Annotated in this window: 44 protein-coding genes; 24 read left to right on the forward strand and 20 right to left on the reverse strand. The window is 71.1% G+C overall.

Annotated features, from left to right (window positions below; genetic code table 11):
* The first annotated feature begins 367 nt into the window (after positions 1-367).
* The 3 genes from gap to ACWD68_RS34870 all read left to right on the forward strand — a co-directional run bounded on the left by gap (position 368) and on the right by ACWD68_RS34870 (position 2,612).
* On the forward strand, positions 368-1,366 hold the full coding sequence (gene gap, locus ACWD68_RS34860) for a type I glyceraldehyde-3-phosphate dehydrogenase (RefSeq protein ID WP_451810463.1): 999 nt from the start codon (positions 368-370) through the stop codon (positions 1,364-1,366).
* A gap of 125 nt (positions 1,367-1,491) precedes the next feature.
* Positions 1,492-2,199, forward strand: a complete 708-nt coding sequence (locus ACWD68_RS34865) for a hypothetical protein (RefSeq protein ID WP_451810464.1) — start codon at positions 1,492-1,494, stop codon at positions 2,197-2,199.
* A gap of 83 nt (positions 2,200-2,282) precedes the next feature.
* Positions 2,283-2,612, forward strand: coding sequence for an antibiotic biosynthesis monooxygenase family protein (locus tag ACWD68_RS34870; protein WP_451810465.1), 330 nt, complete (start codon positions 2,283-2,285; stop codon positions 2,610-2,612).
* A 262-nt stretch (positions 2,613-2,874) separates the two neighbouring features.
* On the opposite strand, the gene ACWD68_RS34875 is transcribed toward ACWD68_RS34870, so the two are convergent.
* From ACWD68_RS34875 to ACWD68_RS34890, 4 genes are all read right to left on the reverse strand, one after another.
* Positions 2,875-4,185: a hypothetical protein gene (locus ACWD68_RS34875; RefSeq protein ID WP_451810501.1), complete on the reverse strand. Its 1,311-nt coding sequence runs from the start codon at positions 4,183-4,185 to the stop codon at positions 2,875-2,877.
* A gap of 287 nt (positions 4,186-4,472) precedes the next feature.
* Positions 4,473-5,717 (reverse strand): glycosyltransferase, encoded by a 1,245-nt coding sequence (locus ACWD68_RS34880; protein WP_451810502.1) that lies wholly within the window; start codon positions 5,715-5,717, stop codon positions 4,473-4,475.
* A gap of 309 nt (positions 5,718-6,026) precedes the next feature.
* A complete protein-coding gene (locus ACWD68_RS34885) occupies positions 6,027-6,542 on the reverse strand; it encodes a hypothetical protein (RefSeq protein WP_451810466.1) in 516 nt (171 codons plus the stop codon).
* Positions 6,543-6,550: 8 nt separating this feature from the next.
* Positions 6,551-7,066: a SigE family RNA polymerase sigma factor gene (locus ACWD68_RS34890; protein ID WP_451810467.1), complete on the reverse strand. Its 516-nt coding sequence runs from the start codon at positions 7,064-7,066 to the stop codon at positions 6,551-6,553.
* Between the two features lie 353 nt (positions 7,067-7,419).
* Between ACWD68_RS34890 and ACWD68_RS34895 the strand changes: the two genes are divergently transcribed.
* The gene (locus ACWD68_RS34895; RefSeq protein ID WP_451810468.1) at positions 7,420-8,343 is read left to right on the forward strand and encodes an SGNH/GDSL hydrolase family protein; all 924 of its coding nucleotides are present in this window, start codon (positions 7,420-7,422) and stop codon (positions 8,341-8,343) included.
* Positions 8,344-8,419: 76 nt separating this feature from the next.
* Here ACWD68_RS34895 and ACWD68_RS34900 read toward each other — a convergent pair whose 3' ends face one another.
* Together ACWD68_RS34900 and ACWD68_RS34905 are read right to left on the reverse strand one after the other, a co-directional pair.
* On the reverse strand, positions 8,420-8,872 hold the full coding sequence (locus ACWD68_RS34900; protein ID WP_451810469.1) for a hypothetical protein: 453 nt from the start codon (positions 8,870-8,872) through the stop codon (positions 8,420-8,422).
* A gap of 217 nt (positions 8,873-9,089) precedes the next feature.
* Complete coding sequence (locus ACWD68_RS34905) at positions 9,090-10,526, reverse strand: cellulose binding domain-containing protein (protein WP_451810470.1); 1,437 nt, start codon at positions 10,524-10,526, stop codon at positions 9,090-9,092.
* A 298-nt stretch (positions 10,527-10,824) separates the two neighbouring features.
* Between ACWD68_RS34905 and ACWD68_RS34910 the strand changes: the two genes are divergently transcribed.
* Positions 10,825-11,712 (forward strand): GntR family transcriptional regulator, encoded by an 888-nt coding sequence (locus tag ACWD68_RS34910; RefSeq protein ID WP_451810471.1) that lies wholly within the window; start codon positions 10,825-10,827, stop codon positions 11,710-11,712.
* Between the two features lie 209 nt (positions 11,713-11,921).
* Here ACWD68_RS34910 and ACWD68_RS34915 read toward each other — a convergent pair whose 3' ends face one another.
* The 3 genes from ACWD68_RS34915 to ACWD68_RS34925 form a co-directional block, all read right to left on the reverse strand.
* Positions 11,922-12,161, reverse strand: coding sequence for an aldehyde dehydrogenase family protein (locus ACWD68_RS34915; protein WP_451810503.1), 240 nt, complete (start codon positions 12,159-12,161; stop codon positions 11,922-11,924).
* Positions 12,047-12,673 (reverse strand): SDR family NAD(P)-dependent oxidoreductase, encoded by a 627-nt coding sequence (locus ACWD68_RS34920; RefSeq protein ID WP_451810472.1) that lies wholly within the window; start codon positions 12,671-12,673, stop codon positions 12,047-12,049. The genes ACWD68_RS34915 and ACWD68_RS34920 overlap by 115 nt, the downstream gene beginning before the upstream one ends.
* Before the next feature lie 164 nt (positions 12,674-12,837).
* Entirely contained in the window at positions 12,838-13,257 is a 420-nt protein-coding gene (locus tag ACWD68_RS34925; RefSeq protein WP_451810473.1) for a carboxymuconolactone decarboxylase family protein, read from the reverse strand.
* Between the two features lie 451 nt (positions 13,258-13,708).
* On the opposite strand from ACWD68_RS34925, the gene ACWD68_RS34930 reads away from it, so the two are divergent.
* The 5 genes from ACWD68_RS34930 to ACWD68_RS34950 all read left to right on the forward strand — a co-directional run bounded on the left by ACWD68_RS34930 (position 13,709) and on the right by ACWD68_RS34950 (position 20,632).
* Entirely contained in the window at positions 13,709-14,260 is a 552-nt protein-coding gene (locus tag ACWD68_RS34930) for a hypothetical protein (protein ID WP_451810474.1), read from the forward strand.
* Positions 14,261-14,422: 162 nt separating this feature from the next.
* On the forward strand, positions 14,423-15,250 hold the full coding sequence (locus ACWD68_RS34935) for an alpha/beta fold hydrolase (RefSeq protein ID WP_451810475.1): 828 nt from the start codon (positions 14,423-14,425) through the stop codon (positions 15,248-15,250).
* Between the two features lie 206 nt (positions 15,251-15,456).
* Positions 15,457-16,281: a hypothetical protein gene (locus ACWD68_RS34940; RefSeq protein WP_451810476.1), complete on the forward strand. Its 825-nt coding sequence runs from the start codon at positions 15,457-15,459 to the stop codon at positions 16,279-16,281.
* Positions 16,278-18,449, forward strand: coding sequence for a bifunctional serine/threonine-protein kinase/ABC transporter substrate-binding protein (locus ACWD68_RS34945; protein WP_451810477.1), 2,172 nt, complete (start codon positions 16,278-16,280; stop codon positions 18,447-18,449). Before ACWD68_RS34940 ends, ACWD68_RS34945 begins: the two co-directional genes overlap by 4 nt.
* Positions 18,450-18,484: 35 nt before the next feature.
* Positions 18,485-20,632 (forward strand): bifunctional serine/threonine-protein kinase/ABC transporter substrate-binding protein, encoded by a 2,148-nt coding sequence (locus ACWD68_RS34950; protein ID WP_451810504.1) that lies wholly within the window; start codon positions 18,485-18,487, stop codon positions 20,630-20,632.
* A 56-nt stretch (positions 20,633-20,688) separates the two neighbouring features.
* On the opposite strand, the gene ACWD68_RS34955 is transcribed toward ACWD68_RS34950, so the two are convergent.
* Complete coding sequence (locus tag ACWD68_RS34955) at positions 20,689-21,594, reverse strand: S41 family peptidase (protein WP_451810478.1); 906 nt, start codon at positions 21,592-21,594, stop codon at positions 20,689-20,691.
* Positions 21,595-21,651: 57 nt separating this feature from the next.
* On the opposite strand from ACWD68_RS34955, the gene ACWD68_RS34960 reads away from it, so the two are divergent.
* On the forward strand, positions 21,652-22,197 hold the full coding sequence (locus ACWD68_RS34960) for an ArsR/SmtB family transcription factor (protein ID WP_451810479.1): 546 nt from the start codon (positions 21,652-21,654) through the stop codon (positions 22,195-22,197).
* Positions 22,198-22,241: 44 nt separating this feature from the next.
* Here ACWD68_RS34960 and ACWD68_RS34965 read toward each other — a convergent pair whose 3' ends face one another.
* Positions 22,242-25,088 carry a SpoIIE family protein phosphatase gene (locus ACWD68_RS34965; RefSeq protein ID WP_451810480.1) on the reverse strand — a complete coding sequence of 949 codons (2,847 nt, stop codon included), beginning with the start codon at positions 25,086-25,088 and terminating at the stop codon, positions 22,242-22,244.
* A gap of 374 nt (positions 25,089-25,462) precedes the next feature.
* Here ACWD68_RS34965 and ACWD68_RS34970 point away from each other — a divergent pair, with 374 nt between their 5' ends.
* Positions 25,463-26,701 (forward strand): AI-2E family transporter, encoded by a 1,239-nt coding sequence (locus ACWD68_RS34970; RefSeq protein WP_451810505.1) that lies wholly within the window; start codon positions 25,463-25,465, stop codon positions 26,699-26,701.
* Positions 26,702-26,837: 136 nt separating this feature from the next.
* Here ACWD68_RS34970 and ACWD68_RS34975 read toward each other — a convergent pair whose 3' ends face one another.
* Together ACWD68_RS34975 and ACWD68_RS34980 are read right to left on the reverse strand one after the other, a co-directional pair.
* Positions 26,838-27,791, reverse strand: a complete 954-nt coding sequence (locus ACWD68_RS34975) for an NUDIX hydrolase (RefSeq protein ID WP_451810481.1) — start codon at positions 27,789-27,791, stop codon at positions 26,838-26,840.
* A gap of 123 nt (positions 27,792-27,914) precedes the next feature.
* Positions 27,915-29,642, reverse strand: coding sequence for an ATP-binding cassette domain-containing protein (locus ACWD68_RS34980; protein WP_451810506.1), 1,728 nt, complete (start codon positions 29,640-29,642; stop codon positions 27,915-27,917).
* A gap of 616 nt (positions 29,643-30,258) precedes the next feature.
* Between ACWD68_RS34980 and ACWD68_RS34985 the strand changes: the two genes are divergently transcribed.
* From ACWD68_RS34985 to ACWD68_RS35000, 4 genes are all read left to right on the forward strand, one after another.
* A complete protein-coding gene (locus tag ACWD68_RS34985; RefSeq protein ID WP_451810482.1) occupies positions 30,259-30,471 on the forward strand; it encodes an STAS domain-containing protein in 213 nt (70 codons plus the stop codon).
* A 221-nt stretch (positions 30,472-30,692) separates the two neighbouring features.
* Positions 30,693-31,448, forward strand: a complete 756-nt coding sequence (locus tag ACWD68_RS34990) for an ANTAR domain-containing protein (protein WP_451810483.1) — start codon at positions 30,693-30,695, stop codon at positions 31,446-31,448.
* A complete protein-coding gene (locus ACWD68_RS34995; RefSeq protein WP_451810484.1) occupies positions 31,445-32,206 on the forward strand; it encodes a GAF domain-containing protein in 762 nt (253 codons plus the stop codon). Before ACWD68_RS34990 ends, ACWD68_RS34995 begins: the two co-directional genes overlap by 4 nt.
* A gap of 111 nt (positions 32,207-32,317) precedes the next feature.
* The gene (locus ACWD68_RS35000; RefSeq protein ID WP_451810485.1) at positions 32,318-32,569 is read left to right on the forward strand and encodes a hypothetical protein; all 252 of its coding nucleotides are present in this window, start codon (positions 32,318-32,320) and stop codon (positions 32,567-32,569) included.
* Between the two features lie 59 nt (positions 32,570-32,628).
* Here ACWD68_RS35000 and ACWD68_RS35005 read toward each other — a convergent pair whose 3' ends face one another.
* Complete coding sequence (locus tag ACWD68_RS35005) at positions 32,629-33,069, reverse strand: DUF5994 family protein (RefSeq protein ID WP_451810486.1); 441 nt, start codon at positions 33,067-33,069, stop codon at positions 32,629-32,631.
* A gap of 44 nt (positions 33,070-33,113) precedes the next feature.
* Entirely contained in the window at positions 33,114-34,115 is a 1,002-nt protein-coding gene (locus tag ACWD68_RS35010; protein ID WP_451810487.1) for an acyl-CoA desaturase, read from the reverse strand.
* Positions 34,116-34,520: 405 nt separating this feature from the next.
* On the opposite strand from ACWD68_RS35010, the gene ACWD68_RS35015 reads away from it, so the two are divergent.
* A complete protein-coding gene (locus tag ACWD68_RS35015) occupies positions 34,521-35,225 on the forward strand; it encodes a DUF5994 family protein (protein ID WP_451810488.1) in 705 nt (234 codons plus the stop codon).
* Between the two features lie 411 nt (positions 35,226-35,636).
* Here ACWD68_RS35015 and ACWD68_RS35020 read toward each other — a convergent pair whose 3' ends face one another.
* Positions 35,637-36,083, reverse strand: a complete 447-nt coding sequence (locus ACWD68_RS35020) for an SRPBCC family protein (RefSeq protein WP_451810489.1) — start codon at positions 36,081-36,083, stop codon at positions 35,637-35,639.
* A 179-nt stretch (positions 36,084-36,262) separates the two neighbouring features.
* Positions 36,263-36,835, reverse strand: coding sequence for a hypothetical protein (locus ACWD68_RS35025; protein ID WP_451810490.1), 573 nt, complete (start codon positions 36,833-36,835; stop codon positions 36,263-36,265).
* Positions 36,836-37,055: 220 nt separating this feature from the next.
* On the opposite strand from ACWD68_RS35025, the gene ACWD68_RS35030 reads away from it, so the two are divergent.
* From ACWD68_RS35030 to ACWD68_RS35045, 4 genes are all read left to right on the forward strand, one after another.
* A complete protein-coding gene (locus ACWD68_RS35030; protein ID WP_451810491.1) occupies positions 37,056-37,565 on the forward strand; it encodes a molybdenum cofactor biosysynthesis protein in 510 nt (169 codons plus the stop codon).
* 198 nt (positions 37,566-37,763) lie between these two features.
* Entirely contained in the window at positions 37,764-38,126 is a 363-nt protein-coding gene (locus tag ACWD68_RS35035) for an ArsR/SmtB family transcription factor (RefSeq protein WP_451810492.1), read from the forward strand.
* Positions 38,123-38,635: an SRPBCC family protein gene (locus ACWD68_RS35040; protein ID WP_451810493.1), complete on the forward strand. Its 513-nt coding sequence runs from the start codon at positions 38,123-38,125 to the stop codon at positions 38,633-38,635. Before ACWD68_RS35035 ends, ACWD68_RS35040 begins: the two co-directional genes overlap by 4 nt.
* Before the next feature lie 26 nt (positions 38,636-38,661).
* A complete protein-coding gene (locus tag ACWD68_RS35045; RefSeq protein ID WP_451810494.1) occupies positions 38,662-39,216 on the forward strand; it encodes a TIGR03086 family metal-binding protein in 555 nt (184 codons plus the stop codon).
* 162 nt (positions 39,217-39,378) lie between these two features.
* Here the strand turns inward: ACWD68_RS35045 and snpA are convergent, their stop codons facing one another.
* Complete coding sequence (gene snpA, locus ACWD68_RS35050) at positions 39,379-40,077, reverse strand: snapalysin (protein ID WP_451810495.1); 699 nt, start codon at positions 40,075-40,077, stop codon at positions 39,379-39,381.
* Between the two features lie 187 nt (positions 40,078-40,264).
* Here snpA and ACWD68_RS35055 point away from each other — a divergent pair, with 187 nt between their 5' ends.
* On the forward strand, positions 40,265-41,311 hold the full coding sequence (locus ACWD68_RS35055; RefSeq protein WP_451810496.1) for a LysR family transcriptional regulator: 1,047 nt from the start codon (positions 40,265-40,267) through the stop codon (positions 41,309-41,311).
* 250 nt (positions 41,312-41,561) lie between these two features.
* Here the strand turns inward: ACWD68_RS35055 and ACWD68_RS35060 are convergent, their stop codons facing one another.
* A complete protein-coding gene (locus tag ACWD68_RS35060; RefSeq protein WP_451810497.1) occupies positions 41,562-43,763 on the reverse strand; it encodes an FUSC family protein in 2,202 nt (733 codons plus the stop codon).
* A gap of 376 nt (positions 43,764-44,139) precedes the next feature.
* On the opposite strand from ACWD68_RS35060, the gene ACWD68_RS35065 reads away from it, so the two are divergent.
* Both ACWD68_RS35065 and ACWD68_RS35070 read left to right on the forward strand, forming a co-directional pair.
* Positions 44,140-46,149 carry a serine/threonine protein kinase gene (locus ACWD68_RS35065; protein WP_451810498.1) on the forward strand — a complete coding sequence of 670 codons (2,010 nt, stop codon included), beginning with the start codon at positions 44,140-44,142 and terminating at the stop codon, positions 46,147-46,149.
* Between the two features lie 144 nt (positions 46,150-46,293).
* Positions 46,294-47,376 carry a DNA polymerase III subunit beta family protein gene (locus tag ACWD68_RS35070; protein ID WP_451810499.1) on the forward strand — a complete coding sequence of 361 codons (1,083 nt, stop codon included), beginning with the start codon at positions 46,294-46,296 and terminating at the stop codon, positions 47,374-47,376.
* Positions 47,377-47,428: 52 nt separating this feature from the next.
* On the opposite strand, the gene ACWD68_RS35075 is transcribed toward ACWD68_RS35070, so the two are convergent.
* Positions 47,429-47,755: a deoxyxylulose-5-phosphate synthase gene (locus ACWD68_RS35075; protein ID WP_451810500.1), complete on the reverse strand. Its 327-nt coding sequence runs from the start codon at positions 47,753-47,755 to the stop codon at positions 47,429-47,431.
* Positions 47,756-47,859: the final 104 nt, after the last annotated feature.

Genomic DNA, 47,859 nt, shown 5'->3' on the forward strand with positions numbered 1-47,859 from the left:
GAGCGTGGGGCCAGACCTCAGAACACTGGTCTGGAAAAGCCCAGTTGAGACCGGGCCATCCACTTGAACGGTGCGACCTCGTGTCGCACGCGGAAGCCGTACCGAAGCTGCACACAGTGACCGTACTGCACTTGATTCATCGCCGACATGTCGAACATCCGCACTGGCAGGCACTGCGCTTTCGCACTGCTCACGCAGGCCTGGATCCTCAGATTCGCTTCACCATCGGGCTGAAGCCCGGTGCGCTGCGAGTAGTCCCGGTAGCCCGCCACCAGGTGGCGCGATCCTTGCGGACCATGGCGATCTCGCCGCTGTCATGGCCCGATGCCGCGCGCGAACCTGGGAGGGAACCGAAGGGACACCACTCATGACTCGTATCGCCATCAATGGATTCGGCCGCATCGGACGCAATGTGCTGCGCGCCCTGCTCGAACGCGACACCGACCTGGAAATCGTCGCGGTCAATGACCTGACGGAGCCCGCCACGCTCGCGCGGCTGCTCGCCTACGACTCGACCGCCGGACGGCTCGGGCGCCCGGTGAGCGTCGACGGTGACACCCTCGTGGTCGACGGCAGGCGCATCAAGGTGCTGGCCGAGCGTGAACCGGGCCAGTTGCCCTGGGCCGAGCTCGGAGTGGACGTCGTGCTGGAGGCGACCGGCCGTTTCACCTCGGCCAAGGCGGCCGGGGCCCACCTCGACGCGGGTGCGAAGAAGGTTCTTGTCAGCGCGCCGGCGGAGGGCGCCGATGTGACGCTCGCGTTCGGTGTCAACAACGACGCGTACGACCCGGACGTGCACACGATCATCTCGAACGCGTCGTGCACCACCAACGCGCTCGCGCCCCTGGCCGCGGTGCTCGACGAACTCGCGGGCATCGAGCACGGCTTCATGACGACGGTGCACGCCTACACGCAGGAGCAGAACCTGCAGGACGGCCCGCACCGCGACGCCCGCCGTGCCCGTGCCGCCGCGGTCAACATCGTGCCGACCACGACCGGTGCCGCCAAGGCGATCGGCCTGGTGCTGCCGAACCTTGAGGGCAAGCTGTCGGGCGACTCGATCCGGGTGCCGGTCCCGGTGGGCTCGATCGTCGAGCTCAACACGACCGTGGCCCGCGACGTGACGCGTGACGAGGTCCTGGCGGCCTACCGCGCCGCGGCCGAGGGGCCGCTCGCCGGTGTTCTCGAGTACTCGGAGGACGCGCTCGTGTCGTCCGACATCACGGGCAACCCGGCCTCGTCGATCTTCGACTCGGCCCTCACCCGCGTCGACGGGCGCCACATCAAGGTGGTCGCCTGGTACGACAACGAGTGGGGCTTCTCCAACCGTGTGATCGACACGCTTCAGCTCCTCGCCGCCGGCTGAGGGAGGCGGGAGGGCAGGGGCGCCTCTCCACAGGGCAGGGGTGCCTGTCCGAGGCGCCTCCACCCGCAGACGACTGTCCGGAAACCGTTCGACAGCCCGGCCGGGACGCGCCATGATCCACACCCGTGGATACGACCAAGCAGTCCCTGGTTCTGGCCGCCGCGTCCAACAACGCGGAATGGTGCGCGGCGATGAGTCGATCGCACGGCTCGGTGGGCCGATTCGGGCCGCAGGCCTGGGCTTCCCCGACCCGCACTCCGCAGTACTACCCGGACGCGGTCACCTTGGTCCCGGGCGCCGACCCGACCGCGCTGGCGGCCCGGATCGACACCGCGCCTGGGGCGTCCGTCAAGGACAGCTTCGCCGACCTCGATCTGACCGGAGCGGGCTTCCAGGTGCTGTTCGAGGCGCAGTGGATCCACCGCCAGGCGATCGCGCCCGCCACTGTCCCGGATCTCGCCTGGGACGTCGTGGCCGGACCGGAGGCGCTGCGTGCCTGGGCGCTCGCCTGGGACGACGGAGACGGCAGCGCGGACCTCTTCCGGCCCGAACTGCTCGACGACCCGGCCACGTTCGTGATCGCCGGGCGGTCCAAGTACGGCCGGGTCGTCGCCGGCGCGACAGCGAGCCGCAGCGACCAAGTGGTCGGACTGTCCAATGTCTTCGCGCTGGACGGCGGCCCTGACACGGCATGGCCGGTCGTACTGGAGGCGGTGCACTCGCTGTTCCCCATGCTGCCGGTGGTCGGGTACGAGCACGGCGAGGCCCTCGCGGCGGCGGTTCGCCATGGCTTCGAGCCCATCGGCTCACTGCGCGTCTGGCTGCGTGCCTGATCGACGGCCCGTTCGAGCCGTCCGGGCCCGGCACAGGGCGGTCCACGGGCCTTCTGCCCACGGTCGTGCGGCAGGATGGGGTCATGAGCGTAGTCAAGATCAACGTACTGACCGTGCCCGCCGAACAGCGGGAGACGCTGGAGAAGCGCTTCGCCTCCCGCGCCCATGCAGTGGAGGGCTCCGACGGGTTCGAGTGGTTCGAACTCCTCCGCCCCGTCGAGGGCACCGACAGCTACCTCGTCTACACCCGGTGGCGTGACGAGGCGTCCTTCCAGGCCTGGATGGAGGGCCCGATGAAGGCTGCCCACCAGGGCGGTGACGCGCAGGGCGCCGAGCGTCCCAAGCCGGCGGCGAGCGGATCCACGCTGTGGTCCTTCGAGGTCGTACAGCAGGCCGAGCCGACCAACCCGTAGCCGGATCGTCGCGCGACCGGCCGGCGGTGCTGCCGTGCCCCGGCCGGGAGCGCGGGATCAGCGGGACGATGCCTCCGTCGGCGAGGCAGAGGTCGAGCGCGCCACAGCACGGCGGGTCCCGCACCAGAGGTCAACCGTCGTGGGTGTAGGGGTGGTTGACCTGCCCGGCGATCTGAAGCCCGCCGCGCGTCCCCGCAGCCGTGGCGTGTGGTCGCGGGCATCTGAGGACAGGCCCGACGGCCGCCCCTGGTAACGGCGTTGGTCACGGGATGCCGACTTCGAACAGGACGTATCCGGCGTAGGAGCCCGAGGCCAGTGCCGCGATGGTGAGGACGGTGCACAGGACCGGTGTGCTGAGTCGGCGCATGGCGGTGGCGCACGGGATGAGCAGGGGGAAGGCGGGGAGCATATAGCGGGAGACGTTGCCGAAGATCTGCTGGCTCCCCAGGACGAGTGCCATGGTCAGGAGCGTGTAGACGGTCAGGACGAGTGGCGGGCGCAGCCGGAACAGCAGGGGCAGGATGATCAGGGCCAGCAGGACGGCGGCGGCGCCGATGGCATCTTCGTAGGGGTAGGCGTAGAGGTAGTCGAAGTGGCCGACCATGAGTGAGCTGAACACCTTGACGGTGTGTCGGCCGTAGTCGAACGAGTGGGCCCAGGCGCCGTCCTGCAGCTTGAAGTACCCGCTGTAGTCACCCATCCGGTGTCCCACCCAGCCGAGATAGCCGGCCAGGCCGACAGGGGCGATCGCGACGGCCGTCAGCGGGCGCAGGACCGCGCCCCGGCGCGCTGTTCCGTCGGGGAGGGGGAGGTCCCCCCAGCGGCGCACCGCGCGCCGATGGCGCAGCAGGTCCGTCAGTACGGCGAGGGTGAGTGCCGCGATCAGCGCGGTGGCCGTCGGCCGGGTGAGGCCCGCGGCGCAGGTCAGGAGCCCGGCCGTGAGCCAGTACCGGCGCATGACGGCGTAGCAGGCCCAGGCGGCGAGGGCGATGTAGAGGGATTCCGAGTAGGCGGACCACTCCATGCCGGAGCCGGGCCAGACGGCCCAGAGCCCGGCCGCGGCCAGCCCGGCGCGTCGTCCGCCGACCCTGGCGGTCACCGCGTGGATGCCCAGTGCGGCCACGAACGAGGCCGCGATGGAGACCACGAGTCCCGCACTGAGCAGACCGAGTCCGGTGCAGGACGAGACCAGGCGCATGAGGGCGGGGTACAGGGGGAAGAACGCCGCCGAGTTGCCCTCGAGGGTGATCAGGCCCGTGGCACCGGGCACCGGTACGAGCGCGGGGTGGTAGCCGTGCGCGGCGATCTGCTGGTACCACCACCCGTCCCAGGTCGCCAGGACGTCCCAGACGTGGGCGCCGCCCCCGAAGCGGGGGTTCTTCCTGCGGAAGTCCCCGGAGGAGTCCAGCAGGTACATGAAGACGCAGAAGCCGATGAGCTTCACGGTGCCGTACAACGCGAGGACCGGGCCGTGCCGCCGCCCCGCCCGGCACAGTCGCGCCCATCCGTCGAGGGCACGGTCGCGGGCATGTTCGCGCGCCGAGGCGACGGCGGGGGCGGGGGAGGCAAGCAGGGCCGCTGCGCGCGCGTCGGTGGGGGCCGGCGACGGGTGGGAGCCGAGGCCGTGGCGGTCCGTCGCCCAGGCCGCTGTTCCGACCTGTGCAACGGCGTCGCGGCCGGCTCCCTCGCTGTGCGCGCGGGTGCCGTGCGTCGAGTGGGTGCTGTGGGCCGCGGAAGCGCGCGCCGAGTGGGTGCCGTGGGCCGGACCCGTACCGTCCGGCTGTCCGGCCACGGGCCAACGGAAGCCCGTGCGGGGCCTGTTGTCGTGCTCTGCCGGGGTGTTCGCGGGGCCGTGGTCGTTCATCGCGGATCGGTTCCCTTGCCGTTGTCACGGGTGGCGGCGGTGAACACCCAGGTGCGCAGGAGCAGGAAGCGCAGCAGCGTCGCGGCGAGGTTGGCGGTGACGAGGACCGCGATCTCGATGGACCGTCCGGGTCCGTGCGTCCAGCGGTGCAGCGCGGCCAGTGAGCCGCCGGTGAGGGCGAGACCGAGGCCGAAGACGGCCAGGCCCTTGGCCTGGTGGCGCAGTGCGCCACCCCGGCCGCGCAGTCCGAAGGTGAGCCGCCGGTTCGCTGCGGTGTTGGCGATGGCGCAGACCAGCAGCGCCCACGCGTTGGCGGCCTGCGGTCCCGCCGCCGGGCGGAGGGCCGCGTACAGGAGGACGTACCCGATGGTGCTCACCGCGCCCACGGCGCCGAACCGCAGCAACTGTGCCGTCAGCGAGCCGGGCGGCCCGCCCTCGGGGGCGCGCCCGAGCCGTGCCGTCGGAAGCGTGCCACGGGCCAGCGCGCGGCCGATCCTGGCGATGCCGCGCAGGTCGGCCATGGCCGTGGAGACGAGGTCGACGCGGCTGTCGGGGTCGTCCACCCAGTCGACCGGCACCTCGTGGATACGCAGCCCGGCGCGTTCGGCGATCACCAGCAGCTCGGTGTCGAAGAACCACCCCGAGTCCTCCACCAGGGGCAGCAGGCGCTCGGCGACATCGCGGCGGATCGCCTTGAAACCGCACTGCGCGTCGGAGAAGCCGACGGCGAGAGTGGAACGCAACAGGACGTTGTAGCAGCGGGAGATGATCTCGCGGCGGGGCCCGCGGGTCACCCGGGGCCCGCGGGTCACCCGGGAGCCGCGGGCCAGCCGGGAGCCGATGGCGATGTCGGAGTGCCCGGATATCAGCGGGGCGACCAGCGGAAGCAGTGCGCTCAGTTCGGTGGACAGGTCCACGTCCAGGTAGGCGAGTACCGGGGCCTTCGAGCCCGCCCAGGCGGTGCGCAGGGCTCTGCCACGTCCCTTCTCGTCGAGCCGTATCCACGTGGCCTCGGGCAGGTCGGCGGCCAGCCGGGCGGCGATGTGCGGGGTGGCGTCGGTACTGGCGTTGTCGGCGACGGTGATGCGGAACGGGTACGGGAACGTGTCGCGCAGGTGGGCGTGCAAGCGCCGCACGCTGGGCTCCAGGTCCGTCTCCTCGTTGAACACGGGGACGACCACGTCCAGGACGGGTTCCGCGTGGTCCGCCGGCAGCGGAAGGCGGACGGGGAGGTGGTCCACGGACAGCCGCTCCACGGGCTTGCGCGCCACCTGTAGTCCCCTCTCGAAGTCTGTGGGAGCGGACCGCAATGCCTTCGTCATCGTTTGTCCTGTTCTGTTCGTCGTCGTGAGGCAGGCCGAAGACGCTCGCGGCCGAAGTGCGACAACGGGGTGCGGATGGGGGGTGCGGATGGGTGGTGCGCGGGCAGGGGCGGTAGGGCAGGTGGACGGTGCGGGCGAGAACCCCTCCGGGGCCGAAGCCGTCCGAGGCCGAACCGGCCAGGGGTCGAATCCGCCCGGTCGTGCGGTCCGGTGGGGACCGTGCCGGAACTAGCCGGTGCCGGTCTCGCCGGCGAACGACGACGGTTCGAGCGTCGAAGTCGGCGGGGGAGAGGGTGTTCTGCTCGGTGTCGCCGGTGCGGTGGCCGGCGCGCCGGTGGTCGCTGTTCCCGCGGGGTCGGTGGCCACCGAGGTCGAACTCCCTGTCGTCGTGGGTGCGTTGGGCGGGCCGGACACTCCGTCCGTGCTCTCGGAGGTGGCCTCCCCGGTGGGTGTCCCACCCGGGGACGGGGTCGGTGTCGGGGTGGCGTACGGGGAGGTGGGACTGGACGCGGGCCGCGGCAGAGGGGCCAGGGGGCGGTCGCGGTCCGGGGCGTGCGGCAGCAGGAACACGCCGAGGCCGACCCCGGCGACGGCCAGGACGCAACTCGCGGCCTTCTGAGCCGCGCGGATCCGGCGCCGGACGCGCACACCGTCCCGGAGACTGTCCTGCTGGGCGGGTTCGAAGGGGGTGTGTTCCTGGGCGTCGCGCATCATCCGCGACAGCTCGCGCTCGAAGTGGTCCATGCTTCCCTTCACCCCACCGGCTCGATGACATCCGCCAGGATCTGGCGGAGCCGCGCCACACCGCGTGACGCGTGGGAACGGGCGGTGCCCAGTGGACAGCCCAGGACCTCCGCGACCTGTTTCTCGGGCAGGTCCTGGTAGTAGCGCAGGACGACGGCCGCCCGCTGTTTGGGCGGCAGTTGGGCGAGTGCCGCCTCCAGCCGCGACCGTTCCACCACGGCCGCGGACTCGTCCCCGGTGTGCGCCAGATCCGGCAGTTCCTCCACGGGGCGTTCGCCCCACCACCGTCGCCGTGCGGAGCGGGCGGCCGCGCGGGCCAGGACCTTCCGTACGTACGCCTCGGGCGCCTCGTCGGCGACCTTCGGCCAGACGAACCAGAGTTTGACCAGAGCCTCCTGGAGCAGATCCTCGGCGCGGTGCCGGTCGCCCGCGCAGAGCAGGCGTGCGAGGTGGAAGAGCGCCGACCAGCGGGCCGCGACGAAGCCGTCGAAGCCGTCGATCCCTTCGGTCCTTGCCTGTTGCATCCACACCGTCCCCGCCCTTGCCACCTTCGTACACCTGGAGAAAGACGTCGGCGGGGGCCGCACTATGCACCCAGATGGCGTGATCTGGGTCACGCGCCCTGTGAGGTCCGGGGATTCCCGGTCAGTGGCGCGGAGAGGAACAGCCGCGGACGCGTCCGGGGCAGAAGCTGATGAAGGTTGGACAAGCCGAGACTGATCAGACTATGGCCCGGCGGTCTACCGGCCGGTATACAAGCGACGTTGGGTCTGTCGGGCAGGAGCCGTCCGGCCTCCGCGGCGTCGCGATCCCTGCTGCGCGCCGAGGGAGCCGGTGCCCGTCCCGCAGGCTGTCATGGCTTCAGGGGAGGGGCACGATGAACCATTACACGCGTCCGGACGACGCCGTCCCGAGGCGTCGCGGCGCCATGGCGCTGGGGGCCGCGCTGAGCAGCTGCGCGCTCGTCGCCGGCGTCGCCGCGGCGACGCCCGCCGCGGCGGGGCAAGGGCACACGCATTCCGGCGTCGACTATGTGGCGCTCGGCGACTCGTACACGTCCGGACCCCTGATTCCTCAGCAGATCGACGCGAACTGCGCGCGGTCCGACCACAACTACCCCTCGATCACCGCGGCCGAGCGCAAGGTCCGCTCCTTCACGGACGTGAGCTGCGGCGGCGCGAAGACCGACGAGATGTGGAAGGCACAGGGGACCAACGGACCCCAGCTGGACGCGGTGAAGCGCGACACCGACCTGGTGACCGTGCAGATCGGCGGCAACGACATGGGCTTCGGATCCATCATCGCCACCTGCGCCGGGCTCAGCTCGAAGGACCTCGCGGGCAATCCCTGCCAGCAGTACTACGGCGCCTCCGGATTCGACCAACTCACCCTGAACATCGTCGAGACGGCTCCCAAGGTCGCCCGGGTGCTGCGCGCCGTGCATGCCAGAGCGCCGCACGCGCGTGTGGTCGTCGTCGGCTACCCCGATCTCCTGCCCGACGACGGCAGCGGCTGCTACCCGACGGTGCCGTTCGCCGCGAAGGACTTCCCCTATCTGCGGGACACCGGCAAGCGGCTCAATCTGATGCTGCGCACGGTGGCGCTGCTGAACCGGGCCGAGTACGTCGACACCTACGGGCCGACCGTGGGCCACGACATGTGCAAGGCGCCCGCCGACCGCTGGATCGAACCACTGCGCCCGACCTCTCCCGCCGCTCCGGCCCATCCCAACGCCAAGGGCCAGGAAGCCATGGCGCGAGCGGTGCTGGCGCGTCTGGGCAAGGGAGCCGGACACCACTGACCGGTCCGGTCGCGGCACCCGGCTCGTGAGCGTCCCTGCCGGCGGGCGCCCGTGCGTCCGCCGGCAGGGATCCCGCTCAGAGTGTGCCGCGCATGTGCTGGGTGAGGCGGTCGCGTTGTTCGTTGAAGGCGGTGCGCACCCCTTGGAACTCCTCGGTGTCGAAGGTCAGTCCGCGCGCGACGGTGTCGCGGTAGGTGCGCAGAAGCGCGATGGTGAGGGCGGCCTGCTGGACGATGTGGTCCTCGGCGACGAGGGACAGTTCCAGCCTGCGGGACAGCGTGTTGCTGTCCCGCAGCACGGTCCCGGCCCGCGCGAGCGACGTCTCGTCGCGGTCGTGTCCGCGGGCGATGTTGATGAGGATCTCGCTGGCCTCCGCGGTGGCGTTGAGGAAGGCGACATAGGCGGCGCGGCGGTCGTCCCGGGTACGTTGCGCGCTCTCCCGCAGCCAGCGGCGCCGCTCCGCCAGCGCGGACGCGGCGAGGGCGATGAGCGCACCCATGGTGGTGCTGAGGAGGCTTGTCCATTCCACCTTCTTACTGTGCTCCGGCCGCGACTCGTCCAACCCGCGTGTTGTCCATGACCATCGGCAACTCTGGTGCAGTGGTGCCTTGTTGCTCGACGCTCGACAGCGGTCGAGGCCCCGGGAACGGCAGTTGCTCTCCGCGGAACGCCCCCTGGCGGCGGCCCACCTGTTCCGGCCGGACCGGCGGCCCGGCCGGAACGAGGAACCCTGCGGAGCAGGGAGGTCAGGCAGCCGGGACCTCGTCCACGAACGCGGTGCCCGCACCGCGGTACGCGGTCACCTTCGCGGCCACCTGGGCCGGGGTGAGGACCTGGTCCTTGACGTGCAGGACGTAGTCGACCTGTTCGTTGTAGGCGCGCGCCGTGGTCGAGGTCTGTCCGGCCAGGTCGATCAGCCACTGGTTGAAGTTGATCGACATCGGCCGCTCGGGCAGGTACTGGGCGTCGTGGGTGCCGAAGAGCTGTCCGTCGATGTAGTACTTGATGCTGCTGCTGTCGATGGTAAGTACCAGGTCGTGCCATCCGGCGTAGCTCTGGCGTGCCTCGGTGTGCTGGTTGACGGCCTGCCAGGGATCAGGGTTGTACGTCTCCCAGGAGGTCGTGTAGAGGATGTTGCCCGACTCGCCCCAGCCGCCGTTGGGCAGATACTCGAAGTCGTACTCGGCGTAGTCGTCGGCCATCGGCGCCTTGAGGTCGTTGATGGTGAAGAACGTCTGCACCAGGTGATCGCCGTCCGGGCCGGACTGGGGAGCGTCGCTGAAGTTCACCCGCGCCGCGTAGGTGCCGTTCTTGAACTTCGTGCTCTTGGAGACGACTTCGGTCTGCCTGGTGGACGCGGCGGTGCCCGCGGTCGAGGTCTCCAGGTTCATCACCGAGTTGCCGGACACCTTCGGGAAGGTGACCTTGGAGGGGTCCCAGGTCGCGCCGGGGACCCCTGGGCCACCGGAGTTGGAGCGGACGTTCCAGCCATGGGCGGAGATCGCGGGGTCGGTGTACGAGGAGTAGGTGAAGTCGTCGAACAGGGCTTGGCCGCCGCCGGGCGGATCCGTCGGCGGATCGGTGGGGTCGGTCGGATCCGTGGGGTCGTTGCCTTCAGGTGCCGTGCCCCACACGGTGGCGCCGGCGAGCTGGGCGGTGACCTTGCCCCAGTCCGCGTACGAGGTCTGCGCGGCGTTGAACGAGTAGTCGTCCGCCTGGTTCACGCTCTGCCAGTTGGACTGGTAGAAGCGAAGCTGCATGTCGCCGGTGTCGGCGCCCGGCGCCAGTGAGCCGGCCCCGGACGTGAAGCCGATCTCCAGATACCGGTCCGCGGTTCCGGTGGGACGAGTCAGTGTGCCGAACGTGCCGGTGACGTTCGCACACCCCTTGACCGCCCAGGAACAGGCGAAGCGATAGGTGGTGCTCGCGGAGTCCGCCTTGAAGTAGTAGCGGATCTTCACCTGGCTCAACTGCACGGAGGAGGAGCTGGTGTTGCGCACCTTGAACCAGGGCTCGCTCTGGTCGGCGGTGGCCCCGCTCGCGCTGGTGCGGTACTGGACGGCGAGACCTCCGGCCGCGGCGGCGGGGGCGCTCAGGGGAACGGCGACCAGGGCGGTGCCGCCGAGGAGAGCCGACAGGGCGAGGGCCACGCGGCGGCGGCCTGTGGGTGGACGGTTTCTCATGTGAGTTCCTTTCGGGGGCTCCCGCAGAGCGCGGGAGAGTGGGGGTACTCAGGAACACGAGGAGACATTCCGTGCTTGACCAGTTGACCGACACGGCTTACCAGTTGGCGTCGCATGAAAGTGGCATAGACCATTGCGTGCGTCAACCCCCTTGTATCTGAGGGGACTTGCTCGGATCGAGAGGGTTCGGGTTACCTGTGTCGCGACGCTGATCAGAGTCAACCCCGTTGACCAGCGGACCAGTTATGGTCAGAAGCCATACCAGTTGGCCCGTACCGACGACGAACGAGAGTCCTGCATGGAGATCGATCCCGCCGCCTCCCGCGCGGTACTCAAGCGTGAGAGAGTCCGTGACACGATCCTCGAACTGATCGAGGAACGCCGCCCCGGTGACGCGATTCCGTCCGAGCGGGCGCTCTGCGCCGAACTCGGCGTCTCACGGCCCACGTTGCGGGCTGCGGTGGACCAACTCGTCGTCGCCGGACTCCTGGTGCGCGAGCACGGCCGCGGCATGTTCGTGGCCGCGGAGAAGATCACCCAGGAGCTGGTGTCGGACCGGCAGACCTTCAGCCTGCCCCGGGCCGCGGGCACATGGACCAGCAGACTCCTGGAATTCAGCACGCTCCCGGCGGGCGCCCGGGTGGGTCGCAGACTGCGGATCTCGCCCGCCGCCAGAATCCGGTACGTGGCACGGCTCCGCCTGGTCGACGGCTCGCCCATGGCCATCGAGTACTTGCACGTCCCCGCCGACCTGGTGCCCGACCTGACCAGTGACGAACTGGAGAACGGCGACCTGTACGAGCACCTCGGGGAACGGCACGGAATCCAGGTCAGTGAGGCGGTCCAGTCGATCGAACCCACGGTGGTGACCCGCGACGAGGCGGGCCTGCTCGATGTGCCGGAGCTGTCCCCCGCCCTCCTGTTCGAACGCCTCACCTCTGACGCCCGGGGCCGACCGGTGGAGTACGTCCACTCGATCTACCGAGGAGACCGCTACCGGATCGTCTCGCGTCTGGCACTCGGCCCGCGATCCGGGCACGCGTCACCGCGCGACGGGCACCACCCCGGCATCCCGCCGGGAGACTTCCTGCCGGGCGAGCCCGTCACCTTCTCCACCCGAGGCGTGGTGGCGGGCGACCTCTTCGGCCACGGCGGTGGAGGAGGCGAGAGCGGACGCGCGAGGTGACAGCGGGAGAGTCCGCGACCGGCCCCCGCCCGGTCTCTGCGGATCCCTGTGCGTTCAGCGGCAATCCCGTGGCCACGCGGCAGGGGAGCCGGTCGATCGGACTACGGACTCCGGCCGCCGCTGAGCGCCTACCCGGTCGGCGCGGACCCTCGCCTGCTTCGAGCGCCCCGACAGCGGTCTGCGTGTCTCACGGCTCCGGCCCGCGGCGGTCACCTGTGCCGAGTGATCGTCTTGTGCTCGAGATGGCCGTTCAGGCCCACCGGCCCGTACTCGCGGCCGAACCCGCTCGCCTTGTAGACGCCGAAGGGGCCGTCGAAGCTGATGGGTGAGCCGTTCAGGGTGACGGTTCCGGTGCGCAGCCTCCGGGCGACGCGCAGGACCCGCTCAGGGGACGAGGACCACCTGGCCTCCGTGAGCCGTCCTTCCTCCGCGCCCAGGGCGATGTCCAGCGCGTCGCTGCCGAGCAGCAGCCGACGCGGGGGGTCCGGCGCGTAGACGACGTCGACGAGCGCCTTGCCATACGGGCCGGGTCACCGGGTTCGTTGCCGCTGTAGGCCTCGAACCGTTCCAGCCACTGTCCGACCGTCTGTTCGTAGTCGGCACCGATCCGGCCGACCGGGGTCGCGGCACCGGCCGCCCAGCCGGTGCGGATACCGCCCGGTTCCACGATGGTCACCTCGATGCCCAGCGGGGCCACCTCGCTCGCCAGGGCCTCGGAGAATCCCTCGACCGCGAACTTCGCGCTCTGATACGCGCTGAGTCCGGGCGTACCGCCCACACGACCGCCGATGGACGAGATCTGCACGATGTGTCCGGACCGCCGTCGGCGCAGGACGGGAAGCGTCGCCCTCGTCACGTTGACCACGCCGAACAGATTCGCCTCGATCTGCGCGCGGAACTCGTCCTCCGGGAAATCCTCGACCGAGCCGCCGGCGGCGTAGCCGGCGTTGTTGACGACCACATCGAGGGACCCGAACCGCTCGACGACCGCCGCGACGGCCTCGCGGGCCGACGAGGGGGAGGGATCGAGCCCCCGCAGGCGGCAGACATGGTCGTGGACACATTCCTGAACGGCCTGGGCGGGTCCTGAGACGCGGGGGCCGGCCGGTGCGGGCGCACAGCCCGCTATGCCTCCTCCGGGTCCTTCGGCCTCTCCGCCTCCGCGAAGACCTGCAGGGCGATCTGGTAGCTGTCGAAGGCGCGGGCCGCGCCCGCGTAGGCCTCGATGTGGATGAACGCCTCGACGATCTCCTCCGGTGTCACCCCGTTGTTGAGGGCGATGCGCAGCTGCCCCCGCAGCGGTTCGAGCGTGCCCAGGGTCGCGGCGATCGTCACGGACACCAGGGCGCGGGTACGGGTGTCGAGTACCGCGGTTCGCGGCCACGCGTCACCGAAGGTGTGGACCGTGGCCAGTCGTTTGAAGTCCGCGCCGTTGGCGGGCTCACCCGTGCCGGGTTCGAGGAACCGCTCCAGCGGAATGCCGAGCAATCGCTCGGCCGCTTCGAGGGCGGTCGCGTAGCGCCCCTCTTCGTTCTGCTCGGCCATGGTGCTTCCCTTCGAGCCGGTGCTCAGGAAGGAGGGTGGGTCGATCCTCGAGGATTCTTGAATCGGGTGCGGAATCAACTGGTTTGGTCAGCAGCGGATTTCGACGCGGGCTGATCTCGCGGCGCCCTTCACTTCGATCCGCGACGCCTACGCTTCAAGTCGCCAGGAAAATGAGGGGAGTCGGCCATGCCGCGACCCCGCCGGTTCTCCCTGGCGGGGTGAAGGGGAGAGCGCGGCACCGTGGTGCGGCGCGTGCGTGCCGCCCTCATGTAGCCGGATACGGGAGTCCATTTTAGAGTGGACTGATGGCTTGCTCACCTGCGGCAGGTGGCTTGCTCCCCTGCGGCCCGGAAGGAACTCGCCGGCCCGGCGGTCGTGGAACCGCAGGAGGTTCTGCGGGTCCGAGTCCCGCGAACTCCCGGGTCCGCGCGCCGCGAGAGGGTGAACGCTGATGTCCCGTGCGATCCGTCCACTGCTCTACGGAGCCGCTGCCGGTGCCGCCGGTACGACCGCGCTCAACATGGTCAGTTACGCGGACATGGCGATACGTGCAAGGCCCGCGAGCTCGACACCCGAAGTGACTCTCCGCAAACTTGCGGAGAAACTGCATGTGCGGATCCCGGGTGAGGGCGAGACCCTGGAGAACAGGATCGCGGGGCTGGCGCCGATGACCGGATTCGCCGCCGGCCTGGGCATGGGGGCGGTACTGTCCCTCGCCCGTGCCGCCGGCTGGCACCCAACTCGCGCCTCGCAGTACGCCGTTGCGACGGTCGGCGCGCTGATCGGCACCAACGGGCCGATGACGGCCCTGGGTGTGACTGATCCGCGTACGTGGTCCGTCTCGGACTGGGTCTCCGACATCGTCCCGCACGTCGCCTACGCGGTCGTGACCGTGGCTGTTCTGGACCGGCTGTACGGCGCCGCGCCGGCATGGGGAGGACGGAGCTGCGGGTGGACCGGGGTGCCTACCGGCCGACGCGCTACGGCGCTGCTACTCGGTTAGAGTGATGTCGACGACGTGCTCATTCCGGTCATTCTTCGCTTCCGGCCTCTCCGTCGACTCCCCTTGCGCAGGAAGCTGGTTCGTGGCGTGGAACGGTCCGGCCAGGGCACTGAACTCGCGTGCTGCGTGGAGTTCTGCACCCTTTCGAGAGGAACGCACACCATGCCCTTCGCCACCGCCAAGGACGGCACACAGATCTTCTACAAGGACTGGGGATCGGGCCAGCCCGTTGTCTTCTCCCACGGCTGGCCGCTGACCGCGGACGCCTGGGACGCCCAGATGAAGGTGATGGCGGACAACGGCTTCCGGGCCATCGCCCACGACCGGCGCGGTGGCGGACGCTCCGGCCAGACCTGGGACGGCAACAACCTCGACACCTACGCCGACGACCTGGCAGCGGTCATCGAAGCCCTGGATCTCCAGGACGTCATTCTGGTCGGACACTCGACCGGCGGCGGCGAGGTCACGCGCTACATAGGCCGGCACGGCACCGGCCGGGTGGCCAAGGCGGTCCTGGTCGGCGCGATCCCGCCGCTCATGCTCAAGACCGAAGCCAACCCCGAAGGTCTGCCGATCGACGCCTTCGACGAGATCCGCAAAGGCGTGGAGACGGACCGGTCGCAGTTCTACAGGGACCTCAGTGCCGCGTTCTACGGGGCCAACCGCGATGGATCGACCGTCACCCAGGGCACCCGGGACGAGTTCTGGCTCTGGGGAATGACCGTGGGCATCAAGGGCGCCTACGACTGCGTCAAGGCGTTCTCCGAGACCGACCTCACCGAGGACCTCAAGAAGATCGACGTCCCCACCCTGATCGTGCACGGCGACGACGACCAGATCGTTCCCATCGTGGCGGCCGGCGACAAGTCCTCGAAGCTCGTCAAGGACGTGGTCTACAAGGTGTACCCGGGCGCACCGCACGGCCTGGCCATGGTGCCCAAGTACGCCGAGGTGTTCAACGCCGACCTCCTCGAATTCGCGCGCAGCTGAGCGGACAACTCCCAGGCACGGCGCGGGAGATCTGACCTCGAGACCGAACAAGCGGTCCGGCACGGAGAGATGCCCGGACCGCTTGTTCGGCTGCGCCCCCCCGCATCACGCCGCGAGCGCGACGGACCGCGATGCGTTCGTAGTGCCGCGGAGGCATAGTCGATACGCTCCTTTCGGGGGAACACCCATGCGGATGGGGGGCGTTCATGGCGTATCGGAGACCGGTGCGGCTGTGTTGCGGAGCCTTGGCCGCGGGGCTGGTGCTGGCCGGCTGCTCGGGGGCGGGGGACGAGGAGAACGCGAAACCCACCGCTTCCAGGACCGCGACCGCGAGCAGTGGCACGGGCTCCCCATCGACACCAGCCCCGACCCCCAGCAGCACAGGCCTGGACTTTCATCCCGATCCCGGCCTCGCCCCGAAGACCCACGCGGAGGCCGCGCGCCTGGCCCGCTCCGTCGCGGCCGCCCCCGTCAACTTCGGCCCCGGCTTCGTCGAACGCGAGCCGTACGAGAGTGACCCCGGCTTCTGGCCCGTGCTCGACGCGAACTGCGTCTGGCAGCGGCGGTCACTGCCCTCGACGGTGCTCGCCACCCTCACCCGCTACAGCGAACTGCCCGCGCAGGACGGCAAGGGCCCGATCCGCGTCGCCGCCGTCGTCACCGTGCACCGAACGGTGAAGGACGCCGAATGGGAGATGGCCGAGACCCTCGAAGAGGCGCTGCGCTGCCCCGACCAGCAGCTCCGCCAGGGAGAGCGGATCAAAGGACTGCTCTCCCAGGGATCGAACTTCGGCCTGCTGGGCAACTTCACCGCCGAGGACACACTCACCGAGAGCGGCGAGTACCTCAGCGACGAACTCGGCGGCCCCCACTACTACTACTGGATCCAGAGCCGCCTCGCGCAGGTCACCGTGGCCGTCGTCGGCAGGGGGTCCAAGGGCCGGTCCGGGGAAGAGGTCGACGACGCCCTGCAACAGGGTGCGGGCCAGATGCTCGGCCAGGCCGAGAGCGAACTGGAAGGGCAGGCATGAGCGAGCGCCTGCTCCCCACCGACCCCGCCTCGATCGGCGGACACCGGCTGCTGGCCCGCCTCGGCACGGGCGGCATGGGCGTGGTCTACCTCGGCCGTACGGAGGCCGGGGCGCTGGCCGCGGTGAAGGTCATCCAGGCCGAGTACGCGGACGATCCGGACTTCCGCGCCCGGTTCCGCCGTGAGGTCGAGGCGGCCCGCAGGGTGACCAGCCCCTGGGCCGTGCCGGTCACCGGCGCCGACCCGGACGCGGCGTCGCCCTGGCTGGCCACCGCCTTCGTGCCCGGCCCCTCGCTCCAGGAAGCGGTCACCCGCCACGGTCCGCTCCCGGCCCGGAGCGTGCGCGCCCTGGCGAGGATGCTCGCCGCCGCCCTGCGCGAGGTGCACGCCGCCGGGCTGGTCCACCGGGACGTCAAACCCGCCAACGTCCTGCTCGCCGTGGACGGCCCGCGCCTCATCGACTTCGGGATCGCCCGCGCGTCCGACGAGACCGCGATCACCTCCACCGACCTGGTCGTCGGCACACCCGGATTCCTCTCGCCCGAACAGGCCGAGGCGCGCGGCGCGGCGGTGGGACCGCCGAGCGACATCTTCTCGCTGGGCTGTCTGCTGGCGTACGCGGCGAGCGGCCGACCGCCGTTCGGCACCGGCACCGCGGACGCCCTGCTCTACCGAACAGTCCACGACGAACCCGACCTGGCCGGTGTCGAAGGCGGGCAGGACGCGGAGGACGACGACCTGCCGACACTGCTGCGCCTGTGTCTGGCGAAGGACCCGGCGGACCGTCCGACGGCCGAGCAGTTCGGTACGGCGCTGCTGATCGAGGACGCGATTCCCGAAGGCCGGCAGATCGACTGGCTGCCCGAGGACGTCGTACGGGCCATCGCCGACCGCTCGTCCGAGATGCTCGCGCTGCCCGACATCGAGCCGACCGTCGCCGCGGACGCGGGAGACACGGTGAAGACCCCGCCCAGCCGTCGGCGACTGCTCGTGCTGGCGTCCGGAGCGGCCGTGCTCATGGCGACGGGCGGTGTGGCGGCCTGGGCCGCGCTGCGCGACGAGGACGACCCGGGGGCACCGGCCGGCGGAGAGCACCGATGGGCCATCGGCGTACAGGCGGACCTGAGCGGGGCGCAGCGGACGGCGGGCGAGGCGCAGGAGCGGGGTGCGCGGCTGGCGGTCGAGCAGTTCAACTCCCGCAAGGACAAGCCTTTCGAGCTCGTGCTGAGGACGGCCGACGACGGCGGCAGCGCCGGGCGGGCGCCGGGCGCGGCCAGGAAGCTGATCCAGGACACCGACGTGCTCGCCGTACTCGGCCCGACCAACGACGACACGGCGAACGCCGTCCTCGGCGCGTACGACGAGGCTCTGCTGCCGCTGCTGTGCGTATCGGCCGGAGGGCTGATCCTGACCTCGCAGCAGTACCGGTCCTTCGTGCACTGCCGGCCCAGCGACGCGGCCGTCGCCCTGCCGATCAGCATCTATCTCATGCGGCAGAAGGGGAAACTGCGCCCCGGCCTGCTCCAGGACCGCACCGCGCGGACGTACGCCCAGGAGTCCGCCTCCATCAACGCCATCATGCTGCGCCGACTGGGCCGACCGGTGTACCCCCGGGTGATCCCGGCGGACACGGACGACGTGGAACCCGTCGTCGCCGACATGCTGCGGGCCGGGATCGGCTCCTTCATCTACGCCGGCGACGCGCGGGGCGGGGCCCGGGTGGCCCGCGCACTGGCCGACACCGGCTTCGACGGGCCGCGGCTCACTCCGCAGGCCGTGATCGACCCGGCGTTCCTGAAGGGAGCCGGGGGCGCGGCCGAGGGGTGGATCCTGACCGCCTCCTTCGTGGACCCCTCCGCCGTGCCGGCCGCGGCGGCCTTCACCGCCGCCTTCCGCGAACGCTTCGGTGCCCCGCCCGGCTACTACGCCGCCGAGGCCTACGACACCGTCAATCTCGTCCTCCAGGAGTTGGTGAGGGCCACGAAGGGCGGACGGCCGCCGAAACGCCAGGAGTTGCTGGGCCTGCTGCGCAAGAGCCGCTTCAAGGGCATCACCAAGGAGTTCTCCTTCAAGCCGGCCGACGGCACGTTCGCCGGCTGGGGCGTCTTCCTGCACCGGGTCGAGGGCGGCCGATTCCGCTTCCTCGGCGCCGCCCCGTCCGAGGTGTAGTGGTGAGCGGGGCACAGCAGCCGGGGCGTGGTGGAGTGCAGGCGCTCAGGCCGGGCGATCCGCCCTTCGTCGGCGGCCACCGGCTGCTCGGCCGACTCGGCGCGGGCGGCATGGGCGTGGTCTACCTGGCCCGCTCGACGGGCGGAACACTGGTCGCGCTGAAGGTGATCCGCGCCGAGTACGCGGCCGACCACGCCTTCCGGACCCGATTCCGGCGCGAGGCCGAGGCGGCGGGCGGACTCACCGGGCGATGGGTGGTGCCGGTCACCGCGGCGGCTCCGCAGGCCCGTGAGCCCTGGCTGGCCACCGCCTTCGTGCCTGGCCCGTCGCTGGCCGAGGCCGTCGCGCTGCACGGGCCGTTGCCGGACCGGACGGTGCGCGCCCTCGGCGCCCGGCTGGCCGAAGCGCTCACCGAGGTGCACGCCGCGGGCCTGGTGCACCGGGACGTCAAGCCGGGCAATGTCCTCCTCGCCCTGGACGGGCCCCGGCTGATCGATTTCGGCATCGCGCGCGACACCGGCGCCACCGCGCTGACCGCGAGCGACGTGGTGATCGGCTCGCCCGGCTATCTCTCGCCCGAGCAGGCGCGGGCACGGGGCGGTGACATCGGCCCGCCGAGCGACATCTTCTCCCTGGGCTGTGTCCTGGCGTACGCGGCGACCGGCCGACGCCCGTTCGGCACCGGCACCCCGGCCGCGGTCGTCTTCCGTACGGTCCACGAGGAGCCGGACCTGGGCGCCGTACCGTGGGCTCTTGTCCCGTTGCTGACCGGTTGCCTCGCCAAGGACCCGGGGGCCCGGCCGACCGCGCGGGAGGTACGGGACGCGCTGGCCGGTGAGGGCGAACACGACGGCGACTGGCTGCCGTCGGCGCTGCCCCGGCTGATCGCGGAACGCTCGGCCACGGTCCTGGCTCTTCCCGACCCCGAGCCGGGCACCCTCATGCTGCCGCCGGAGCGGCCCGCCCTCTCACGGCGTCGCCTGCTGACGCTGGGCTCGGCGGCCGGCGTCGTCGTGTCCGGCGGGGGCCTCGCGGCCTGGGCCGCCTCCAGGCCCACGGCCGGGAGCGCCGGCGCGACGGGTTCCGGACCTCTGCCCCGGTATGTCATCGGGCTGCACGCGGATCTGTCGGGAACGGGCAGGGCGGTGGGCCGGTCGCATGAGCGGGGTGTGCGGCTGGCTGTCGAGCACTTCAACTCCCGCTCCCGCAAAGGCCGTGGCTTCGACCTGGCGCTGAAGGTCCTGGACGACGCGGGGAAGACGGAGCGGGCCGGCGAGGTGGCCGGGAGCTTCGTCGCGGACCACGACGTGTACGCCGTGATCGGCCCGACCGACAATGCCACGACTGAGACCGCCGTCGCCCGCTACGAGAAGGCCCTGCTGCCCATCGTGACCGTCTCGTCCGGCACCTACGGGTTCTCCAAGACCAGCACCCGCGCGTTCTTCCAGCTCAGACCGGACGAGAACTCTCTGTCCACGGCCTTCATCCACTACCTCACCCACACCGAGAAGAGTCGCAGGACCGCGCTCATCGACGACAGGGCCGCCAGCCGCACCAGTTGGCAGATCGTCAAGGACCTGGCTACGTTCCCGCCCGCCAACGGCACCACGACCACCCATGTGGTGCCCGAGGACAGCGAGGACTTCGACACCGTCGCCGCCGCCGTGCTCGCCGCGAAGGCGCAGGCCGTGGTCTACGGCGGTGCCTCACCGCACCGGGCCGCCCGTTGCGCCCGCGCGTTGGAACAGGCCGGATTCCGGGGACCGCGCTTGGCACCGGAACCGGTCCTGGAGACCGCGTTCCTCACGGAAGCCGGCCCGGCGGCCGAGGGCTGGGTGATCTGCGCGACCTACGTCGACCCGGCCCGACTGCCCGGCGCCGCACGCTTTGTGACGGCGTACCGGAAGCGCTTCGGCGTACGCACCGTCGAGCGGTTCGCGGTCGAGGCGTACGACGCCCTGCACTTCGTCGCCGAGGGCCTACGCGAGCCGGGCAGCGCCGGGGTCGAGCGGGGCGCCATGGTGCGCAGGCTACGTACTGCCACCTACAAGGGCCTCGCCAAGACCATCGAATTCGACCCGGTGACCGACGAGTTCCACTGGGCCAACGGCCTGTTCCTGCACCGCGTCCAGGACGGCACCCCGCACTTCCTGGGCCGCTACGACCAGCTCAAGAAGCCCTGAGGCGTGGCTCTTTGCCAAAGCAGGTCCCGCGCGCCGGTCAGTCCGTTCACGCCGCTTCAGCCTGCCAGCCGCGCGAGGGCCAGTGCGTGAGCGCGGTCGAGGGAGTCGGCGGCGGCGCAGGCGATGTCCGGGTGCACGCCGGTGCCCTCCCAGTTGGTGCCGGAGACCGGGTTGACCGAGCGGCCGACCGGGATGGTGGCTTCCAGGTGCGGGTGCACCGTCCAGCCGTCACGCGGGTGCGCCCCGCCGCCGGTGCGCTCGCCGACGACGACGGCGCGGCCGAGCTGCTGCAGGTCGTAGGCGAGTTCCTCGGCACCGGAGAAGGTGCGGTCGCTGCACAGTACGTACAACGGCTTGGTGCCGCCGAAGCGCGCGCCGGGGACGTGCGGCAGGCTCCAGGACTGCTCGCTGCGCTCGCCTTCCCGCCAGTACATGGTGTTGAGGTGGGTGCGTTCGTCCAGCAGATAGCTGCAGACGAAGGCGACCGTGTCCGGGTCGCCGCCCAGGTTGGCGCGGAGGTCCAGGATCAGCGCCCGGGCGCTCGAGGCCAGGGTGAGCGCGGCACCCAGCGATTCGGCCGCCCACTCCAGCGGGAACAGCGCCGGTGCCAGCTCCATCACGGCCACCCCTCCCTCGAGCAGCTCCACCCGGGGCGCGCCGCCCAGTGAGGTGTCGAAGTTCCGGCGCATGGCCGCCAGGGCGGCCGCCCCCTGCTCCGGAGGTACCTGCTCGGCGTGGTACGCCAGTCTCAAGTGCCGGTCGCCGTTCACGGATTGCAGGTCCGCGGTGACCAATCGGCCCAGCTCTTCGGCACTGTCGACGTCGTAGGCGCCCTCGGCGAGGCGCTGTCGCAGCAGGCCCGCGAGCTGCTCGGCCGTCTCCGGGAAGACATAGTGCTCGGTCAGGAGCCGGGCCGTCTCGTCGATGACGGGGGCGGGTCGTAGCTGCGTCAGCGTCGTCATGGCAGGGAGTAGACCACCGCCCTTGCGAAAGCGTCAAGAGAGTTAGACACTTTCGGAATGCACGATCAGCCTCCCAGCCCGCAGCCGCCCGAGGATCTCCTGGAGATCGGCAGCCCCGAGCAGTTCGCGGCACTCGCCCATCCGCTGCGTCAGCGACTGCTCTTCGCCCTCGGCCACCGGCCTGCCACCATCAGCGGGCTCGCGTCCCAGCTCGACGCGAAGAAGGGCAACGTGGCCCACCACCTGAAAGTGCTGCGCGAAGCCGGGCTGGTCCACATCGCCGAGACCCGTCAGGTGCGCGGCGGAACGGAGTACTACTACCAGCGCACGGCCCGCCGCATGGTCGTCCCCGAACCCCGCGCGGACGGCACCGCGGCGATGTTCGCCGCGGTCGCCCAGGAACTGGAACGCTCGCCCGCGGAGACCTGTCTGACGCTGCGTCACCTGCGTCTCAGCCCCGCGAAGGCGCAGGAACTGGCCGAGACGCTCGCCCGGCTGGTCGACGAGGCGGAGGAGGACGGGGACGAACAGCCCTTGCACGGCGTGCTGGTGACGCTGTATCAGCAAGCCACCCGGTCGGGCACCAGCGACACATCCTCCTAGCCGGGTGCAGTCTGCGCGCGAGCGAGATCTCCTCGATTCCCGTCTCAGACAGGGTGTCCGGCGTTCGAGGCGGGCAGATCCCCGTCCGCCGGTTCTTCCGGGTCCGGGAGTGACTGCTCGGTCCAGATCGCCTTGCCCTCCGTGGTGTACCGGCTTCCCCAGCGTTCACACAGGGCGCTGATGAGCTGGAGCCCCCGGCCCCCCTCGTCGGTCTCCGAGGCGCGCCGGATGCGGGGCATGGTCAGACTCGCGTCGGACACCTCGCAGACGAGCGTTCCGCTGCACAGGAGCCGCAGCCCGATGGGGCCCCTGGCGTGCCGGATGACGTTCCCGACGAGCTCGCTGGCCAGCAGCTCCGTCGTCATCACCAGGTCGTCCAGATGCCATTGAGCGAGCTGTTCCCGGACATGGCGGCGGGCCTCACCCGCGGCCTCCGGGCCCTCCGACAGGTCCCAGGAAGCCATCTGCCGGTCGGCCACCGTGTGCAGGCGTGCGATCAGCAGAGCGGCGTCGTCGTGGGTGGGCTGCCCGCCCGGCAGCAGGCCCGCGGTGACCGTGTCGCACAGATCCTCCAGATCCGGACAGCAGGCGGTACGGGGGAGCAGATCGGCGAGCTGGGCCATGCCCTGGTCGATCTCCCGTTGCGGTGACTCCACGAGTCCGTCGGTGTAGAGGACCAGAAGGCTGTCCGCCGACAGCTTCAGTTCCGTCGTCTCGAACGGAGGGAACGCGGCGCCGAGAGGAGGATTGGCGGCGACCTCGGGGAAGTAGGCGCTGCCGTCGGGCCGTACGACGAGCGGCGGCGGATGTCCCGCCCGCACCACGGTGCACGACCCGTCGGTGGAGTCGTACAGCGCGTAGAGGCAGGTCGCGTACGAGTGCTCGCCGAGGGCGCCGACGATGTCGTTGAGGTGGCCCATGATCTCGTCTGGAGGCAGTTCCAGAGCGGCCAGCGTGTGCAGCGCGGTGCGCAGGCGTCCCATCGTCACGGCCTCGGGCAGCCCGTGGCCCATCACGTCGCCGATGACCAGGGCCACCTGGCCCGCGGACAGCGGGATCAGGTCGTACCAGTCCCCGCCGACATCGGAGGTGTGCCCGGCGGGCAAGTATCGTGCCGCCGCGGTGACTTCGGGCACGGTGGGCAGTCGCACGGGCAGCAGGGCCTGCTGGAGTTCCTGCGAGCGGGTGAGCTCGGCGTCGTAGAGCCGTGCTCTCTCCAGGGCGTGCGCCACGAGCGCGCTGATGGTGATGAGAAGGGTGCGTTCCTCGGAGTTCAGGCGCCGGGCGGCGTCGAAGGCGATGACACACACGCCGAAGGTGTGGCCGGAAGCCGTCAACGGGAGGAAGGCCCAGGCCTCCTTGTCGGTCGGAGGCCGGTGGTCGCCGTCGGGGAAGGCCGAGGCCCATTCCTGCCGCGACGAGTAGAAAAGGGGTTCGCCCGTCAGGACCGCCCGCCCCGCGGGATCGGCATCGGACAGTTCCATGCCGTGCGCTCCGTGCATGTGCCGGAGAAAGGAGCTCGGATAGCCGACCGACCCGATGTGCACCAGCTTCTGGTCCTCGATGACGAGCACGAGCAGCCCCTGGGCGTCGAACGGCGGCAGAACACGATGGGCGACGGCCTTCACCACGTCCTGCGAGGTGGTCGCCGCGGCGAGCTGCGTGGTCAGCTCCACCGTCCGGCTCGCGCGCTCCGCCGCGGTCCGGATGGCCGCCACCTGCTCGGCCTCGCGACGGCGCCGGTCGGTGACGTCGGTGAAGTAGAGGGTGAGACCGCTGGGGACGGGGACGAGCCGCAGGTCGTAGCAGCGGCCGGTGTCGGCCATCGTGACGTCGAAGCCGGTGGCCGTGGACTGCGCGGCGCCGCGCCGGCACCGTCCCTCCAGATCGGGCATGCGGCGCAGCGCGGGTAGGTCCCACAGGTCACGTCCGAAGAGCTGTTCGTCCTCCGAACCGAGGACGCGCTCCGCCTCCAGGTTGGCGAAGGTGATGCGCCAGTCGTCGTCCACGGACAGGAAGGCGTCGCTCATGTGCTGCAGGGCGCGGCTGAGGGCGTCGCGGGTGGAACGCGCGGCGTCGCTGGCCCAGCCCTTGCCGATGATGCGCGTGACCTGGCCCTCGTCGTCCAGTACGACGTGACCGGACGCCCGCGTCCACGTGTAGCCCCCGTCGCCGCGCCGGACCCGGTATTCGGCCTCGAAGGGCGCGTGGGTCCGGATGGTGCGTTCCGCCGCCGCCAGTGTGCTCGGCAGATCGTCGGGGTGCACCACCTTCATCCAGCTCTCGACGCCGGGGACGAAGGCCGCCGGATCGGTCTGGTAGACCCTCATCGCCGCCTCGTCCCACAGCAGCTCGCCGGTGCGCACGTCCCAGTCCCAGGACCCGACCGGGGTGAAGTCGAGGTCGGTGCGCAGGCGGGCGGGCGTCGGCATCTTCCTCAAGCGGTTCATGGTCCATTGGGCCACCGCGGTGAGGAACGTCCGCTGGGCGGGTGTCGGCTCCTCGTTGTCCCCGGTGAGGCAGGTGATCGCGCCGATGGCACGGTTCTTGTCGACCAGGGGTACGGAGAACCAGCCGGACCGGGACAGCAGCGGCGCGTCGGGTTCGACCAGGTCGGTGGGGAGAGCCGCCACCCATACGTTCTCGCCCGAGCGGACGGCACGGGCCGTCGCCGTCGGCCCGTCCTGGTCGACGATCTCCCATGCCCGCGTGAGCGACGACGGCAGTCCGGTGGACGACACCAGACGCAGAGCCGACATGGGGCCCCGCAGGTAGACGGCCCCGCCGACGCAGCCCAGCTCCGCGATGGAGTGCTGAAGGGCGAGCCGGAAGACCTCGCTTTCCGTGATGTCGTCGTCAGCGGTGTCGAGTAGGTCCAGCCGCCTGATCACAGACCCAATATAGGATGGAATGCCGTAAATGACACTCATGGCAATACCTGCTACGGAGAGTGCCCCGGTCCGGACCGGTGCGGTGATCCGCAGCGGCGAGGGGTGTCGTGGGGCGCCGCGCCAAGGGACGGCGACCGCGCGTGTCCCGGGTTGCGGGGCCCGGTGCGCGACACCACGCTGGCCAGGACGCCCGTGTGATCGACGGTCGACGCCGCTCGGTCACCCGTTCCCCCGGCGTTGCGCGGCGGTCCCGTACGGGCACACGTGGCGGACGGCCCCGACGGCGGGAGGACGGTGGCACACAGGTGAACGCCGGATCGCACCGTCCTCACCGGCGGCCGGACGCGCCCGGCACCGGTCGCGGCGGGCGCCGGATGCGGTACGTCGTCGTGGGGAACCGTTCCTCCCGCGGCGCCCGGTCAGTGGCGCGGGCGCGTACCGCCGGTGCCGCCGTGCGGCGGGGCACCGGACACGGTGACGGAGTGGCGGTGAGCCACGGGCTGCGCGTGGCCGCCGCGTACGCGTGGCGGCTGCTGGTCCTCGGACTGGCCATCTACGTGATCTTCGCCTTTCTGGGCAGGTTGCAACTGGTCGCCGTGGCACTGTTCCTGGCCCTGGTCGTGACGGCGGTCCTGCGTCCGCTCGCCGATCTGCTGGCGCGTCACATGCCGAGGACCCTGGCGGTGATCGTGAGCATCATGGCAAGCCTCGTCCTGGTCCTGGGAGTGATGGCGCTGGTCGGTAGCCAAGTGGCCGGCGAGTCGAGTCGTCTGGGCCATGAGTTCGCCGGAGGCCTGGGGCGGATCGAACGCTGGCTGGAGGGCGGCCCCTTCCACGTGAGCCACGCGGTGCTGTCGGATCTCCAGGGCAAGGTGGCCACCTTCGTCTCCGAGCACCGCTCCGTACTGATCAGCAGCGCCCTCAGTGGCGCAGGCCGGGCGGTCGAGTTCATCACCGGCCTGGTGCTCGCCCTCTTCTGCTCGCTGTTCTTCATCCGCTCCGGGGACAGGTTCTGGCGCTGGTTCCAGACGTTGATGCCGGAAGGCTCGCGGGACCCGTTGGACCGGGCGGGGCGGGCCGCCTGGCGGACCTTCGCCGGGTACACGCGCGGCATCATCATCGTGGCCGCCACCAACGCCGTGCTCGTGGGAATCGCCCTCTACGTGCTCGGCGTCCCCCTGGCACTGCCGCTGACGCTGCTGGAGTTCTTCGCGGCGTTCATCCCTCTGGTCGGCTCGCCCGTCGCGCTCGGCGTGGCCACCGTCGTCGCTCTGGCCACCCGCGGGCCCGTCGTCGCGATCGTGGTGCTCGCCCTGATCGTCGTCATCGGCCAGTTGGAGGGTCACGTACTGCACCCGCTCGTCCTGAGCTGGGCGGTGCGGCTGCACCCCGTGGTCGTGGCCCTCTCCGTCATCGCGGGCAGCATCCTGGCCGGTGTGGTCGGCGCCGTCGTGGCCGTGCCGATGGTGTCGGTCGCCTGGTCCGTGATCTGCGAACTGCGCGCACCCCCCGAGCCGGAACCCGTCGGCCGCTCACCGGGTCACCCGTCCGCCCCGCCCGGCCCGAACTCCGAGCCGACCGGACCGTCCCGGGCCGCGGACGCTGCGCGGTGAACGCCCCGGCGGGCCGGGACGGCCCCGTGGCGGCCAGGTCGGCCCCGGCCGTGCTGACGGTCCGGCGGTGTCGGCCCGGTTGCCGGAAGCGGTCCCAGCAGGCCGAGGCGCTTGTCCTCCTTGCTGACGGCGGAGTTCACTCCGTCCAGCCCAGGTGTGTGTAGGACTTCCCGCGGGTGATGGCGGCGAGGGCGGCACGGGTGTAGTCGACCAGGCGGTCGGGGAGCGCGTCCAGCGGCCACCACCGCCACTCCGTGCACCGGTCGGGCTCCAGGACCTGCGGCTCGCCGCTCCAGTGGGAGGCGGCGAAGAACAGCTGCACGCGGGGAACGGGGCTCCAGGAGTTGTGCTGATCCACGGTGTGGACGAGGGAGAGGTCGCTCGCCTCGATGGTGATGCCGGTCTCCTCCGAGGCCTCTCTGACCATGCAGGCCAGCGCCGACTCCCCCTGCTCGCGGTGTCCGGCCGGTACGTGCCAGGTCGATGGCGCGAAGGCGCTCTCAGGGTGGCGCCTGCCGAGCAGGACCGAGCCGCCACGTACGAGGACGAGATGGGCGCCGACGATACTGCGCCCCCGGTGCTCGCTCCCCTCCCGGACGCGCACGGTCGGTGGTGTGCCACTGCTGTCGAGGCGGGGGAACGGGCGCCTCCGGTGTTCGCGGAGGACGGCCACGGCGCCGGGGTCCATGGTCATGTCCGCCGTCTCGTCGACGTGGGTCCAGCGGAGCTGGATGCCTTCGTGGAGCGGGATCTCGTGGGCGGGCCGGTTCAGGGTGCCCCGGTAGACGAGGGCACGGTCCTTGAGCGTGCCCGACGCGTCGAGGGTGTCCAGGATGACGAACGGGGTGAGGTCGGGGACGGTGAGGCCGGTCTCCTCGTACAGCTCGCGGGCGATCCCCTCGGCACACGTCTCGCCGGGCTCGGTGCCCCCGCCGAGCAGGGCCCAGGTCCCAGGGCGCCAGATGGGTTTGTTCGCGTCGCGCAGGTGCAGCAGATAGCGCCCGGAGTCGTCGACGAGAAGGGCGGCTGTGCCGTGCACCTCGATGGTGCGAGGACTGATCGGGGGTCCGGAGGCGCTCGTGTCGGTCACGGAGAGGGTCCTTTCGTGTCGCGCGATCCCGCGGAGCCGAGCCGGGAAGCGGTGCCGTGCAGGGGGCGGGAGGCGGCGGCGTGAACCGGGGGCGGGTGGCGGGGCGTGAAGCCGGTCGGGTGTTCAGCGTTCCTGGGACAGGCGCAGGAGATCGGCGAAGGTGCCACCGGCGTGCACGAGATCGTCGTACGTGCCCTGTTCGGTGAGGCGGCCCTGTTCCATGACGACGATGTGGTCGGCGATCCGGGTGTTCTCCAACCGGTGCGTGACGACGATGATGATGCGGTCCGCCGAGATGGTCCTGATCTTCTCGAAGATGCCGTGCTCGCCTCGTGGGTCCATCTGCGAGGTGGGTTCGTCCAGGATCAGCAGCGGGGGCCGCCGGTACAGGGCCCGGGAGCAGGCGAGGCGTTGCCACTGGCCGCCGGAGAGTTCGGCCCCGCCGAAGATCTCGCGCGCGAGCAGGGTGTCCAGCCCGGCGGGGAGTTCCTCGATGGCCTCGCGCATGCCCACCGCCTCGACGGCCTCCCACACCTGGTGGTCGTCGGCGGACCTGGGCTGGCCCAGCGTCACGTTCTCGCGTGCCCGGAGGGGCCATTGGGCGAAGATCTGCGGTACGAGACCGGTGCAGTTCCAGGCCGTGGCGGGGTCGGCGTGAGCGAGGTCGGTGCCGTTCCAGGTGACCCGGCCCTTGTCGGCGAGGTAGATCCCGGTGATCAGCCGGGTCAGGGTGCTCTTGCCCGAGCCGTTCACGCCGACGATGGCGAGGATGTCGCCGCGCCGCAGTGTCAGGGAGACGCCGTCGACCGCGGGCTTCGTTTTTCCCGGGTACCGGTAGGTGACCTCGTCCAGCCGGATCTCCTCCAACGGCGCCTCGATGACCGCCTGCCCTCGCTTGGGCGCGCGCTCGGCGGCGTCGTCGAAGAACGCCTGCATGTCGCCGAGGTACAGGCTGGTGTGGAACACGGCGGCGCCGTTGATGACGACCTGGGACAGGGCGGCCAGGGTGGTCTGGACGGCGACGACCGCCGTGGCGGCGATCGCGGGCGCGATCCGTTCCGTGACGGCCAGCCAGGCGAGCATGCCCCAGGCCGCCCCGAGGAAGGCTCCGCCGGCCAGGGAGGACAGCACCGCGATCCGCAGAGTCCGGGGCGCGGCGGCGAGCGTGCGCCGGTCGACCCGCTCGGAGAGGGCCCTGTACCAGTAGAGGAGGTAGTCGGTCATGCCGTTGGCGCGGACTTCGTCGCCGTACTTCGGTGTGGTGGCCCACCAGCGCGTCATCCCGCGGACGTTGCGGTCGGCGATGTTCGCGTAGTGGATCTCGTAGTCGACCCGCGCGGTGAGGACCGCGCCGACGCCGGCCGGGGCGACGGCCAGGAGGAGCAGCGGCAGCATCAGGGGGTTGAGCACGGACAGAACGCCGCCGGCGGTGACCATCCTGATCAGGGCGGACAGGAAACGCTGGGCATCCATGACCATGACGTGCGTGCGCATCACTCCCATCTCCGCGGCCTCCTGACGGTCGGAGAAGCCGTCCACCGCGTACGCGGACGCTTCGACGCGGCAGACGGCCTCGACCAGCGCCGAGTCCGTGAGCGTCGTCAGCCGCGGGGTGATGCGCCGCTCCGCGTACGCGCCCACGGCCACCGAGAGCCGGGCGACCGCGCTCGCCCCGGCCACGACCGCCAGGGCCGGAAACGCCTCGTACAGGCGGTCCGACACCGCACCGCCACCGAGGATCGGGGACATGGCCCTCGCCGTGGCGGCCAGCAGGACGGCGGCGGTGACGCCGGTGGCCAACTGGCAGGCGAGCATGAGGAGTACGGCGCGGCGATCGATCCGCCAGGCCATGCCGGTGATGCGGCCGAGGACGCGCGGGAGCTGGGAGCACAGGGCCCGGAAGCCGACTTCGCCGAGCGGGTTCACGGAGTACTGCCCGGAGTACGTGATCTCAGCGGGGGCCGGTGGTGGAACGGACGCGGAAATTGAGGTCAACTGCTCGTCTCCCTGGGCGATTTGATGGGGATGAGGACGACTTCAGATGACTCAACGAGAGGCACGGCGATATCGAACACACGTGTTTCGGCCGCATCGGAATCCGTGCGCGGCGGGGCGGCGGGTCGCGGCCTTCCGGGATACGGGGGCCGGTGGCCACGAGCTGATGGCCGAATCGCCGTGGTTGATGCATGTGTGATGGACGGGACTTACGGTGCGGCCCGCGAGCGCCCGGTGCGCTCCGACAGCGGCGATGCCGGCGTATCGGCAGCGGTCGCCCCCCGCGGGCCACTGTCCTGATCCGGGGCCCGTCGATCCGTACCTGGAGAACGGTGACCACCCTCTCCGCCCCGGCGGTACCCTGGGCCTGCGGCCCGCCCGTGCCCCCGGCCCTCTCCGTGCAGTCTCTTTCCGCGCAACAGAGGCACTGCGCAAGGCGAAAGCCATCCCACCGGCAGAGGAGATGGGACGCATGGGCCCGCATCCCGAGTTGTTCGACGAGTTGCGCGTGGTCCGGGCCGACGGCGAGCTGGATCTGACGACAGCGGCCGCCTTCGCGCGTGACCTGGAGAACGCCCGGCACGGCACCGGGCGGCTGTTCCTCATAGTGGACCTGCGCGGCGTGACGTTCATGGAACGGCAGCGTCCTGGCCCCGCTGTGCGCGGCGTGGGAGGAGTGTCGTGAACGGCTCGGATGGATCCGCGTCGTGCACACCCGGCCCGGCCCCGGTCTTGTGTTCCGGGCGGGCGATCTGCTGGAGCGCTTCCCGCGATACGCGAACGCTCATGACGCGTGGATGGGCTGTACCGCCGACGGTGCGTCGGCGGACCGAGACATGTGATGTACGTCGGAAGCCGGGCCGCACCTCGCACCGAAGACTCCCGTACGGGAAGGAGCGGAGCACGGTGATCAGCGACGGCATGGCCGATGCACTGCGGTCGCTGCGCCTGGGCGGCGGCGATCCGGCACAGGTGTGCATGCGGGCGCTGGGCGCCGAGGGTGTCGCGCTGTCGTTGCTGGTCGGCGAAGACCGGGCGGCCGAGCCGCTCTGGTGTCGACCCGGGCGGAGCGAGCGTTTCGAGGAACTCCAGTTCACGCTGGGCGAGGGCCCGGGGCCGGACGCGGTCCGGACCGGCTCGCCCGTCCTGGAGCCGGACCTGCAGCGGGTGCACCCCGGGCGGTGGCCGGTGCTGCTGCCGCTCGCGCGGGAGATGGGCGTGCACGGTGTGTGCTGCTTTCCGCTGGGCGTGGGGGCCATCCGGGTCGGCGTACTGACCGTGCTGTGCGACGAGGACCGGCGATTGAGTGAGCAGCAGTACGCGGACGCGACCGCCCTGGCGGCGGCGCTGACCGGTGCCTTCCTGAACGTGGAGCAACGCGGAGGGGTGAGCGGAGATGGCAACGTGTCCGGTCTCGGCATGGTGCTGCAGTGGCCTTCGGGGCTGCATCGTGCGGTCGTGCACCAGGCCACGGGCATGATCAGCGTGCAGCTGGGCGTGCCCATGGACGTGGCCCTCCTGCGCCTGCGTGCTCACGCCTATGGCAGTGAGCGCCCCCTCGGCGAGGTAGCGGAAGACGTCGTCGCCCGCAGGCTCCGTTTCAACGACGACTTCGACGACGACAAGAGCGGGCTGTATTCGCCCGACGGTGGAAAGGGATGATCGGCATGACACGCGAACGACGTCTGGCCGAGATCTTCGTGGAGGTCGCGGACTCCCTCGTCGAGGACTTCGACGTCATCGACCTCCTGCACCGGCTGTCGGCGCGCTGCGTCGAGCTGCTCGACGTATCCGCGGCCGGGATCCTCCTCGCGGACGCGCATGGCGAACTGCAGGTCATCGCCGCCTCGGACGAGCACACCCGCCTCCTGGAACTCTTCGCCCTCCAGCACGACCAGGGTCCGTGCGTGGAGTGCTACCGCTCGGGCACCGCCCGGACGAACATCGACTTGTCGCGTACCGAGACGACCGCCGGTTGGCCGCGGTTCGCCGCGCGGGCCCGCGAGACGGGGTATGTGACCACGCACGCCATCCCGCTGCGCCTGCGCAATCGGGTCGTCGGCGCGCTCAACCTCTTCCACACCACCCGGCACCGCCTCGGTGACGACGACATCGCGCTCTCCCAGGCACTCGCCGACGTGGCGACCATCGCGATCCTGCAGCAGCGCACCCTGGAGCAGTCGCACGTCGAGAACAGTCAGCTGGAGACCGCGCTGACCAGCCGCATCTTGATCGAGCAGGCCAAGGGAGTACTGGCGGAACGCTGGAACACCTCCGTCGACGACGCCTTCACCGCCTTCCGGTCCTACGCCCGCTCCCGACATCTGCGGCGCTCCGACCTCGCCGTACGCATCATCTCGGGGGGCTTCGACACCGCGGCCATCCCGGCACCGGTCCGGCCCGAGGGTCACGGCGGCTGATCGCCGCCGTTTCCCGGGGTGCTCAGGCCTGGCAGGGCGGTCCCGCGGGGCGCGCGGGAGTAGAGTGAAAGACCCGGTCAGCGGATCTCCGCCCCGAACGACGAGGTCGCCATGCAGTCATCGGAATCGCTCTCGGACGGACATGCCGAGGTGGGCATCGTCGCGGCTTCCCCGGATGTCGCCCGTCGCGTGGCGGAAGTGCTTCGGCGCTGCTTCGCCGCCACCGAGCAGCGCAGCTATCCCGCGACCGCCGACGGGGGCACGCGGCTCCAGCTCACCGTCGACACCGATCATCCGGCGGAACCGGCACGTTCCTGGCTGGAGACCAGCCGCTCCTCGGCAACGCGCTCCGACGGGAAGTGAACGGGCCTCCAGGAATGGTCCGTTCGGTCGGCTGACAGCCGTCGCTACCGCCCTGGCCGTCAGCCCACCGGCGATCCGCAGGGCGGTCCGTCGCGGGTGGGATCAGCCGTGACGCCCGCAGCGGCCGCCATGAGGGGTTCGGCGGCCTCCGAGGTCGTGTCCGGAGGCACGAGCAGCAGGTCCCAGCGTCCCCAGCCGGGAGCGAGCAGGACGATGGAGTGCCGAGTGGATGCCGGCAGGCTCGTGTGCAGGCGAACGACCTGGTCGCCGACGAGGATTCGGCCGGGCAGCGCGGACCACGCGGCCCCGTTGACCGTGACGCTGCTGATGTGGCCCCATGCGCGAGGCAACCCGGCGAGCAGCTGGGGAAGTTCGGCGAGCAGATCGTACGACCGCGGCCACCACGCTCCGTCGATGGCCCGGGGCAGACCGCCGTGAGGTGCCAGGCGCAGGCGGAGGAGGGGCTGGATGGGAAGCGGGGGCTGCAGTGCGGTGGTCATCGAGGCGCTCCTGCCAACTGCCTTGCATGGATGAGTGTTTGACTTCAGAGGCGACGGGCGGCGACACGCTCCGGGGTCGGCCAGCGCACCTCGGACACCCAGCCGAGGCGTTCGAGGACGCTGATGAAGGCGACCGACGGGTCGAGCTGGCCGCGGTCCACGCCGTGGCGGGCGCTCGTGGGGTCGGCGTGGTGGAGGTTGTGCCAGCTCTCGCCGAACGACAGCAGGGCCAGCGGCCACAGGTTGGTGGCCCTGTCGTGACGCCTGGTGTGGAACGGGCGCTCGCCGATCATGTGGCACAGCGAGTTGACGCTCCAGGTCACGTGATGGAGCAGCGTGATGCGCACAAGGCCCGCCCACAGAAGGGCGGTCAGGCCGTACACCCAGCTGCCGCCGATCGCCCAGCCGAGCCCGAAGGGCAGGGCGAGGGTGAGGAAGCACAGTGCCGGGAAGGCCCGGGCGACGGCCCGGATGTCGCGGTCGGCGAGAAGGTCGGGGGCGTAACGCTCCGCCGGTGTGCGTTCGTTGCGGAACAGCCAGCCGACGTGCGCGTGGAACAGCCCGCGCAACTGGCCCCGCAGGTGCGTGCCGTGGCGGTAAGGGGAGTGCGGGTCACCGGGCCGGTCGGTGAAGGCGTGATGACGGCGGTGCGTGGCGACCCAGCCGATGACGTCGCCCTGGAAGCTCATCGAACCGGCCACCGCGAGCGCGACGTGCACAGGGCGGATGGCCCGGAAGCCACCGTGGGTGAGGCCGCGGTGGAAGCCGACTGTGACGCCGAGGCCGTTGACCGTGTAGAGAACGGCGGCGATCAGCACGTCGGCGGGATGGATGAGGCGTCCCCACAGCAGCCAGCCGGCCAGACCGAGCGCCACGAACGGCAGGACCACGATCACCGCCGTCACCGTCACGTACAGCCGCTCCCCGCGGCCACGCGCGGATACCGAGCCGTCCGGTGGGAAGGGTGACGTCCCGTCGTAGACCTGGGGCGGTGAGGGGTCGTCCGACGGACAGGCCGTCGTGGATGGGGTGGACATGAGAGGCATGCGGAACTCCTCGGCCTCGGTGCGGGTGGCGCGGCCGGGGTCAGGGGCTGCCCCTGTGATGGGAGTCGTGAGAACTGGACCGCTCCGGGCAGCGACACAGGCCGTCCGGGCAGCGGCATAGGAAGAGTCCTCGGTGTCACCACCGTACTCCCGCACGCTCCGAAACGGGGCCTACCGGATCGCGTGACCATCGCGTCGCCACGGACCTCCGGCGGACGCCGGGCGCCGGCTCGGCGCAGAGCCTCGCCACCTCAAGGACGTGGCGACGCCTACCGCCTCTCCGCCTCGCCCGGACCCCCGGCGGCGAACTCCGGTTCGCGCCACGGCAGTACACGAGAGACGGCACCACGACTGTTCGACATCCGGACGGCCGCAGCGCCGCGCCTCGGCCATGCGCGGAGTAATGTGGCGAGCACCGAGGGCACTTCGCGCGCCGGCTTCCATGCCGGGTCGTCTTCGGCGAGACACGAAACCCCGGCCGCCGCACAGGCGGCTCGGAGACGGGTCCGCATCATGTCGGCGACCTTGTACACAATTTTCCCGCCCGTCGAGCCCGTTGCCGCTCCGGCCGCGCGTCTCGCTCTCAAGACGGATGGCACCTCCCGCGGACTCCTGGACGGTGCCTGGTGGCCCCGCTCGCGGGATCTGCTGAGCGAACTGCCCGCGTTGACCAGGGCGCTGGACCCCCTGTGGGGTCGCATCACCCGCATCGCCGTCAACCCACGGTACTGGCCGGTCATTCCGCACAAGATTCCCGTGGACGGCCACGTCGTCAAGGTCGGATGGTTCACCCCGGAGATCGACCCGCACAAGCTGCTGCTGCTCTCCCACGGCACCGGCCGCTGGGATCTTCTGATCATCCCGCCCGAGACCGGGGCGGCGTCGGCGGCCCGGCTGATGACAGCCGCGTCCGACCACGACGGCCCGCCGTTGACCGCGAGCGCGCTCATGGCGGCGGATGAGGACCGGCACGGAGCCCCTGTGGCCGTCCGGCCCCTGGGGCCGGACGAGGCGTGGGAGTACGAGGGCGGCGCCTCGGCGGACTCCGCGGCCATTCCGGAACAGGCCGGTCCGGACATTCGGGCCAGTCGCCTGATCGTCGGAATGTGAGGCGGCCGCCATGAACGACCTTCTGACGGCCGTCGCCCTCGTGGGTCTCATCGCGGTGGCGGCCTACATGATCCACCGGCTCAACCTCCAGCACGCCGAAGGAATCGCCGAGCACCGGTACAGCGCGGCCCGGCCCGGCCGCGGCGGCCACACTGCGCCGCAGCCACCGGTGGGACCGGAGCTGTCCGATGCGCCGACCCCCGGCGAACGACGCGACCCCGCGACGGGGGCAGTGGTCTTTCCCACCGCGGGACCACCCCTCACCGCAGGTGACCAGCCGGGATTCGTCATCGGCTCCGGGGACGGACCGCCGACTCCACCCGGATGGCCAGGCAGAGACCGGGAACGTATGCCTGGCCAGGGGCGGCACGCGAACATCGTCCGGCGGGGACCGGCTGAGGCCGGCGTTCCTCAGGACGCCTCGACCGCCGCCTTGATCCGCTTGCCGAAGGCGTCCGCGTCCTTGCGGGCCGCACTCAGCGCGAAGCCCACCAGGACCTTGCCGATGCCATGGCCCGCGAGGACGTTGAAGATCCTCACGCGGGTCGTGCCGTCGCCGGTCGACTCGAGGTCGTAGCCGCCCTCGTCGGCCGTCACCGTGTTCTTCGAGACTTCCGCCCAGCGGATCCGGTGGGGCGGCTCGAACTCGGTGATGCGGAACTTCCGGCCCGTCTTCATGCCGGCGTCCTTCACCGTGCTGGTGAAGATCGTGCCCACGGCCGTCGGGCCCTCCGGCGTCTTCGTGATCGACTGCACCCTGGGGCTGAACTTGGGGTCGTTCGTGCCGGCGGCGAGGAAGGCGAAGACTTCCTCGACTGGGCGGTTGATCTCGGTTGTCGCCTCGAACTGACCGGACACGGTTCCTCCTGTGCTGCGATCACGGACCGCCCGCTGAGGGCGCGCGGGCTTGCCGCGCACGCCCAGCCTAGGGGCCTGATGCCTCACCGGCGCGTCACACGGACCCATTCGTACGGTGATCGGGACGCGGGACGCGAGGAGGGGCCCTGTTCATGCCCCCGTGCGACGGTTTCGCACGATCAGTGGTCGAAGCTCTCGGTCAGACGCACGGTGTAGCCGTCCTCCTCCATCAGGACGACGGTGACGCCGAAGGGGTTGGGGTGGTCCAGTTCCATGGGGGTGAAGGCGTAGTCGACGGCGGCCCGAATGGGTGGCGGGAGTTCGCCGCCCGGCTGGGGCGCGGGAGCCGGGTTCCAGTCGAGAGCGGTCGTGGCGCCGTCCTCGGAGCCGTGGGACGGCAACCCCTCGCTGTAGGGGAACTGGTGCAGCACATGACCGTCCGGGGTGGCGTGGACCATGTTCAGGCAAGGGGCGGGACCGACGACGGGCAGCCGGCCGGCGGTGGCGACGTCCTGTGTCTCCCAGGCGAGGACGACCTCGTCCGCGGAAGCCGCCGCGGCGATGTTCGACAGTGCCGCGATACCGGTCAGCGTGTCGGCGCCGGGCTCGGTCGGGCGGACCCAGATCAGCCCGACCAGCTCGCCTCGCACCAGCGGCATGATGACCGGCCTGGGCACGGCGCCCTCGCCCACTCCGTTGACGTAGGTGGTTTTCATCGAGCCGACCAGCGTGTCCCACGTCTGCGTGTCCACGGAAGCCCCCTTCACCGCTGCTGTCTTCGATCACCGCCGACCCTGTCACGCGCGCCGTCCCCGTGTCAGCGGGATGTCCTGCGTACGACCCCTTCGGTGCCCTCCGTCGCCGTGCGGGCGGCGGAATCGGTGACAGGGGGCCGGGCCCGGCCGTGCGGGCCGCCTTCGCCCCACACCTCTCCGCGGGTCGGTCATGAGGGCGTCCCTTAGGCTCGATCAGATGCAGCGTGTGGAAATCCTTCAGTCGCTGGTCTCGCCCGTGCACCGGTTCGAGGGCCGCCCGAGCGACGGAGTGCCCGCGCTGCCCGACGCGGACCTGGTGACGACGGCGCAGGTGCGCGACGGACTCGGGATCGTCGGCGACCGCTACTTCCATCACCCCGCTCATCGCAACGCGTCGATCACCCTCATGGCCGCCGAACGCTTCCCGGACGGGCTGGTCGCGGAAGCGGACCTCCGGCTGACCCGGCGCAATGTCCTGCTGCGGGGCGTGGACATCGACGCGTATGTCGGCGCGACCGTCTCCCTGGACTGCGGCACCGGGCCCGTGGTGCTGGCCGTACGCAGTGCGGCCAGGCCGTGCGCGTGGATGGACACCACACTCGGTCCGGGCGCGCAGCGGGCGCTGCGCGCCCGTGGGGGAGTCCGCTGCCGCCCGCTGTCCGACGGGACCCTCACGGTCGGGCCCGCCGTGTTCGCCGTGGTGGAGCAGGCACCCACGAGGGACTGACCCGCGGTCGGGGCCGGGACCACGGAGCACTGTCCGTGCCGTCGAGGAGATCTTCGCGCCGGATGAGCCGGGGTTCCCCCGACCGTCGTGGGGGACGCCCGGCCCGCCCGTCGGCTCTTACTCAACCAGTTGGTTGACAAAGGCGTGGACCCGGCCGTACGGTTATTCAACCGATTGGTTGAATAAGTGAGGTGAGGAGTGACCGACGACCGGCTGTCCCGGGTGTTCTCCGCTCTGGCCGACCCGACCCGGCGCGACATCGTGGCCAGGCTGGCCGCCGGGGACGCCACGGTCAACGAACTGGCCGAGCCCTACGACGTGACCGTGCAGGCCGTGTCCAAGCACATCAGGGTTCTGGAAGACGCCGGTCTGGTCAGCCGGAGCAGGGACGCCCAGCGTCGGCCCTGTCACCTCGAGGGTGAGGTCTTCGACCTGATGACGCGATGGATCGAACGCTACCGCCGGGAGGCGGAGGACCGTTTCCTTCGGCTCGATGCCGTCCTCGAACGGATGGAGGACCAGCCGGTGAAGGGCACCACGAAGAAGAAGGAGGCATCGTGAGCACCGCGAGAACGAACCGTCGGCACGAGACGCAGATCGCCGCCGACCCGGCGCTGCCCACCATCCTCATCACCCGGGAGTTCGACGCTTCTCCGGAGCGCGTGTTCAGGGCGTACACCGACCCTGAACTCGTCGTCCAGTGGCTCGGCCCGCGTCGGCTCACCATGCGGATCGACGAGTACGAGGCGCGCAGCGGCGGCTCGTACCGCTATGTGCACCGCGAGGACGACGGGACGGAGTACGGCTTCCGCGGCGTGTTCCACGAAGTGCGCCGGGACGAGCGCATCGTGCAGACGTTCGCGTTCGACGGCTTCCCGGACGGCGTCAGCCTGGAGACGACCGTCTTCGAGGACCTCGGCGGCCGTACCCGGGTCACGACGACGTCCCTCATGGGCTCCATCGAGGCCCGCGACTCGATGATCAGAAGTGGCATGCAACGCGGCGTCCGCGAGGGCCACGAGCGGCTGGACGAGCTGCTCGCCGGTCGCCCGAGCGGCAACGTGGCATGACGGACCGAGACGGAAGGCTTGAGATCATGACGAGCGCAGCCGATGAACACCGCACCGTCGCGGGGGTCTTCACGGACCGCGTGCGCGGAGTGCGCCCCGGAGCCTGGGACGACCCCGCGCCGTGCGAAGGATGGGTCACCCGGGACGTGGTGCGCCATCTTGTCGAGTGGTTCCCGGACTTCCTGAAGGCCGGCTCCGGAGTCGAACTGCCGAAGGGGCCCTCGGTGGACGACGATCCGGTGGCGGCCTGGACGGTGCACAGCGACGGGGTGCAGGCACTCCTCGACGATCCGGCCACGGCAGGGAAGACGTTGTCGAACCCGCACATCGGAGAGGTTCCGCTGGACCAGGCGGTCGACCGCTTCTACACGGCCGATGTCTTCATGCACACCTGGGACCTGGCGCGGGCCAGCGGTCAGGAGGAGCGCCTCGACCCCGGCAAGTGCGCCCAGCTGCTCGACGGGATGCTGCCGCTCGACGATGTGCTGCGCAAGAGCGGGCAGTACGGGCCCCGGGTCGAGGTCCCCGAGAGCGCTGACGTACAGACCCGTCTGCTCGCCTTCATCGGACGTCAGCCCTGAGCGACGCGACCGGCCGGATCACCGCCCGGACAGGGCGTCTCATCGGGCCGCGGCACCGCACGCGGACGAGCCCGGTGCGGGCCGTGGCTCGATGCCACGGCCCGCACCGGGCCGGCCCAGGTACGCGGCGCGCAGCGCCCGGCACGTGTGCCGGGCGCTGGGTCAGTGCGCCGCCTTGTCCAGCTTGGCGAGTGCCTTCGCGAGGCCGTTGACCCAGAGCTGGTTGACGCGGGAGCGCTCGGCCGCGTTCGGGTAGCGGTTGGTGCAGGACGTACCCGGGCCGCCTCCCGACATCAGCTCGCTGCACGGACCGCTGTAGTGGTCCGGCAGACCGAGGACGTGACCGGTCTCGTGGGCGGTGACGCGGATCGAGTCGTACCGTCGGTTCTGCGCGTAGTCGAGGAAGATGTAGCCGCTGCCGTGGCCGTCCGTGGAGGCGTACGACCCGCGAGAGTCGTTGCCCTCGTAGTAGGTGAAGTCCGCACCGCCCGAGGTCGACTGGAGCTTGACGTTCGACACGGAGCTGTTCCAGATCGAGGCGGAACTCGATATCTGGGAGCGGAAACTCGGCGCCTGGGAGGCGTTGTAGTAGACGGTCACCGACTGCACGGAGGGGTTGGCCGCCTGCTTCTTGGCCACCGACTTCAGTACGGCGTCGAAGAACGCCTTGTTGCCGGCGGCGTCTTCCGCCGAGCCGGAGTACCGGGCCATCCCGGCGGAGGGGGAACCGGCCGGGGTGGAGTCCGCCGACTTGGCACTCGCCGGGACCGCGGTGCCCAGCGCGGCGGAGGCCAGACCGAGGCCGAGCGTGAGAGCCAGGAGTCTCCTGGAGGCCTTCGACTTCATGCGGGAGGACAGCATGTGGGGTGCTCCTACTCGTTCGTGTGGGGTAGTGAACGATGGGTTCAGCAGGAGTCTCGGGTAGGTCAACGGGGCTGCGGATGATGGCAATCGGGGATAGCGCCGAGCTATCGGGGAGCCGACTCGTCAGGCTTCGTCGCGATTTGAACATCTGGTGCGTCGCTCCGCGTCCCCCTACCCTTCCGGCATGGAGCTCGAGGTGAGGCACTTACGTGCCCTGTGCGCCATCGCCGACACGGGCAGCCTGCACAAGGCGGCCCGGGAACTCGGCGTGGCACAGCCCTCGTTGAGCACCCAACTGCGCCGTATCGAGCAGGCACTCGGCGCTCAGCTCTTCGTCCGCGCGGGTACGGGCTGCCGCCCCACGCCACTGGGCCACACGGTCCTGAGCCGCGCCAGACCTCTCGTCGCCGAACTGGCCGCGATCGTCACGGAGACGAGGGCGGCGGTGGCCCGAGCCACGGACGAGTACACGCTGCGCATCGGTGCCACGGCGAGCCGGGCCCTGCCGGGCTGGTTGCGCCGACTGCGCGCCCGTGTTCCCCGGACCGAACCCACCCTCCGGATGGACGTCTCCGCGAACTCCCTGCTGCGGATGGTCGCCGGGGGGTGGCTCGAACTGGCCTTCGTGCACGAGGTCGAGGGCAGTCCCCTGTGCATCCCGTCCGGGCTCTGTCTGCGCGTCCTGGTCGAACGCGAGCCGCAGTTCGTCACGCTCGCCGCCGACCACCCGGCGGCGGAGCGGTCCGAGGTGCGGCTCGCCGACCTGGCCGACGACCACTGGATGGTGGACTCCACGGTCGACGGCGAGTGGGACGGCCTCAGCCGCGTCCTGCGCGACGCGGGGCTCGAACCCGACATGCTGCACGGCGACTACCTCACGGCGTACTCCCTGGCCGCCACCGGCGAGGTCGTCACGGTCAGCCAGCCCACCGCGCGCCCGCGATCCGATGTCGCCGTCCGGCCGCTGCAGGGCGACCCGATAGGGGTGCGACTGCTGCTCGCCGCCCGCTCGGAGGCCGAACTCGACCACGGATACGCCGAGTTGGTGGAGGCCTACTGGGAGGCCGCCCGTCAGGCACCGGCCTACCGCGCGTGGCTGCAGCGTTCGGGTACGCCGGAGGCCACACGAGTCCTGCCCGAACCCGGGACGGCCATCACGCACGAGACGCCCGAGCGGGTGCTCACGACGGACGCGTACCCCCACAGCCAGAGCCGTGCGGTGACTCCGTAAGTCCGGGCGTGTGATCGGTCTTTGTGTATCACCGGGGTCCGAGCGAGCTCGGCGACCACGGCGCGATCCAGCGGCAGGGGGTCATGCCCACTCGATACAGAACCCGGTGGAGATCGAGGTGGCGGAAGCTGCCCTGGACGGGGACGTGCCGTGGAGCGACCCCGCTCGCGACGCCGAGATCGGCGGGTGGGTGCGGTCCGGTTCCGGATGGACGTGGACCGCGGTGAGCACGCGGTACCCGCGGACGACGTCAACAGGCCCGGGGCGCGGCACCCGAGCGCGGCCGGCTGCCCGCGTCCGTTCCGTCACCCGCGACCGGAGGCCGCCCGTCCGGACCGCCCCCGTCCCCGTCGATCGCTGTCAGGTCCGCCGCCAGGGTCTGGAGCCAGCTGTCGATGTCGACCAGCATGGGCAGCACAGGGGCCGGGGTCGTGGAGACGACCTCGGGCGGCAGAGGCGCCGGCCGTGCCCGGACACCACCGGACGGGAGTGCGGCCGCCCGGTCCATCGCCGCGGCCAGTTGCCCGACCGAGTCCCGCGCCCACCGGACCGCGTCGGGGGGCGCCGGACCGTACTCCTGCCGAGGCAGCCAGTGGGACCCGACCACCGCGTGGGAGGCGCAGTTGAGCGCCACATGCCAGTCGGGTCCACCGTCGACGGGATCCCGGCCCCCCTCCGTCCGGTACTGCGCGTAGGCGGCCTCCGCGATACGGAGCCGGTGCCGGGTCAGCCGCAGCGCCTCCTCCGCCGCGGCGCGCCGAGGCACTGGGTCGCCGGGCGCGCCCACCGCGGCGACCACGGTGAGCCGCACCAGGGGCGCCACCGCACGCAGCAGATCCGCGACACTGCGCCGAACCTCGCCGCGGGCTCCGGCGGGCCAGGCGAGCACGCCGCACACCAGTCCGATCGCGCAGCCCGTCAGGACGTCGAGCAGCCGTGCCTCCGCGAGCCGCCAGTCGGGCGGAGCGAGCTGGCTGAAGGCGGCGGCGACGACCAGGGTGAACAGCCCCTGCGCCCAGGCCGGTCCGGCGATCGGTCCCACCGAAAAGGCCACGAACATCGCCGGCACCAGCACGACGGCGTAGACGTCGACGGCACCACCGGCCTCGAAGAGCAGCACCCCGGCGGCCAGTGAACCCACCAGCGTGCCGAGTGCCGCCGAGCGCACCGCGGACCAGGTCGCCCCCGCCGTTGTGCGCCCCAGGGTCAGCACGGCCAGCAGCACCCAGAAGCCGTGCGAGAGGTCCAGGGCTCCGGCCACGAGACGGGCCACGCCGAGCCCCAGGGCCGTGCGTACGGCGTTCTGGAACAGGACTGAGCGCAGGGTGAGATTGCCGGTCAGCCGCAGCGACAGGAGCCGTCCCACGGGCGGCTCCGCGTACCAGAACTGCTCGTGCGGCAGACCCGGCGAGGTGCGGCGCCCTCCGATCGCCACGGCCACCGCGGCCTGGACGGTCATGGCCGAGGCAGCCGTGGCCAGTACCTCGGACCGGTGGCGCAGCAGCCGCGGCGACGCTTCACCACCCGTGCCGGCCCGCGTACCGGACGGGCGCCCGCGTACGGCGACGAAGTCGGCGGCCATCTCCTCCAGGGCCTCGGGTCCCGGAACGGCTCGCACACCGCGCAGCGCGCCCGCCGTAGCGGCGCATCCGGCCGCGACACCGCGGAGCAGGGCCTCGGAGGGCGGATCGCCGGCCGGCGCGGACTCCGGCCGCTCGGCCATCCGGGCCAACTGGTCCAGTACGCGCCGCGTCGCGGCTCCGGCCTGCGCCAGTCCGCGGGCGGTGCGGCCCGCCCCGGTCGGGCGCGATGCGGGTGGCGCCTGCGACAGGCGCAGTGCCAGCCCCTCCTCGCGCAGACGCCGCGGTGTCTCGGGACCATGACGGTGTCCCCGCGCCGCCGCGAACGCCGAAGCGGCCGCGAGGTCCAGCGCCGCGGCGACCCGGGCACGGTAGGGCTGAGCGGGTGGGGCGGGCAGGAGCAGCAGCTCGCACAGGACCAGCAGAGCGCCACCGGCGAGCACGCCGACGAGCCGTTGCGGCAGCGTGTCCGGCGCGTACGGCGGGAAGCACGCCAGCACGTAGAAGAGCAGCAGCCCCGGGACCACACTCGCCGCGGCCGGCCCGTACGCCGCGGCGAAGCAGACGGTGAAGCCGACCACGAGCGTCCCCGCCACGGCGGAGCCGGTCGTCACGGCGAGAGCGGTGCCGAGGGCGGTCAGCGCCACGGCGACCGGCAGCGCGAACAGGACGGTACGCGCCCGGTCCCGGCCGCCGCCGGGAACGGGGGAGAGAACCCCGAGCGAGATCGCCGCGAAGAGGGCGTAGATCGCGACGATCGGCCGGTCCAGCGCGTACAGGGCCGGGTAGAAACCCGCGGCGGCCGCGACCGTGACCCGCGCGGACTTCCGCGCGGCCCGTACGCGACCGGGGGAGAGGGGCCACTGCGGCATGAACGCTCCTTCCCCGGCGCCTCCCCGGGGCCGTCCCCGCCGTACGTCCATTGTCGGCCGGGACCGGGGCGCGGGCAGCACGACCTCCCGGGCCCCGTCCCTGCCCGGTGGGCCCGGCGCACGCGCCCACGGGTCCGGTGACGCGCAGTTCCCTCGACCGCCGGAGCGCCCTCGCGGAAGCCCGCCCGGCATCCGGCGCGACGGCACCGGGCACACCACCGCTGGGCAGGGGTTTTCTCTACCCATGAGGCAGGACAGGGCATAACATCCGGACGGGCAGTCACCCAAAAGGCCTATTGGGGTTCGAAGCTGATCCGCGACTACCTGTCACATCGCTGTCTGCTCAGGCATTCAGTCCCGCACGAAGGAACCATCTGTGAGCGAAACCGGCTCCTCCGGAAGGGTCCAGCCGGCTCATGCCGGCGACCCCTCCCGTATCGGTCCGTACCGGATCATCGGCCGTCTCGGTGCCGGGGGCATGGGTACCGTCCACGCCGGAGTCGCCCCCGACGGAACGCGTGTGGCGGTGAAGGTGATTCATCCCGCGCAGGCCCAAGAGCCGGAGTTCCGGGCCCGGTTCAAGCGCGAGGTGGAACTGTCCTCCCGTGTCACCGGCCCGTACCTGATCCCCCTGCTCAGGGCCGACGCGAACGCTGCGACCCCCTGGCTCGCCACCGCGTACGTACCCGGACCGACGCTGAACCGGCATGTGCTCGCCCACGGACCGCTCACCGGGGCAAGTCTCTTCGCGTTCGCGACCGCCACCGCACAGGCGCTGGCCGCCGTCCACGCCGTCGGCGTGGCGCACCGCGATGTGAAACCGCAGAACGTCATCCTCACGCCCGCCGGCCCCCACGTCCTGGACTTCGGGATCGCGCACGCCGCCGACGGCACCAGCGTCACCCGTACCGGAGTCATGACCGGCACCCCGGGCTGGATCAGCCCCGAGCAGTACCGCACGGGGGCCGCCGGGCCCGCGGGTGACATGTTCGCCTGGGGAGCGCTCGTGGCCTACGCGGCCACCGGAAGAACGCCTTTCGGGACCGGCGCCCCCGACGTGGTCGCGTTCCGCGTGATGTCGGGCGATCCGGACCTGGACGGCATCCCCGCGCCCCTGCGCGAGATCGTGCAGCAGGCACTGGCCAAGGAGCCCGGGGACCGTCCCTCGGCCGCCGACGCCGCCCAGGACTGTGTGGAGCTTCTGGCCTCCCAGGTCACCCAAGTGGTGCGCGCGGAAACGCTGTTCACACGGGCCGAGGACATGGTCACAGCCGTCTGGGACGTACCCACCGGAAGCGATCCGGTGTGGCCCGTGCCCGCGAGCCGCCGGCGAAGACCGTGGGCAGGCGTGGTGGTTGTCGCGGCAGCGGTCATCGGGGGCCTGGCCGGCGGAGTGGTGGCCCTGATGCCCGGCAGGACGGAGGGCGGCGGACCCCGGACCCCGGCCACGGCCTCCGCTCCGCCTTCCTCCTCGACCGGAAGCCCGGGACCGTCCGCGGCGAGCGCGCAGGCGAGCGCGGCGGCGAAGCGGAAGCAGACCGCGAGCGACGGCCCGGCCGGTGCGGAGAGCTGGGCCGAGGCGCGGACGGCACAGGGCGAGGGCGAACACGACGTGGCGCGCGCCGTCCTGCACGACCAAGGTGTTCTCGTCCAGGAACTCGGCGAGGGCATCGAGTTCTCCCCGAAGACCGTCAGGTTCCACGCGTCGCGCCGGGAGGTCTACCTCTCGTACGGGCTCTCCTCCGACGAGCAGGGAACGATGTACGCGGAGACGGAGGTCGCCGGTCTGATGTGCCGGACGCTGCGGGACGTCGTTCTGCGCCTGCACCCGGATCTGCCCTACCGCTCCTATGTCTTGGTGAAGGAGGAGACGGGCCGTGACCCGCAGGTGACGTGGTACGACGACTTCCTCACCGACTCACCGTGCACGTCGGCCGCCGACAACGACACGGGGCAGGCCTCCGACGCCGGTCAGGGCCCGCAGCCGGACGAGGAGGGGCTCGGCCAGGCCATGATCCCCAGCACCGACCGTGATGAGATCAAGGTCGCGGACCGCGCCGCCAGGAAGATCATCGAGCGGACCAACGGGATGCGCACGACGCTCGGCACCGATCGCCTGCTGGGCAACAAGGAACTCAAGGTGGGCTTCGACCCCGGAAGCTCGACGATGTATGTGTGGTCGGACTATGTCGCATGGAACCAGGGGCAGGTCGAAAGCTGGGCGGCCATGACGGCGGGCGAGGCGTGCCGGGCTCTCGTGCGGCAGAAGGACAGCGCCGGCGACGCGTGGCCGTACTCCCGCTATGCCGTGGCGGAGATAGGCGGCTCCGGCTACCTGATGATCCGTTGGGGCGCGGCCGAGACGTCGGCCGACTGTCCGGCCTGATCGCGGGCCGGGCCGAGGACCCGCCCGAACACCGGTCGGGGACCGACCGGCGAGCGGCCGAGGAGCGGTGAAGGAACGGCCGACCCGGCCGAGGTTGACCCTCGACCTGGTCGAGGGCTCAGGGTTCCGGGTGTGGAGAGCGAGATGCGCAGCATTGGTGAGATGGCCCGGGACAGCGGACTGAGCGTCAGCGCCCTGCGGTTCTACGACCGTGGCGGTGTGCTGGTCCCCGCCTGGGTGGATCCGGTGAGCGGCTACCGCTGGTACGACCCCGAGCAACTCGAAGAAGCCCGGTTGCTGGCCCGGTTGCGCCGGGCCGGTATGCCGTTGGCGGACATCCGCTTGGTGCTCGCGGGTTGGTCCAGTGCGGACAGCGACCTGGTGCGAGGGCTCCTTCAGGCGCATCTGCGCCGTCTTGAAGTGGGGTTGTCCGATGCCCGCAGTGAGTTCTCCACGCTCCGAGCACTCCTCGAACGCAGGGAGAAACCCATGTCTTTGCCCCGCACCGCCGCCGTCCGCCTGACTGTCTCCGCGCCGGAACTGGCCGCCGCGCTCGACGCGGTCCGTTTCGCCGCCGGCACCGACCCGGAGCTGCCGATGCTCGGCGGCGTCCTGTTCGACGTCGACGGCGGGACCCTTCACGTCGTGGCCACCGACCGGTACCGGATGGCCGTCGCGCACGCCGACGCCGACGGGCACGCCGATTCCCGCGCGCAGGTCATCGTCCCGTCCCCGCTGGCCGACGCGATGCGCGCCTTGCTCAGCGGCGAGGAGCACGTCCAACTCGCCGTGGACGGTGACCGCGTGAGCCTCGAGAGCGGAGACCGGCAGACGGCGGGCCAATGCCTCGACCACGAGTTCCCGGACTACCGTCGCCTCGTCCATCTGCCGGCCGGACGCCGCGCCCTCGTCGATGTGGCGACCTTCCGGAAGGCGGTGCGGACCGGTCCCGTGCGCACGAGCGACGTACGCGGGCCGGACGGCCAGGCCCCCGACCTCAGCGTGCTCAAGGTGACGGCCGACGGCACGGTGACCCTCTGCGAAGACGGTGACGACGACCAGAACCATGTCGCCGTCAACCGGGAGTTCCTGCTGCACGCGCTCGCCGCCGGAGCCAGGGACCAGCTGATCCTGGAGTTGGGCGCCCCCACCGCGCCCATCGCGATCCGACGGCCCGACGACGAGAACACGTTCTCCATGCTGATGCCGGTCCGCCTGGACAACTGAGCACAGGCCCGGGCCCGTCGTCGCAGGACACAGCGGCAGTCGCGGAGCGACCCTACTGATAGGCGCCGAGTGCCCTGGCCAAGGGCATCCCCGTGCGTCGGGCGTACGTCATCCGCTCGCGGACCTCGCGCAGGGTGCGCGGGCGGTGACCGGGCCCGCCGCAGCAGCTCTTGTGGAAGCGGACGCCCGCGTGGAGCAGGACGGAGAGTGTCCTCCAGGCCGCGGTGTCCCGACGCCGCGGCGGAGCGAAGGCCGACCCGACGTGGATCAGTGGCTCGGCGCAGCGCGGACAGATCCGCTCCGGCCGGTGTGCGTCGTAGGGCTGCTTGTACGAAGCCCGGCACGGCAGGCAGACGTACGAGGTCTTCGCATGGGACATGGCACCAGGCTAGTGCTGCTCCGCGTTAGTTCGTGGAGGGTGGTGTGGTCCAGGCGGTGGGGTCGTTGAGGTAGAGGCCGCAGGCGCAGTCGAGGGCTTCTTCG

Source organism: Streptomyces sp. NPDC005141 (assembly GCF_053599975.1).

Coding starts and splice junctions, on each gene's coding strand:
- ACWD68_RS34930 (WP_451810474.1), top strand. CDS start 13,709: ATGTCCCGTGCGATCCGTCCACTGCTCTACGGAGCCGCTGCCGGTGCC.
- gap (WP_451810463.1), top strand. CDS start 368: ATGACTCGTATCGCCATCAATGGATTCGGCCGCATCGGACGCAATGTG.
- ACWD68_RS34890 (WP_451810467.1), bottom strand. CDS start 7,066: ATGCAACAGGCAAGGACCGAAGGGATCGACGGCTTCGACGGCTTCGTC.
- ACWD68_RS35075 (WP_451810500.1), bottom strand. CDS start 47,755: ATGTCCCATGCGAAGACCTCGTACGTCTGCCTGCCGTGCCGGGCTTCG.
- ACWD68_RS34870 (WP_451810465.1), top strand. CDS start 2,283: ATGAGCGTAGTCAAGATCAACGTACTGACCGTGCCCGCCGAACAGCGG.
- ACWD68_RS35045 (WP_451810494.1), top strand. CDS start 38,662: ATGACGAGCGCAGCCGATGAACACCGCACCGTCGCGGGGGTCTTCACG.
- ACWD68_RS34960 (WP_451810479.1), top strand. CDS start 21,652: ATGCACGATCAGCCTCCCAGCCCGCAGCCGCCCGAGGATCTCCTGGAG.
- ACWD68_RS35070 (WP_451810499.1), top strand. CDS start 46,294: ATGCGCAGCATTGGTGAGATGGCCCGGGACAGCGGACTGAGCGTCAGC.
- ACWD68_RS34955 (WP_451810478.1), bottom strand. CDS start 21,594: ATGACGACGCTGACGCAGCTACGACCCGCCCCCGTCATCGACGAGACG.
- ACWD68_RS35000 (WP_451810485.1), top strand. CDS start 32,318: ATGCAGTCATCGGAATCGCTCTCGGACGGACATGCCGAGGTGGGCATC.
- ACWD68_RS35060 (WP_451810497.1), bottom strand. CDS start 43,763: ATGCCGCAGTGGCCCCTCTCCCCCGGTCGCGTACGGGCCGCGCGGAAG.
- ACWD68_RS35055 (WP_451810496.1), top strand. CDS start 40,265: ATGGAGCTCGAGGTGAGGCACTTACGTGCCCTGTGCGCCATCGCCGAC.
- ACWD68_RS34995 (WP_451810484.1), top strand. CDS start 31,445: ATGATCGGCATGACACGCGAACGACGTCTGGCCGAGATCTTCGTGGAG.
- ACWD68_RS34940 (WP_451810476.1), top strand. CDS start 15,457: ATGGCGTATCGGAGACCGGTGCGGCTGTGTTGCGGAGCCTTGGCCGCG.
- ACWD68_RS34970 (WP_451810505.1), top strand. CDS start 25,463: ATGCGGTACGTCGTCGTGGGGAACCGTTCCTCCCGCGGCGCCCGGTCA.
- ACWD68_RS34905 (WP_451810470.1), bottom strand. CDS start 10,526: ATGAGAAACCGTCCACCCACAGGCCGCCGCCGCGTGGCCCTCGCCCTG.
- ACWD68_RS34980 (WP_451810506.1), bottom strand. CDS start 29,642: ATGGCCTGGCGGATCGATCGCCGCGCCGTACTCCTCATGCTCGCCTGC.
- ACWD68_RS34985 (WP_451810482.1), top strand. CDS start 30,259: ATGGGCCCGCATCCCGAGTTGTTCGACGAGTTGCGCGTGGTCCGGGCC.
- ACWD68_RS35010 (WP_451810487.1), bottom strand. CDS start 34,115: ATGCCTCTCATGTCCACCCCATCCACGACGGCCTGTCCGTCGGACGAC.
- ACWD68_RS34935 (WP_451810475.1), top strand. CDS start 14,423: ATGCCCTTCGCCACCGCCAAGGACGGCACACAGATCTTCTACAAGGAC.
- ACWD68_RS35030 (WP_451810491.1), top strand. CDS start 37,056: ATGCAGCGTGTGGAAATCCTTCAGTCGCTGGTCTCGCCCGTGCACCGG.
- ACWD68_RS34895 (WP_451810468.1), top strand. CDS start 7,420: ATGAACCATTACACGCGTCCGGACGACGCCGTCCCGAGGCGTCGCGGC.
- ACWD68_RS34885 (WP_451810466.1), bottom strand. CDS start 6,542: ATGGACCACTTCGAGCGCGAGCTGTCGCGGATGATGCGCGACGCCCAG.
- snpA (WP_451810495.1), bottom strand. CDS start 40,077: ATGCTGTCCTCCCGCATGAAGTCGAAGGCCTCCAGGAGACTCCTGGCT.
- ACWD68_RS34910 (WP_451810471.1), top strand. CDS start 10,825: ATGGAGATCGATCCCGCCGCCTCCCGCGCGGTACTCAAGCGTGAGAGA.
- ACWD68_RS35005 (WP_451810486.1), bottom strand. CDS start 33,069: ATGACCACCGCACTGCAGCCCCCGCTTCCCATCCAGCCCCTCCTCCGC.
- ACWD68_RS34945 (WP_451810477.1), top strand. CDS start 16,278: ATGAGCGAGCGCCTGCTCCCCACCGACCCCGCCTCGATCGGCGGACAC.
- ACWD68_RS34925 (WP_451810473.1), bottom strand. CDS start 13,257: ATGGCCGAGCAGAACGAAGAGGGGCGCTACGCGACCGCCCTCGAAGCG.